Origin of the sequence: Methylocaldum sp. RMAD-M (assembly GCF_017832375.1) — a bacterium.
Taxonomy (GTDB): Bacteria; Pseudomonadota; Gammaproteobacteria; order Methylococcales; family Methylococcaceae; genus Methylocaldum.
On sequence record NZ_JAFIBZ010000019.1, the window covers coordinates 1 to 56751 of the forward strand.

The following is a 56751-nucleotide window of genomic DNA, read 5'->3' on the forward strand; positions in this document are numbered from 1 at the left end:
ACCCCAACGCGCGTTGCCGCGGTTCCGCCCGCCGAAAACGCGAGCCAATCCGCGCATGCAGTGCGGTCAGCTCCGCGTCCCACTGTCGTATCGAGTCTTGCATGGCAGTCTCCTCAGTGATTACCATGCTTGTTAGACCTAAATAAATGCGGCTGTAGTACTAAACAGCTTAGTCGTAGGTCCGCAATCCTTTGCCGACGCATCCCTGATTGTCGGGAAGGGATTCCCGACCTGCCATGCTAATTTGCACCTGTTCGCCGGGAACGGCTGCCGCCCCTTCGACTTCGCTCAGGACGGGCTTATCCCGGCCTACGCCTGATTGCGTATTAGCGGCGGGTTTGTAAGATCGAAGTGCTCAGTGTAGCGGATTCAGAGGGCTGTCCATTTTCGCCCCGCATGGCGCACGCATGGGGCCGAACGGGGCTGCGGTTCGCTTCTCCGCGTTCAACGCGCTCCGGTGATCGTGACGCTTTTCTGCGTCCGGCAGGTGTCGCGGATGCTCTCGCAGCGGGTAAAGGCGTGGGTGTCGCGGTCGAAACAAACGATGACTTCGTCGAGGGTCTGGGCGCTGCTCCTTTGGCCGTTCGCACCGCAGGACAGCACGATTTCGTCGTCATCGAGCCCTGGATTCTTTTCCATGAACAGCCGCTCGATCTCCTCCGCTTCGGCGGTTTCGGCGAGGCCGGGCAAATTCAGTTTTCGGTAAAGCGCTTCGGTCAGCTCGAAATAGCCGCTGCGGGACAGCGCGGTGCAGGTTCCGTGGGCCCTCCATTCGTGACGGATCAGATAGTCCGACGGCATGAAGGCGTGAATCCTGCGTTTATCGACCCGATCCGGGCGTCCGCCGTTTCGGCATTCGCGCGGAGCATCGTTTTCACACTGAGGCCAAAGCCCATGGACAATAAATCGACGGTTTTCCCGGCACTGCGGCTCGTGCCGGAGGCCGGGATGGGAACGGCAGAATTCCGGCGACCAGGACAGGGCCAGGGCGTAATACTTGAATTTGCCGGCCACATTATCACTGCACGCGTATTCGTCTTCCGCGCTCCAGTCCGCATATGCCGGAAGAGCTGAAAAGGCCAGTGCGAATAAGACGATTCTCTTCAGGATGTTCACGGTCTGCCCCCAAGAAGCGGTGTGGCTGAAGCGACCGTTTGTGACGGGTTTAGGATCACGGTTTTCTTATGCGTTTTCGAGATGAATAGCTCGTGTCTTTTCGGGATTATCCTAGAAACGGCCGTTGGACGTGCTCGAGTGTGCGGCGGGCAGGTCGGCTGGCAAGCCTGTCCTGAGCCCCGTCGAAGGGGCGCGACGCCGCCGCGGGGTGGTCTCCCGCAAGAAGGAGCAACGCCGCCAGGTGGCCGGCCCGCCGTGCAATCGGGTGCGTAGCGGCTTCACCCAAGCGGTGAAATCGGTACAAGGTCGGACACTTACGATTCATTAGATTTCTCTAATGCATCGAAGCGGTCAACTGCCGTTTCTAGGATTATTGTACTCGGGCATCTCTGCGGAATGCTCATGCGTCTCGGCGGCAAAATGTGAAGGCGGAATTTACCGGCGATTCGAGTTCAGGTCACCGGCAAATCTCGTTATCTCGGCTGTAGAACGAGTATCTTCGCAAACGATCGAAGGTTCACCACTTCTTCCAGCATCATCCCGCACCGGTCGAACAGACTCCGCCATTCATCGAGAGTCCTCTCTCTTCCTCGGGTGGCCATGAACATTTGCATGTCGAGAGCAGCGCCGGCAAGGTCGGCCCGCAATTCGGCCATGACCAGCTCCATCAGGGCGATGCGGGCGTCCGTTCCGGCGCAAGCGCCGGCAAGATTGGTGAGAGCTTTGGCGCAGGTCTCGTCGTCGAAGCCGTGCAGTACGGCGCTGAGCAGGTAGATGTCCTTGTCGCTCGTCGCCGTCGGGACCGCTTCGAGTAGATCGCCGGCCTGAAAGCTCAGGCGGGCGAGCAGCTCCGGAGCTTCGCGTCCAATCCAATATCGTTCGGCATCCCGGATAACCTGAGCGCGATCGACCACCACGGCTTTCAGATGCGGATGCCGTTTCAGAATGGCAAGGGACTTACTGCCCCTCGATCCGCCGACATCAATCACGCGCTCGAAACGTCCCCAATCGAAGTCGCGGGCGAAGCTGTCTCCGGTCAAGGCTTCAACGCTGTCCATCGCCCGCGAGAACAGTGCGTCGAATTCGGGGTGGCTGTCCATATAAGCAAACAGGTCCTGCCCATGAGCGAGCCCGAAAGGAACTTCCCCTCTCTTGACGCCGTTTTCCAATTGTTCATACCAGGGGCGACTCATCTCCTCCGAGTTGTGCATCAGAATCATCGCGCGCACGCTTTTCGGGTGGTCCTTCCGCAGATAGGCGGAAACGCGGTTATTACCGAACACACGTGGCGACACTTCCTGGAAAACACCGATGGCAGCGAGCATCCGAAGCAGCCGGTGGACGCCATCGGGCTGCGCGGAGACCTGCGCGGCGATCTTTTCGGCCGTGAGCTGTTGGTCTCCCAGCACCGTCGCGATGTCGAGTCGGGCGGCGACGTAAAGCGCCCGCGATTGCCAGAAAGCCGAGCCGATCTGCATTAGGCGAAACGGCGGCGGCGTCAGCTTGTCCGGGATGGTCTGGAGCCAGCCGGCGAATTTCATCAATCGGGAAAACAGCCGAACGGCTCCGGTAGTTTTTTGTAATGGCATCGCGGCTCCAGCTATTCGTGCGGGGCCGGTGCCAGGCCCCCTGTAAAGAGTCGGCCGTTGAACTCGGCCAGGGTTTCGATGAACGCTGCATCCATCGCATGCCCCATCTGTTCCTCGAAGATGTCTTTCAGCAGCATCGGCATCATGGCCAGGCTGACGAATGTCATTCTCAGGATGTCGGGGTCTACCGATGGGGCGATCTGTCCATGGCTTTTCAAGTCGGCCACGGTCCGCGCGCCGCGTGTGCGTCCCCGTTCCAGCAATTGCTGAATGAAGCGTCGGCCCGGGCCTTGGTTCAGCGCCAGCACTTTCAGGATCAGCCTGGGAAATTCAGGCCGTTTGGACATCGTGTCGTAGTAGAGACGGAGGAAATCCGTAAAGCCTTTCACCGACGACAGCATCGGGCCGTCCAGCACATCCAGCAACGGGCTCAACGTATCCCGGATCATCTCCTCGTACAGACCTTCCTTGCTGCCGAAGTAGTAACGGATCATCGAAATATTGGCGTCGGCCTTTTCGGCAATCCGTCGGGTCGTGACCTTGTGGTATTCGTCGGCGAGAAAGCATTCGAGAGCCGCCCTGAGCAGCCGGGACCGGACGGGGGCTGGAGCTTGTTCGGCGGCGACAGCCATGGACTTCTCCTATAGCGGATGACGGAAAGCAGAGTAGCATCCGCCTGTTGCCATCGATAGCGGTTTCGCCAATCAAAACGCGTCCTTTGATTGATTCATGGCTCGGCGCGCAGGGCTATTAGCTCTATCGCGTATTCGGCAAAACTTGTTGCGTTGCCGCCAAATCATAACGGATTAATGCTTGCGTTCGGCCATCAGGCGGGGCACACTCCACGACTGTTGAGGCACGGCTAATTTGTCAAGGGGACAAATATGGATATCAAAAATGAAGAAGAACGTTTTGATCCCTCGAAATTCACGCCGATCGGCACTTGGACACTGCTTTGCCTGATCGTCGCCGGAATGGTGATCGCCTGGCTTTTCCTTTACTTCGGCGTTTTTCTGCCGCGCGGCGGCGTGCAGTGAGGTGAGCCATGCACATCCACCCGCTCGAGAGAAGATGGATTTATGTCGTTCTGGCGGTCATCGGCATCCTTCTGCTGGCCATTTTCTACACCGCCATCGCACGAAACATCCATCCACCCAGTCACATCGAAACCATCGATTCCGCCAGTCTCCATCTGAGCGAGGAATTCGCCGAGGATAAACTGGGCGTTTGGACCCAACCCGACGGCACGATCAAAGTGACTCTGGTCGCCGCCCGCTACGGGTTCTATCCCCGCGAGATCCAGCTTCCCGCCGGAACCCAAGTGACGTTCCGCATCGCCAGCGCCGACGTCCTGCACGGCATCCATATCCCGATGACCAACATGGGCACGATGGTTGTGCCGGGCTACGTCTCCGAGATCACCACGACCTTTCCCAAGCCCGGCGAATATCCCATGCTCTGCAACGAATACTGCGGGCTCGGGCACGATCACATGTGGAGCAAGGTGACCGTAGTGGCCAAGGAAAGCTGGCCCGCGGCACCCAATGCGCAACCGGTAAGGAGATAAGCGTATGCTCGCAATCGAAATCAGAAAACTCGCGCTGAGCCATTTCGCGGTCGCTTTCGGTGCCTTCGCTTTGGCGGCGGTTATGGGGTTCTATCAGGTGCTGGAGCGCAGCGACCTGATCCCGGCACTGCAGTCGCCCGGCGTGTACTTCGCTTCCGTCAGCACGCACGGGGTGTTGATGGCTTATGTGCTGACCACCTTTTTCATCATGGGGTTCGGCTACGTCACGGCCGTGTCCAGCCTGAAGATGCCGCTATGGAATCTGAAATGGGCCTGGATCGGTTTCTGGATCAGCACGGTCGGGACGGGATTGGCCGCGATCCCGTTGCTGCTGGGTCGGGCATCGGTGCTCTACACCTTTTATCCGCCGGTGCAGGCCCATGCGCTGTTTTACATCGGCGCAACGCTGCTGGTGGTGGGCTCCTGGTTCTGGTGCGTGATCATGATCGCCATGCACAGGCAATGGAAGGCGGCTCATCCGGGCGAGCCGGTGCCCTTGCCGATGTTCGCTACTACCGCCAACGCGATTCTGTGGCTTTGGACCAGCGCGGGCGTGGCGGCGGAGGTTTTGTTCCAGCTTGTTCCCTGGTCCTTGGGATTGAAGGATACGGTGGATGCCGGGCTAGCGAGAACGCTGTTCGCCTGGACCCTGCATCCTATCGTCTATTTCTGGCTGATTCCGGCCTATATCGCGCTTTACAGCTTCGTTCCCAAGGCGGCGGGCGGGAAACTGTTCAGCCACGAACTGGGACGTGCGGCTTTCGTCATGCTCTTGGTGCTCAGTCTGCCGATCGGTTTTCACCATCTTTATATGGACCCCGAACAAAGTGCCGGCTTCAAGCTGTCTCACGGTGCGCTGACCTTTCTCGTGGCCGTGCCGACCTTGCTTACCGCCTTCACGGTGACCGCCTCGCTGGAAATGGCCGGCCGATCCAAGGGAGGCACGGGCTTGTTCGGCTGGATCGGGGCCTTGCCCTGGCGCAACTCCATGGTGCTCGCGGGCATTCTGGCGGCTGCGATGCTGGTCCTGGGCGGTTTCGGCGGCCTGGTCAACGCAAGTTATGCGATGAACGCCATGGTCCACAATACGGCTTGGGTGGCCGGGCATTTCCATCTGATCTTCGGCGGGACCACCATCATCATGTACATGGCCACGGCCTATTACCTTTGGCCTCACGTGACCGGCAAGCCGCTTGTTTCGTCCACGCTGCCTCTCGTGCAACTGTGGTCGTGGTTTTGGGGGTTCGTCATTCTGACGACGGCCTGGCATATTCTCGGGTTGCTCGGCCAGCCGCGCCGCATTTCGACCGTGACCTACAACAGTCCCCTCACCTTCGCGTGGGATCCCTATATATTGACCATGGTCGTCGGGGGAACCGTGCTGACGTTTTCGGCCGTGCTGTTCGTCTATATCCTCGCGAAATCGTACCGACAGCCGGAAACGGCACCGATTCAGGCGGACGAAATCGAATACGCGGAATCGCTGGACCCGGTGACCCGGGTGCATCCGCTGTTGAACGGTTTCAGAGTGTGGAATATCGCGATAGCGGTGCTCATGCTGGTGAACTTCGGCTATCCGATCGCCCAATTTTTCCTGATCAAAACCTTTGGCTCGGTCGCGTGGGGGTACTGACATGAAAAAGGGCTATGTTCTCGCATGGATCGTGCTCGCTGCGGCGAACGGTCAGATCTCGGCGGAGCCTTCGACGCAAGTGGCGTGGACCCCGGAAACCCTGCGGTTCGTCAGGAATGGCGATGCCGAGAGAGGTAAGGATATCGCGGAAAGCTGCGAAGCCTGCCATGCCGCGACGCCGGAAAACGCCGAAAGCGAATTCCCGTATCTTCAAGGGCAATCGGCGACCTATCTCTATAAGCAGCTTCACGATTACAAGAGCGGCAGCCGCTCGAACGAGATCATGGTGGGCATAAGCGCCGGCCTGTCGGATCAGGACATGGCGGACGTCTCGGCCTGGTACAGCCGCCAGTCCCTGCCTCCCGCAAAGAAGGCAGATGAGGTTCCGGACACGATCCGCAAACTCGTCGACCGCGGCGACGGAACGCGCATCGTAGCGCCCTGCGCCGTCTGTCACGGTTCCGCCGGGCAAGGCCAGACCATGGATACGCCGGTCCTTGCCGCCCAAAAGGCCGCCTATCTCGAACAAACGATGCTGGCGTACAAATCCGAGGCGCGACGCAACGATATCTACCGGCGCATGCGCCTGATCGTGCAGCAGCTCAACGACGAGGAGATCCGGCAGTTGGCGAAGTATTACGCGGGTTTGGAACGCTGATCGATTTTCCCTCTCATTTTTTCGCGTAACCGGAATAAGCGTTAGCCGGTCTGCCGGGAACGGCTAATTCCATTCGGCATGCGTGTGGACATTCATCGTAGGGTGGATTTAGCGGAGCGTAATCCACCGATTGAAGGTCGCTCGGTGGGTTATGGCCTCGCGGCCTAACCCACCCTACAAACATGAATTCCAGATTGAAAGCGACTTGGAATAACGCCTCTTCGACGCCGCTCGGAAAGGCTCATCCTTCTACATGGCTAATGCGTTTTGGTGCCCTCGGGTTTTACCGTACCTTCCGGCGTGACTTCCACGATCGGCAATGGCGTGTCTTTGGTGTGAGGCGGCAGGTGGGTCAATTCGATTTTGGGTTGATCACCGGTCAAGGTTCTCAAAAAGGTGGTGACCGAGTCGATTTCCGGATCGGTCAGCTTGGCGCCCAGTTGCGCCGTGCCCATGATGGCCACGGCCTGCCGGAGATCCCACACCTGGCCGGAGTGGAAATAAGGAGGCGTCAGCACGATATTCCTCAATGAGGGCACTTTGAAGACGTATTCGTCGCTGGCGGTATTGGTGACGGTGAATCGTCCCTTGTCCTTCAGCGGCAGGATTTCCGCACCGGGTTTTTCCACGACGCCGAAAGGAAAATAGCCGTTGCCGCCGATGTTGATGCCGTTGTGGCAGTTCGAGCAGCCCTTGTCCATGAACAGCGCCAGGCCTTGTTTTTCCGCATCGTTGAGCGCTTTGTCGTCGCCTTTGAGATAGCGGTCGAACTTGGAATTCGGGGTAATCAGGGTCGCTTCGAAGGCCTCGATGGCCTTTGCCAGATTATCGAAGCTCACCGGGTTGGGTTCGTTCGGGAAAGCTTGCTTGAAGCGTTCGACATAGCCGGGGATGGTGTTCAGGGTTTTTTCGAGCCGCTCGGGGGTATTGTTCATCTCCACGCTGGCCTGCAAGGGACCCTTGGCTTGCGTTTGAAGATCGGCCGCCCGCCCGTCCCAGAACTGGGCGATATTGAACACGGAATTCAGCACCGTGGGTGCATTGCGGGGCCCTTTCTGCCATCCGTGTCCGATCGAAGTCTGCTCGAGATCGACGCCGCCCAGCGCCAGGTTGTGGCAGCTATTGCAGCTGATCATCCAACTCCTCGAAAGACGCGGATCGAAGTAGAGCATCTTGCCCAACTCGATCCTTTCCGGCGTAACGACAGTGTTCCGGATGGGCGGCGGTTCGGTGGGAATGGGTTTGAACAGGGCCTGCGCCCTTTGCATAAGCTCCTCGGCTGCCCATGCGTTTCCCACCACCATAAGCGGCAAGCACAAGATTAGTCTTTTCACCTTTCCTCTCCTCGTGAAAACCGAGTACCAGAACCGGCAAGCCCTGGCGAGTGATTATCGGATCGCATTTCAGCCGCTCAAATGCGATTTATCAACTGCAAGATTAGAGAATCCTAGAAACGGCCGTCGGACGAGTCCGAGCGTACGGCTGGCGGACCGGCTGCCCGACTATGGGATTCGAGTGTGGCGTGCGGCGTACGGTTCCGGATCCCGGCCGAGAAACGCCTCGAATTCGCCGGCATCGATGGGTTTTTGGAGATAGTATCCTTGGCCGAACCTGCAATAGATGCGCTGCAAGAACGCCAATTGGTCCGCGGTTTCGATGCCTTCGGCCACGGCATCCAAATCGAGGTGCTGAGCCAGGTTGACTATGGCTTCCACGACGGCGGCATCTTGTTGATTGTGCCCGATGCTGCGGATGAAGCTGCGGTCGATTTTCAGTTCGTCGAGCGGCAGTTGTTTGAGATAGGCGAGCGAGGAATATCCGGTCCCGAAATCGTCCAAGGATAAACGCACACCCGCGTCTTTCAGCTGCCGCATCCTCTTCAGCGAGCCTTTGAGATCCTCCATGACGACATTCTCGGTCAGTTCGAGCGCGATCAGGCGAGGATCGACGCCCTGCTGGGCCAGTATCCGCAGGATCGATTCCACGAGCTGCGGATGGCGGAACTGCACCGGGCTGAGATTGACCGACACGGTGCGGATGTCGGCGAGCAGGCCGCTTTGTTCCCAGCAGCGCAGATATGCGGCCGTTTGCCCGATGATCCACTCGCCGATGGGCAGTATCAGGCGGGATTCCTCGGCGAGGGAAATCAAGTCCGATGGGCCGATGAGCCCCCTTTCCGGATGCAGCCAGCGCATCAGCACTTCCGCGCCCGAAGGCCGGCCGCTGTGCAAATCGAATTGCGGCTGGAAGTGCAGGCGCAATTCGAGCCTGTCGATTGCATCTCGGAGCTCCTGCTCGAGCGCCAGTCTTTGTTGGGCGTTTTTGTGCATCTGCGGATTGTAGAACCGGATGGCGTTTCGGCCATCGTGCTTCGATCGGTACATCGCCATGTCCGCATGCTTGAGCAGATCTTCGCCGTTCCCGTCCGCATCGGGAAAAAGGGCGATGCCTATGCTCGAGGTCACATGATAAGAATGATCCCCCAGCCGATAAGGCTCCTCCAGCGAGGCAAGCACTTTCTCGGCTATTTTCCAGCACTTGTCACGGGCGTTCTCGGGTCTATCCGCCAGCTCGCAGAGCAATATCACGAACTCGTCGCCGCCGTACCGCGCTACGGTGTCCTCGCTGCGAACCAGCGAGACCAGGCGATGGGCTATCTGCTGCAATAGCGTGTCTCCCGCCGAATGGCCCAGCGAGTCATTGATGTTCTTGAAGTTGTCGAGATCCAGGAAGAGCAGCGCGCCGTGCCAGCCGTGCCTTCTCGACGCGGCCAATGCTTGCTCGATCCGAACCTGGACGGAGCGGCGATTCTCCAGCCCGGTAAGCTCATCGAAGAGCGCCAGTCGCTCGGCCTTGGCTTCGGCCGCCATGCGAATCTCGACTTCGTTTTCCGCCTGCCGATAGGTGGAATACATGTTGATCATAAGACCGGTCAGTACACAAACGTAGCTGGCGCATTTGAGCACATGGGCCAGATTGAATTCGAGGTCGAACAGGCCACTCGACAAGGGCATGAAGACGGCTTGGGATTCGAAGCTCACGATCAACGACAGTATCATCCAATGCTCGAAACTGTCGGTCTTCCATCGGCCTTTTCTCAGATAACCGATCAAGGCGAGCAGAAAGAGGATTGCCGGAAAGAATTCCTGAGGGCGAAAAAACGGACTCAACAACACAAAATGATGAGACGGCGGGAGCGGTACGAACGCGAAGAAAAGAAAACTCAGCAACGCGGCCCCGGCAGCCGTCGAATAAACGGTTTTTTCGTCGAATCGGCCGGCTGTGCCGAGTTTCGCCTCGCGGCGCCAAATCCACCCGCTCAACAGCAGCGCCGCAGACAGAAAGAAACGGGATGCCATCCAGCTCCACGGTATCAACGACGATAACGCCGAGGGCAAGCGCTGACTCAGCCACTCCGAGGTCACCAGGGCGTGGTGCCCGTCGAGGAGGCCGGTGCCGAGGAAACCGGTGCCGATAACCAGAAAGGTATTGCTCTTGCGGCTGTAGTAGCGGACCAGGGCCATGGCTCCGACGACGAACGCCAGCAGCGTCGCGACCGTTTCCATAATGGTGTGCAGATGCGCCGAGCCGGTCCACGAATGGCCGCGCAACGCGAGGTAGCCGGCGACGAGAAGCAAGGCCACGAGCCCGTAGCTGAACAGACGGGGCCTGACCGGAATATCGGAGTGGATATTGTTCAAGGCAAAGGACGGTTTAAATTGATTAACTTTAGTCAACTATCGTCGACATGATGGTTCGCCTTGGAGCAACAATCCGGATCGTGGGTTTGTACCGGCGGGCACGGTACGCTGCCGTAGGAGCAGAAGACGCAGCAATCCCCCTGCTTGGGCCTCAGCATCCGTCCGCAGCCGGCGCATTCGTAGAACCACTGGCAGGCATCGACGGGCATTTGTTCCTCCCGCGAAAATCCGCACGCCGGGCAGGTGATGATCGATAAGGTTTTCGGTGGCGTTGTCATAAGTTTTTTCCGCTGGAAACCGCCGACCGGGCGAATCAAGCCGATTTTCTCGGGCGGCTTTTCGGAGTGCCGGCGCCTCTCGATTTTCCACGTGGAGGGTTCGGGCGACGCGTGGGCCGCATGGCGTCGGATCGCGGACGCAACGCGTAAGCCAGGATCGCCGCAGTCGCCGACACGTTGAGGGATTGTACCTGGCCGGAGCCCGGCAGGGTCACGACGGCTTCGCAAGCCGCCAGCGTCGCCGTCGGTAGCCCATCTTCCTCGTTGCCGAGAACGACGGCAGCGGGGCGCGGGTCTTGCGTCAGCGTTTCCATGGAAACGCCGCGCCCCAGGGCCGTGCCCACGACGCGGTAATCGCGTCTCAAGCGCTTCAGTGCCTCGGGCAAAGACGTGGCCTTGCGGATTTGCAGGTATTCGAGCCCGCCCTCTGCCACCCGATAGGCCGATTCGGAGAGTCCGGCTTGAGCCGGGTGATCGGAAATCACCAGATTCTGAAATCCGAAAAAAGCCAGCGTGCGGGCGATGGCGCCGAGATTATGAGAATTGCTGACGCCGTCCAGGATGAACAGGGGCTGCCCGCTTTGAGCCCACTGATGGGCTTCCCCGAGATCCAAGGGCGGAATCGGGCGCGGCTCGGCAACCGCGACGATACCGCCGTGCAGCATGGTGCCGGCGATGCGCGCCAACTCCTCGGTGTCGACCATGCGGTAGGGACGACGGACGCGTGCCATATAGGCGCAGAACTCGCCGACCAGGGGCACCATGTGCTCTTCATAAAAAAACCGCAGCACCCGGTCGGGATCGCGCTTGAATAACGCGGTAACCGCGGGCAGCCCGGCGATTCTGATCGTCCGCTCGGGCGGGTGGGCCATCGGTTTCTCCGGCTGCGGGCGTTTAGGCGTGCGTACTTGGCGGGGTGAGCGGTCCGAGGGACGCGGCGTTTTCGGTTTGGACACGGAAGGAATTGCATAGTAGTTTCTACGGTTTTCCATTCTACCCATTCCGCACCGTCCGCGGTGAGCCAAGACCCGTGTCCCGCCTGATACTTTTCAATAAGCCCTACGACGTTCTGTCTCAGTTTACCGACCGCGCTCACGACCGCGCGACGCTCGCCGATTACATTCCGCTCAAGAACGTGTACCCCGCCGGTCGGCTGGACCGGGACAGCGAAGGACTTCTCCTGCTGACCGACGACGGCCGCTTGCAGGCGCGCATCGCCGATCCGCGTCATAAGTTGCCTAAGGTTTATTGGGCGCAGGTGGAAGGGGTTCCGGACCAGGCGGCGTTGGAGCGGCTGCGGCGCGGGGTGCTGTTGAAGGACGGTCCGACTCGGCCGGCCAAGGCGCGCGTCATGGAGGAGCCTCCGGGTCTTTGGCCGCGCGATCCTCCGATTCGCTATCGTGCCGCCATTCCGACTTCGTGGATCGAACTGACTTTGCGGGAAGGACGCAATCGTCAGGTACGGCGCATGACCGCGGCGGTTGGATTTCCCACTTTGCGTCTCATTCGCTGGGCAATCGGGCCTTGGACGCTGGGCGACCTCAAGCCGGGAGAATGGCGCGAGGCTGAACCGCCCCGATGAACACAGACCTCGCTTCGATCTTCCCGATCGGCGAGGTGAACCCGAAAGACGAACAAATGTCTACAAGATTATGGCTCCGGAAACGGGCCTGAAGGATTCAATGGAAGATCAACGGTATGGATACGAAGCGCGCATCATTTGGCGCTTTGCTGCTTGTAATAGTGCTATGGCTGGCCGATCCGCTGCAAGCGAAATCCATGACTGTAACTGCCACCGCGTACAATTCCGTCGTTGAGCAAACCGACAGCACACCTCATATCGGCGCCTGCAACAAACCCATTGAATCCAAACGCAACGTCATTGCTGTCTCACGCGATCTTTTCGAGATGGGGCTCAATTGCGGAACGAAGGTTAAAGTCCATGGCATGGGTGAATTCGTCGTGCTGGACCGTATGCACGACAGATGGGAACGGCGAATCGATATTCACATGGGCAAGAAGTTGGGGAAAGCGGTAGCTTGGGGCGAGAGAAAAGTCAGAATCTCGTGGTAGGCTCCGATACCGATCCACGCAAACGAATCCGACCTTCGGCTTTTGCCGTGGAACTTAAGGGATGTTTCTATATGGAGATTTTCGATGGAAACGATTCTACTGATTGTTCTGATCCTGCTGATTTTCGGGCTCCTTCCCACGTGGCCGTACAGTAGAGGATGGGGTTATTACCCGAGCGGCATCGTGGGCATCATTCTGATCATCATCGTATTGATGATTTTGTTGTAATCATCGGACCTTCGGCGAAAAGCGGTACTTGAATCGGGCTTCGGCCGAGCGAGACTCTAAACTGCGGCTCACAACGGTCCTCCCCTGAGCCGCAGCAGGTCGAAAAACTCCCGCCTCGTCTTCGGTCCGTAGCTGGCGAAACTGGGCTCTGGGTGTTCCAGGTACACTTGCTTGATGCCGGCGACGCGGTCGGAAGCGGTGCGCCTTTTTATTTCCTCCGTCGAGATGCCGTAGGGCTTGGCGGCATTCAAGCCGAACACTTTGGTCCGCAATTCCGCAGTAATCTCCGGATAGCCGTGGCGTTCTCTAAGGGGTTCGCCGATCTGGAACGCACGGAAAGCCTGAATCTGGTCTTGGGGGCTGCCGTACCAGATCGAATCGGTTCCCCACAGCACGTTGTTTTCGCCCACGTATTTGAACAGCTTGCCGAGCACATGGGCGGCCTGGCCGGGGTCTCGCATCAGCAGCTTCCAGGTGCTGCCGAGTTCCGCGTAAACATTGCTGTTCGGCGGAATGCCGTTGTCCTGGACGCTCTTGATGAGCGAATCCACACCTGCCGAAGCGTTATTGGGATCGTAGCGCCCTTCCTTGCGTTTCGGCTCGTAGCCGGAGTGATAGACGATAAAGGCGACGTCCGGAAAGCGTTTGGCCACCACGCCGATGTCGCGGCAGGTGGAATGCGTATAGTCGAGGCCGAACAGGGGAAGCCCTTTGTGTATGCAAATCACTTTCACGCCCAGACTGCGCGCTTTTTCGATGAAGGGAATCCCGACGTTGGGATCGTCCAGCCAATACCCTTTTCCCGAGGGTCCCCACTGGGTATAGGTTTTCCAGGCGGCGACGCCGTATTTTTCCTTTTGCATGGACATCGCATCGATTTCGCCCGGCAGGTTGGGACGGACCAAACCGTGGATCAGCAGCCGGTGTGAGCCTTTCAGGGCGTCCACCGTGGCCCGCGTGGCGGCGGCGTCTTCTATGGTCAAGGGATCGTCGCCCGGGGCTGCCGGAACGGCCGAGAGGACCGCCATGGTGGTGTCGCTGTCCAGGAATACTTCGCGGATGAAATGCTCCGCCGAGAAGCACTCGATGGCGCCGTCGCCGCAATCGGATTGCGGAAAGAACCGGAGGCTATACGTCCAGCGATTGGTCGGTCTTCGCCACGGCCCCTTGGGATTCACGTGGTGTCCCTGAATGTCAAAGATGAACTCCTTTCCGCCCAAAGCCGCTTGGGCCAGCTCCGGTTCGTAAGCCGCTTCTACCGGAATTTCGTATCGTCCTCCGGTTCGGCCGAAAGCGGCGAACGCCTGGTTCATGGCCAGCAGCGTCGTCGCTGCGCCCGACACCGATTTAAGAAATGTCCGTCGGCTCATGCCGAGCCGCCGCGACACCGTCGAAACCTGGTCGTGCGCTAATCGCTTCGCCATGAATACCGGTTCGGTCAGCGGCATCGGCAGGTATTCGCCATTAGTGGCGGTATCCAGTTTGACGGGCAAACGTCTACCCTCCGGATCGATAGGCGCCATGAGGTTCTCCTTGCTCGATTCAATTCACCGTTTCGAAATCTATTTATGAGACTTGCGATCAAAATGCTTTGTTTCACCTGAAGGCGATTTCTGCCGTTCGCCCTAAGCTTTGCTTTATCATGCAGAGACAAGTCGAAGATCCATAACGTCCGGGAGACACTTTCATGCCCATCAGATTCACCCTCGCTATCGTCGCGTTGATTCTGCTGCTATTCGGCTGCAGCCGCGACGAGCTTGAATTGAAGTTACAGCTCGACGCGCCGGGCGGTTTGCAGCCGGGAGACGCTGTTGTCATTCGGAACCAGAGCGTGGGCAGGGTCACGGACGTGGAAGCAACAGGGCAAAGCGGTTACGTGGCAAAGCTCGCCATCGAGCCCGGGTTTGCTGCGGAGGTCACTCAGAGCGCCCGTTTCGTAGTGGACGAAGACCCTGATAATTCCGAACGGCGTCGTGTCGAAATTCAGGCGGGGAACGCGGGTGACGCGCCTTTGGCGGATGGTGCCACGGTTCGGGGTTCTGTCAGACAGACGCCGCTTTTTCCTCTGGGGGAAATCTTGCGCAGCTTCACCGAGGGGCTTGGTATTCTTCGCGAGCAGGTGGAGCGCTTCGAGTCCGATATGCGGCGGGTGCCGGAATCGGAGGAGGCACAAAAGCTGCGGGACGAATGGGCACGGTTATTGGGCGAGATACAAAGAGCGCAGGCTGCTACCGAAGAGTCCATCAAGAAGGATTTGTTGCCCAGGCTTCAACAGGAACTACAGCAGCTGGAAGACCAACTGCGGGCTCTTGAAGCAACGCCCGGAAAAAAGCCGCAGACGATATGAGGCCGGAGTCACGGGTTTTTAGGGCATTTCCGGAGCGAAGCGACGCAAAAAACGTCTTCGGAATTCCGTTTCTTGCTCCGACTCATGTCAAGCTTTCGTACATACGAAGGCGTACGTATTTGTCTTGGGGCTATATGCGGGTTTAATGAAGCCACCTGAAACCGGGAGCGCAGGGTTTCGGTTTCAGGTCCGGAACAGTGGACGTTCCGGTAGGGATTAGGATGTTGCGAAGGGACTTAGGGATGTCGCGAGGAACAGGATGTTCCGAACGGAATAAGGATATTCCGTGCAGGATTTGGAACGCGAACGGACTTAAGGATATCGCAGTAGGAAAGGGATGTTCCGAACGGACTCGGGATGTTTCGAAGGGAATCGGGGCATTCTGATCCGGAATTCTTCAGCGGACCAAACTTATTTCTTAGTGACAGCGGATGTCGACCCTGAACAGGGATGTTCCCCCTATGGCTGTCTCGTCGGAAGCGCGCTGGTTTTCCATAAAACGCCGATGCGACTGAGATGTCGCCTATTGTTGGGTTCCTGAGACAACTATAACTGCCGGTCCACCGTATCCCGCGCCGGAGCCGAAGGCCGCTGGTCCGCGGGGATTGTTTTTTCGATCCGACAGTCGACCGACGCTGCTCGGCCTGCGTGGTAAGCCGCAAAAGGCTTGGTACGGTCAAGCTTCGATATTTGCTTGATGGCCTAGGGCGACCGACAAGCGAAAACAATGGTACGCAAGCCCGAAACTGTTTCTGAACCGTTTTAGCGGTCGGCAGAAAGCAGTTCGGGCCAGCGTTGCAGAGCAGGCCGCATCGAAACAACCTGCTCTTGAAGATGTTTCTCGGCTACCGGTTAGTAACCGCGACGCTGACCGCCGAAGCCACCACCGCCACCGCCACCACCACCGCCGCGACGTTGAGTAGAACCGCCACGGTTGTTTTCGCGGGGACGCGCTTCATTGACGGTAATGGAACGGCCGCCGAATTCGGTCTGATTTAATTTATCGATAGCTTCCTGCCCCCCCCGGCTGTCCATCACGACAAAGCCGAAGCCCTTGGATTGTCCGGTAAAGCGATCGGTGATCAGATTAACCGATTGAACCTCGCCATACTGGGAGAACAGCCCACGAAGCTCGTCTTCCGTGGTCTGGAATGATAAGTTGCCTACATAAATATTCTTCATTTGAAAATAACTCCCGCTCCGACACGCGCCGGAACATCAACAAACAAAACCGGCCTCCAAGGCCGAGGACAAACCTACGAGTTACTTCTTGAGGTATGAGGCGAGGACTTCGGGAACAGAGCGAGAACGACGCCGGATCCAGGAAGGAATTACCAAATGCCGCTGAAGGAACGTGTCAGGTTCCCGAACTCTAGCATGAGGATATGGCTTTGCCTATGGTTATTTCTACGAATCCCGCATCGGGCAAAAGTATGTCTGTGCCGGTTATGATTTGATTCGATCCGAGGGAAAATCCGGACGACGATGGTGGATTTGCAATCCGTCCCGTTATCGGGAAACATTCGCCCAAGCCCTCAAAACTCTTCATAAAACAGATCCACTCTTGATTTCCAACCATCCCCATCGAACCGCCTGTTGCGCGGAAGGCGGCCGTATGTGGCAAGGACGAATGCGCGGACTGGCCTACATGGTCATTGCCGCTTTCCTGTTTTCGGTGATGGGAGTAGGTGTGTACGGCGCGGCCCTAACCGTCCCTCCGGTTGCTGCGCCTATGGTTAGTTTCATTCGGGTGACGGTGAATCTCGTCATCCTCGTGGCGCCGGCGCTGTGGTTCAAGCAGGGATGGGCCTTATTCGGCGACCGGCGGGCTTCGCTGTGGTTGCGCGGTCTATTCGGTGCGGTCTCGCTGATGCTCTCGTTCGCGGCTATTCAGCGGATCGGGCCCGGCGAGAGCGCGTTTTTGTCGGCGAGCAGCGGCGTGTTCGTGGCTCTGTTGGGGCACGCCGTTTTATCGCAGCGAAACCCGCTGTCCGTCTGGCTGGCCATATTCGGCTCGCTCGCAGGCCTTTTTCTGCTATTTCAGCCGAGGCTCGGCCCTTCGGACTTTCTCGGGCGGGCTATGGCGCTGGGGTCCGGATTTCTGGCCGCTCTGGCGTACTTGATGGTTGCCCGCGCCGGCCGGAGTAATCCGCCGCAGGCCGTGGTTTTCTATTTCTGCCTGGTCGCCGTGGCGATTCATCTGGTTTATTTCGGAATTTATGGCGTCCTTTGGCCGTCCACGCAGAATGCTTGGGGCTGGGTGATGCTCGCGGGGATTTCCGGCAGCGGTGCCCAGTTGTACATGACGCGAGCCTATCAAATGGCCCCGGCCGCCTTGGTCAGCTCCGTGGGCTACATCGGTCCGGTTATGAGCGTGATTTGGGGCGTGTTGCTGTTCGCGAAGATCCCCGATCAGAAAGCCCTGGCCGGTTGCACGCTGGTCTTGCTTTGCGGAGTCTTCCTGCCGTTCTCGGCCGTCCGTTCACGTGCCGAGAAATGAGAGGTCGACTGCGTTGGCGGGCACCGGGCGGGGGGCGAAACTGAACTCGGAAGACGGAACCGACTTGCCGAATAAATAACCCTGGCCCAGTTGACACCCTTCTGCGGCGAGAAACGCGTGTTGCGCCGCCGTTTCCACACCCTCTGCGATCAACTCCAGGCGGAGCGAGCGAGCCATTGCCGCAATCGCCCGAATGATCGCATCGTTATTCTCGTGCGGCACATCCATGACGAAGGATTGGTCGATCTTCAGGCGATGCACGGGCAATTGTTTCAGATAACCCAGGCTGGAATAGCCGGTGCCGAAATCGTCGACCGCAAGATTCACGCCGAGTGTGCGCAAGTCTTCGAGAATGCGCAGCGTTTTCTCGGTCTGCTGCATGACGACGGTTTCGGTAATCTCGACCTCCAGATATCGCGCGTCGAGGCCGGTTTCCGCGAGTGTGTGGGAGACGAGTTCGACCAGATCCGAATCGTGTAATTGCTGACTGGAGACATTGACGGCGATTTGCTGGAAGGAAAACCCGTGATCGAGCCAGCTCTTGGCCTGGCGGCACGCTTCGCGAAGCACGAATTCGCCGATTTGGCAGATGATTCCGCTTTCCTCGGCGAGCGGGATGAATTTGGTGGGCGATACCAGACCGATTTCCGGATGGCGCCACCGTACTAGCGCTTCGGCTCCCGATACGGTGCCGTCGAGCAAATTGATTTGGGGTTGATAAAAGACTTCAAGCTCGCCCCGTTTGAGCGCCTGGCGTAATTGGGTTTCCAGCCGCACTTTTTCCAGGACCTCCTGGGTCAGCGATTTGCTGTAGAACTGGAAGCGATTCCGTCCCAGCCGCTTGGCGTGATACATCGCCGCATCGGCATGCCGAATCAGGTCGTCGGTACCTTTCGCATCGTCCGGATAAATGCTGATGCCGATGCTGGGGGTGATGAACAAATCGTGTTCGTCGACACGGACCGGCTCGCTGAGCGCGTTGACCAGCACTTCGGCGAGTATCGCCGCGCACGCCGGGGTCTTGATGTGCTCCTGGGCGATGGCGAATTCGTCGCCCCCCAGTCTGGCTACGGTATCGTTCTCGTGGACGGCGGAAGTGAGTCGCGACGCAATCTCGCACAGCAACTGATCACCCACGGCATGGCCCAGGCTGTCGTTGATGTTCTTGAAACGGTCCAGGTCTATGAATAGGACGGCCACCCGATGTCCTTCGCGATGGGCGTGGGATAAGGCGTGATCCACCCGATCCGTGAACAGCAGGCGGTTGGGCAATTGGGTGAGGACATCGTGGTGCGCGAGTTGGAACAATTGCTTCTCGAATTGCTTGACGCCGCTGATATCCGAAACCACGGCGACATAGTTCAGAATCTGGCCGTCCCGATCGCGAATCGCGCTGACGTTCTCGAGGGCAGGAAAGATTTCGCCGTTCTTGCGCCGGTTCCAGAGCTCGCCGCGCCACTGCCCGGTTGTCCGGATCGCGGCCCAAAGCTCTTTGTAAACAGCGCCGTTGTGTCGCTTGGACTGCCAAAGACGCGGCGTCTTGCCGAGCAAATCGGATTCGGGATAGCCGGTAATCGCGGTAAACGCTCGGTTAACGGCAACGATTCGAGTTTCGGCATCGGTAATGACGATCCCTTCGGTGGTATTTTCGAATGCCGCTTGGGCGAGACGGAGCTCGGTTTCGATCCGTTTTTCCGCGGTTATGTCGCGGGTGATGCCGTCAAGGCGAGTGCGTTCTCCGGCCGCATCGGTAACGGGATAACCCATATCGTGGACCCAACGGATCTCTCCGTCGGCGCGAACGATCCGGTACACGGCATCGAAGTTGGCGCCTTGGAGGAGATCGGCGAATCCGGCATGAACGAACGGGCGGTCGTCCGGGTGGACAACATTCAGCCAGAGTTCCGGATCGGCATAGAATTCCTCCGGTTTATGGCCGTAAATATTTTCGACGACTTTGTTGACGAACAGCACTTTTTCGCCATCCGGAGAGACGCTCCACACGGCATCCCGCATGTTGATCAGAATGCTCTCCAGATGTTCGCGCTCTTGCTCGAGCTGCCGCGTCGATTCCACGACCCGTTGCTCGAGAAGCTCTCCGCGGTTGCGCAGCATGGACTGCGTGGACTTTTGCTCGGCCACCAACGCCGACATGACGTACGTGGTGCCGCCGACGATGAGTATGAAGGCGTCGAGCAGCAGAAAAGAGGCGTTCGTCGGGTACTGGGAAAATGGCCCGATTCCGTTCGCCGTGCTCGCCGCCGCGATCAGAACGTTGAGGGCCAAGGTCGAAGCGATGGCAAGCGGGCCGAAGCGGAAAGCCGCCCAAATGAGAGTGGGAATGGTGAGAAAGACCAACGGATAGTGAGCGGTATCCGGGTGCAGCCATCCGCCGAAGGCATAAAGCCCGGTCAATACTGTCAGCACTGTATGGAGTGCCTGTTCCAAGCTTAAAGCTTCAAGCTTAGAGCGCGCGGCCAACGCCAGAAAAAGCGGGGCCACCACAAGCGCTCCGCTGGCATTGCCCAGCCACCAGGTCCACCATAGATCGCAAATCGGGCGGGATGCATTTGGTTCCAACAGCATCACGCTCAAGCTTCCGATGCCGGCGCTGATAAGAGGAGCAGCCAGCACGCCGAACGTCAAAAAGCGAAATACGTTCCGAACCGTACAAAATATCCGGTCCGAGGGCACGGCGCGGGCGATCCATGCGGCTCCGGCGACGGCCTCGAGCGTGTTGCCGACGGCGATGGGGAATGCGGAAAGCCACGCACCGGTCGTGAGATTGACTGCCAGGGCGCCGAGAAAAACGCCAGGCCACCAGCGTCGGCCGAAGGCGAGACACACGGCCAGGGCGAGGCCGGTCGGAGGCCAGATGGGAGTGACTTTGACGTGGACTGTCGCCAGCAACAGAGCGGATTTCGCCGTCAGAAAATAGGACGCGGCGAAAATGACCAAGCTGAGCGGATAAGTGAGCCGCCCGCTCGTAAGCTTGGGTCGGGAGACGGATGCCATCGTTTTTGAATGTCAGATGCTAAACGAGCCGCGAGGCGGAGTTATCGGCCGAAGACTTTAAACATAACCCGCGATAAATGAAAGCTCGTTTCGCCCGGAAACCAGATTTGGACTTGCCGGGGACTCAGGGGTGTCGTCGTTTACCGGAACGGCGTTTCGGTTTAATGCTGTTCCTCTTGTCGGAAGACGGTGTTTCGACGATGCGGTGCGGGAAACGATCCATTGTGCGCAAATCGGGAAAGCCGTACATCCAAACTATGGCGACGGCCAGTGTGACCGCTCCCCCGACGATAATGGCGGGAGTGAGGCCGAACCAAGCGGCGGTCAGGCCGGATTCGAATTCGCCCAGTTCGTTCGAAGCGCCGATGAAGACGGAATTGACGGCGCTCACTCGCCCGCGAATCGCGTCGGGCGTTTCGAGCTGGACCAGCATGTGGCGGATGTAAACGCTGACCATGTCACCGGCGCCCAGCAAGAAAAGCGCGGTGAGCGACAAGGGAAAACTCGTCGACAGGCCTAGCACGATGATAGCCGCCCCGAACACAGCGACGCCGCCGAACATCCAGCGTCCGACGTGTCGGGAGATGGGCGCGAAGGCGAGCAACATGGCAGTCAGGGCGGCGCCGGCTCCGGGTGCGGTGCGAAGCAGGCCCAACCCGGTCGGGCCTACGTGCAGAATATCGCTGGCATAGGCCGGCAGTAGCGCCGTGGCGCCGCCGAACAGAACGGCGAACAAATCGAGCGAAATGGCGCCGAATACGGTGGGCCGCGAACGTACGAAGTGCAAGCCGTCCAGAACGGTATGCCAGCTCATGGGTTCGCGGCCGTTGGTCCGCCAGGGAAGGCTGCGCATCGACAGAATCAGGATTGCCGAGAGTCCGAGCAGCACCGACACCGTCGTGTAGACAGTCATGGGCCCCGCAAGATATAGGACGCCGCCGAGTGCCGGACCCGCAATCACCGCCAGTTGAAAGCTCGATGAACTGAGCGCTACGGCATTGCTGAAGCTTTCGGCGGGGACCAGATTGATTACGATCGCCTGGCTGGACGGCATCATGAACGCCCGCGCCGATCCGTAGAGCGCCATGACGGCAAATACCGGCCACACGACCTTTAGGCCAGTTAGGGTGAACCCGATCAGCAATAGGCCGCATAGCATTTCCACGGCATAACAGAGCATGATGATGCGGCGCCGGTCGAAGCGGTCCGCCAGTTGGCCGGCTATCAGCACGAGCGGCACGAAAGGCGCGAACTGGGCGAGCCCTACAAGTCCGAGATCGAGCGCGTCGCCGGTAAGCGCGTAGACTTGCCAACCCACGGCCACGCTTTGCATTTGCACCGCAACGGCGCCGAGAAATCGGGCGCACAGGTAAAGCACGAAATTGCGATGGCGGAGTGCGGACGTTTTGGTCGTGGATAATGACATGTATTCCGGAGAAAGTTGTCAGCGCGCTTGGATGGCTGGGGTCGAGCTTGCGCCGCGGTGGGCGAGCGGAACGCCTTCCGGAGGTTCGGAGCGCGAACTCGACGGCCCCGCTACTTGCCAATGCAAAAACTGGCGAAAATCCGGCCTAAAAGGTCTTCGTTCGTGAATTCGCCGGTGATTTCCGATAAGGCGTTTTGAGCTTCGCGAAGGTCTTCGGCGAGGAGTTCGGCGGCGCGGATTTGGAGTTGCGTTTCGGCGTTCTCGATGAGGCTTTCGGCACGGCTTAGCGCATCGAGATGGCGGCGGCGGGCGATGAAAACATCGTTCGCCTCACTGTCGTAGCCCATCGAGGCTTTGAGGTGTTTACGAAGATGTTCGAGGCCTTCGCCGGTCTTGGCGGATAGATACACGGCGGGACCTTTCCGTTCTTCGATGAAACCGGCCGGTTTTCCGGTGAGATCGATCTTGTTGTAGACGCGGGTGAGCGGGATGTCTGCGGGCAGGCTCTGGAGCAGGGCTTCCCCTTCTTCCGGAGTGCGATCATCGATCAACAGCAATATCCGGTCGGCCTTGTGAATTTCGTCTCGGGCCCGCCTTATGCCTTCGCGTTCGACAATATCCTCGCTCTCCCGCAGACCGGCGGTGTCCACCACGTGCAGGGGCATGCCGTCGATCTGGATATGTTCTCGCAAGGTATCGCGGGTGGTACCTGCGATTTCGGTGACGATGGCGGCTTCACGTCCCGCCAATCGGTTGAGTAGGCTGGATTTTCCGGCATTGGGGCGGCCGGCGATGACAACGGTCATGCCTTCGCGCAATAGACAGCCCTGTTGGGCGGAATGGCGGATATGCCGGAGCGTCGCCGAGAGGTCTGCGAGCTTTTCGGCAATACGGCCTTCGGACAGGAAATCGATGTCTTCGTCGACGAAGTCGATCGACGCTTCCACGTACTGCCTCAGTTCGATCAGGGCTTCGACGAGTTGGTGGATGCGGATCGAGAACTCGCCCTGGAGAGAGCGCTGCGCGGACCGGGCGGCCTGCTCTGTGGTGCTTTCGATCAAATCGGCGATGGCCTCCGCCTGGGCAAGGTCGATCCTGTCGTTGAGGAACGCCCGTTCGGTGAATTCTCCCGGGCGCGCCAGCCGAACGCCTGAGGCCAGGACGCGACGTAGCAGCAAATCGAGGACGACCGGACCGCCGTGCGCGTGCAACTCGAGGACGTCTTCGCCAGTAAAAGAATGGGGTGACGGAAAGTACAGGGCTAATCCGGTATCGAGGACCGAACCATCCAAATCATAGAAATGACCGTAGTGGGCGTAGCGCGGCTCAAGTTCTTTGCGTAGCAGCGCGCGCATCAGTGTGGGGACAGCGTTGCCGGAGATGCGGATTACGCCGATGCCGCCCCGGCCGGGAGGCGTGGCAATGGCGCCTATGGTGTCGCGAGATAATGTGTTCATGGGGTGGATTCCGGAACAAGCATTCGTTCCGGATCAAAGCAGAGAAGCCGGCGTATCGCATCGTCGCAAGGCGAAAGGTGCGCGGCAGGGGTGCGGAGCCAGCCCTGCCGCGCGAGAGATCGCGCTAGGCGTGTACGTTCCTTTCGATCTGCCGGGTGATATGCCACTGCTGGAGGATGGACAGAATGTTGTTGACCACCCAGTAGAGCACGAGTCCGGACGGGAAAAAGGCGAAGAAGCCGGTGAATATGACCGGGAAGAACTGCATCACCTTGGCTTGTACCGGATCGGCCGGTGGCGGATTGAGCTTCTGCTGGATGAACATGGAGACGCCCATGATCAGCGGAAGAATGAAATAGGGGTCCTTGGCGGACAGGTCGTTCAGCCAAAGGGCGAACGGCGCCTGACGCATTTCCACGCTTTCGATGAGAACCCAATACAGGGCGATGAACACGGGGATCTGGACCAGGATCGGCAAACAGCCGCCCAGCGGGTTGACCTTTTCCTTCCGATACAGCTCCATCATCGCCATGTTGAACTTCTGCTTGTCGTCGGCATGACGCTCCTTCAGCTGTTGAAGCTTCGGCTGGAGCTTCCGCATTCTGGCCATGGAGCGATAGCTGGCTTGCGACAGCTTATAGAACAGGGCCTTGAGCGTGATGGTGACGAACACGATTGCCCATCCCCAATTGTTGAAAATTTTGTGGAACTGTTCCAGGAGCCAGAAAATGGGTTTGGCGACAATGGTCAGCCCGCCGTAATCCACCGTCAGGTCCAGGCCCGGTGCCGTTTGCTCCAACACTCGCTGGAGTTTGGGGCCGGCGAACAAATTAGCCTTGAAGACTTTCTCTTCGCCCGGTTTGACCTCGAGCATGGGCGAATAGGTTCCGATGACGAAATGATTGTCGGAGAGGGCTTTGGTGTAAAAACTATGCTCTTCGCCGGCCAGCGGAATCCACGCCGCCAGGAAGTAATGCTGAATCATGGCGATCCAGCCGTCTTTGGCTTTCCGATTCAGGTTCGAATCCGCCATGTCGTCGAACGTGATCTTTTCGTACTTTTCTTCCGGAGTGTATAGTACGCCGCCGGTATAGGTCCGGACGAAAGCGTCCTGATCCTTGCTTTCGGGATTCTTCCGCTGCAACTGAACGTATTGACGCCCTTTCCATTCGGCTCCGGATTGATTGTTGACCTGCTGCTCCAGTTCGATCAGATAGCTGCCTTTGGTGAAGACCAAGGTCTTGATAATCTTGATTCCTTTGTCATTGGTCCACGTGAAAGGTATGCGGAGGGTGTCTTGGCCTTCCGCCAGCGTGTAGATATTGGCTTCAGCTTGCCATGTGCTGTGATGGGTGGGCGACAGGGCCTGTTCTCCCAGGAATCCGCTCTGCGCGATGAAAAAGTTGTTCTCATCGTTGAGCAGCCGTACTGGCTGGTCGGGCTGGTCCTTGCTCTGGAGATACTCGAGCAGATCGAGTATGCGCAGGTCGCCGCCCTTGGTGTCGATCTCTGCTCGTATGACATCCGTGGTGACGGTGACGCGCTGACGCTCGACGCCCGGAGCAGCGGACAGTTCAGGCGTCTTGGCGACGTCGTCGACGTCGCGAGCTGACTCGGGTACGTCACCTGCGACGTCCGGCGTAGTCGACCCGGATTGCGCCGTGGGCTCGGGCTTAGGCCCGTAATCCAGCTGCCATTGCTGCCACAGCATGAAGCTGAGAAATATAAAGAAGACGAAGAGAACGAACCTTAAATTATCCATTCTTATTTTCCGAATTGTTCTGGGACGGGATCAATACCGCCTTTGTGCCAAGGGTGGCATCTCAGCAGTCGCCTTGCGGCAAGATAGGAGCCCCGCAGAGATCCGAACCGCTGGATGGCGGTCAGGGCATAGCTGGAGCATGTCGGGTGGAAACGGCAATGCTGCCCCACCCAAGGGCTAATCAGGTACTGATAGAGTTTGATGAGGAAGACCAAGATGGCTTGCATCGCCTCACCAGGTTTTCCCAGTGCTTATGCAATGAGCTTCGGATTGTGTCATGGTCTGCCTGAATTGCGGCGCTGCGCGCCATTACCACAAAATCGACTCCGCCGAGCAGCGACTGCTGCAGGCGGAAGCTTTCGCGGATGAGGCGCTTGATGCGGTTGCGATCGGCGGCGTTACGGATTTGTCGTCTGGCGATAGCCAACCCGAGGCGCGGATAATCCCTACCGTTGGTTCGCGCGAGCACGGTTAAGTATTGGTCTGCGGACTTGCAGGGCTGCTCGAAAACGCGCTGGAAATCGGCGGCGGTACTTAAGCGGCGCGTTCGGGGGAAGCCGTAGCTAGGCGACGCCAAACGTCAGACGGTAAGCCGTTTACGACCTTTCGCGCGGCGCGCACTCAAAACCAAACGTCCGCCACGGGTTTTCATGCGCGCACGAAAGCCGTGGGTCCGGACACGCTTTATCTTGCTGGGCTGATAGGTTCTTTTCATGGTGTACCTGTTGAATTCCGCAAAGAAAATACAAAGCTGTGCATGCTAATTCACAGGCGATACGGTGTCAATGCTGTGGATAAGTCGGCTGTTGCGGTATGATACTGAATTCCGTTAAAGCGCTCACGCATTTATCGCCTATGCCTTATGTCCTATTCCTCGAGCACAATAAGGGAGCTGCACAATGAGCGCGCTGTGGAATCAGTGCATGAGCAAGCTGGAAGGAGAATTGCCCCCGCAGCAGTTCAATACCTGGATCAGACCCCTGCAAGCCGTCGAAAATGGTTCGGAGTTGAAACTCTTGGCTCCCAACCGTTTTGTGCTCGATTGGGTAAAGCAGCATTTTATCGGCAAGATCGAAGAAGTTCTATCTGACCAAAAGATCCAGCCGCCACCCCATGTCGTTCTGGAAATCGGCACGCGAAAGCAGCAGGAAGCGTCTCCCGTCGCGCCGGCGATCAAGAGGCCGGCCGGTGTCAAGAAAGGCCTTCCCAACAATCTCAACACGGCTTTTACCTTCGATAATTTCGTCGAGGGCAAATCCAACCAGTTGGCCAAGGCCGCGTCGATTCAAGTGGCGCAGAACGTCGGACGGGCCTACAACCCCCTCTTTATTTACGGCGGTGTGGGTCTGGGGAAGACCCATCTTATGCACGCTATCGGAAACGAAATTCTAAGGGCGAACTCCTCGGCAAACATCGTCTATTTGCATTCGGAGCGCTTCGTTTCCGACATGGTCAAGGCCTTGCAGCATAATGCGATCGGCGCCTTCAAGGAGTATTACCGGACGGTCGATGCCTTGTTGATCGACGATATTCAGTTTTTTGCCGGCAAGGAACGCTCCCAGGAGGAGTTCTTTCACACATTTAACAGCCTTCTGGAAAACAAGCATCAGGTGGTCCTGACCTGCGACCGCTATCCCAAGGAAATCAAAGGCCTAGAGGAACGGTTAAAGTCGCGTTTCGGGTGGGGGCTTCCGGTGGCCATCGAGCCGCCGGATCTGGAAACCCGCGTGGCCATCCTGATGAGCAAAGCGCAGCACGCCGGCGCCGATCTGTCGCCGGAAGTGGCTTTCTTCATCGGTAAGCGAATTCGCTCGAACATTCGCGAACTGGAAGGCGCTTTGCGGCGCGTCATCGCCAATGCTCACTTCACCGGTAAGCCGATTACGCTGGAGTTTGCGAAAGAGGCCTTGCGCGATTTAATCGCGCTTCAGGACCGGATGATCAACGTTGAGAACATCCAGAAGACGGTTGCGGAATACTACAAGATCCGGGTGGCCGATCTCTTGGCCAACAAACGCACCCGCTCGGTGACGCGTCCTCGTCAGATCGCCATGGCATTGGCCAAAGAGCTGACCAATCACAGCTTGCCGGAAATCGGGCAGCAGTTCGGCGGACGGGACCACACCACGGTCTTGCACGCCTGCCGCAAGGTTCAGGAGTTAAAGGAAAGCGACAGCAAATTCGCCGAAGACTACTCGAATCTCATGCGCACATTATCGAACTAGACTTGATGGATCGGCAGTTTGAGAAGTCGGCTTTTTTCGTTCAACGAGTTCCGCATCAACATATGACCTTACTATGAAGTTCACCATAAGCCGGGAGAATTTGCTGACGCCCTTGCAACAGGTTGTCGGCGTCATCGAGCGACGCCAAACCTTGCCCATTCTGTCCAACGTTCTTTTGAAGCTGTCCGATGAGGCTTTGGAGTTGACGGGCACGGATTTGGAAGTGCAGTTGGTCACCAAGGCCGTGGTTGAAGGCAGCGATTCGGGTTCGGTTACGGTGCCGGCGCGTAAGTTCTTGGATATTTGCCGCCTTTTACCGGAAAAAAGCGTGGTGAACATCGATTGCCGGCAGGAGAAATTCGTTATCCAGTGCGGGTCCAGCCGATTCAACCTGAGTACTCTACCCGCGGAAAACTATCCGGAATTCGATGCGGGAACACCGGAGATAGAGGTCTCCATTCCGCGCAATTGCTTGAGACGCGCGCTCGAAAAGACCCTCTTTGCTATGGCGCAACAGGATGTCCGTTATTATCTGAACGGATTATTGCTGGATTTGGGCGGCCAAGTGCTGCGGGCGGTTTCTTCCGACGGACACCGTCTCGCTTTTTTTGAGCAGTCGCTGGAAAGTGGTCCGGAGGAAGGCCGGCAGATCATCGTTCCGAGAAAAGGCGTTCTGGAATTGAATCGGTTGTTGGGCGAAGGCGAGGAACCGGTAACAGTTCAAATTGCACCGAACAATCTGCGTGTCGATTTGGGGACGGTCAGCTTTGCGGCCAAGCTGATCGAAGGGAGATTTCCCGACTATCAGCGTGTCATGCCGCGCGAGCTGACGCGAGTCATTTTGGTAGACAAGGCTGCTTTCAAAGGGGCTTTGACGCGCGTCTCGGTATTGTCGAACGAGAAGTACCGGGGCGTTAGCATGGAAGTGAGCGAAGACGGCAATATGTGCCTCAAGGCCCAGAATCCTGAGCATGAAGAAGCGGAAGAAAGGTTCGCCGTCGAACTGGAAGGCAAGGATATTTCGGTCGGTTTCAATGCGTCTTATCTTTTGGACGCTATCAACAACGTGGATTCCGATAACGTTAAATTGTCGTTCACCGAGAGTGCCAACAGCTGCCTAATCGAGGATTGCGAGGATACGCAGTTCAAATTCATCGTTATGCCCATGCGTCTGTAGCGTGGGGCATTTTTCGCTAGCCGGATATGGCGCGATTACGGGCTGATCCGTGCCTCAAGTCGTGTATGAGCGAGGACGCGTATGAGTCTGGTCAAGATTGAGGCCCATGATGTACGCAACATTGAATCCGCTGCGCTAGAGCCATCCCCGCGCCTCAACTTCATCATCGGACCCAATGCCAGCGGAAAGACCTCCTTGCTCGAGGCGGTTTATTTGTTGGGGCGAGCGCGTTCGTTTCGTACGCCCCAAATCAGTCAGGCGGTCCGCTTTGGGCAAAGCGGATTAATGGTGACCGGAAAAGTTACGAGCGATACCGGCCACACGATTCCGATCGGAATCCGCATCGCTCGCGATGAGCGGGAGATCCATCTTTCGAGCAGGAAGATCCAATCCAGTGCCGAACTGATCCGTACATTTCCGGTCCTCGTCATTCAGCCTTCGAGCGGCGCTTTATTGGAGGGCGCTCCGAAGCATCGCCGCCAATTTCTCGACTGGGGAGTGTTTCACTTTGAAGAGTCGTATCTCGATTGCTGGCGACGCTACGCCAAGGCGTTGAGCCAGCGCAATATCCTGCTGCGGGAAAGGCGACTTCGCGACATTGAGCTATGGAACCGGGAGCTTGCGCGGTACGGTACAATAATACATGGTGCGCGCGAACGCTATACGGAGAGGCTTATGCCCTATTTTTTTCAAGCTGCCGCGCAGTTTTTTGCGGGCGTTAGGCTTGATTTGCACGTGCAATCGGGGTGGAACAGGAACAAGACTCTGGAAGCGGCATTGCAGGAGGATGTCGCCTCGGACATTCGCCTCGGACATACCCAATCGGGTCCCCACAAAGCCGATTTCTCCGTCGTGCTGGACGGTCGTTCGGCAAAAGCGTATCTCTCCCGCGGTCAAATGAAACTTTTGGTTTACGCGCTTTTGCTGGCCCAGTCCCTTCTGATGGAAGAGAGCGCCGGCATGAGTGCGTGCGTGCTGGTTGATGACGTGGCGTCCGAATTGGACGAAAACAACAAGAATAGACTTCTCGGTTTTTTGAAGGAGCGGCGCACCCAGTTTTTCATTACCGCCACCACGGAGGAAATGATCAAAGAGGCCATCAACGACGCCGCTGTGTTCCACGTGGAACATGGGCAAGTAAAGCAAGCGTGAATTAAGAAATGAGCATGACCAAACTCGCGAAAGATTATGACAGCTCCGCCATTAAGGTCCTGAAAGGTCTTGATGCCGTCCGCAAACGCCCTGGTATGTACATCGGCGATACCGATGACGGTTCGGGGCTTCACCATATGGTATTCGAGGTCGTGGATAATTCGATCGACGAAGCCTTGGCCGGCCACTGCAAGACGGTCCGAGTTATCGTCCACAGCGACGAATCTGTGACCGTGACGGACGATGGCCGCGGAATTCCCGTCGACATCCACGAAGAAGAGGGACGCTCTGCCGCCGAGGTTATCATGACCGTCCTGCATGCCGGAGGAAAATTCGACGACAATGCCTATAAAGTTTCCGGTGGGCTTCACGGTGTCGGCGTATCCGTCGTAAACGCATTGTCCGAGCATCTGGTCCTGGAAATCCAGCGCGGGGGCAAGCGTTACCGACAGGAGTATCGTGACGGCGTGCCGCAGGCTCCGCTGTCCGCTGTCGGCGATGCGAACGGGACCGGCACGACCATCCGCTTCAAGCCCAGCCCCATCATTTTCACCAATATCGAGTTTCATTACGAAGTTCTGGCCAAGCGCCTCCGTGAACTGTCGTTCCTGAATTCCGGAGTTCGGATTTCTCTGGAGGACGAGCGTACGGGGAAGAGCGATGTCTTCGAGTTCGAGGGCGGTATACGCGCCTTTGTCGAACATCTCAACAAGAACAAGACGCCGCTTTTCGATAAGGTGTTCTACTTCCAAACGGAAAAGGACGGTACCGGGGTCGAGGTCGCCATGCAATGGAACGACTCGTACCAGGAAAACATTTTCTGTTTCACTAACAACATCCCGCAGCGAGACGGCGGGACCCATCTCGCGGGCTTCCGCGCTGCGCTTACGCGGACCCTCAATCAATACATCGAAGATCAAGGCTTGCTGAAAAAGCAGAAGATCGCCACCTCGGGCGACGATGCGCGGGAAGGGTTGACGGCGGTACTCTCGGTAAAGGTTCCAGATCCCAAGTTTTCGTCCCAGACTAAGGACAAGCTCGTCTCGTCTGAGGTCAAGCCAGTGGTCGAATCGGCCATGGGTGAAAAGTTTCAGGAATTTCTGCTGGAAAATCCGCCGGTCGCCCGCCTGATCGCAAATAAGATGATCGATGCCGCTCGTGCGCGGGAGGCGGCTCGTAAAGCCAGGGAAATGACGCGAAGGAAAACTGCGCTGGATATCGCGGGACTTCCCGGCAAGCTGGCCGACTGCCAGGAGCGCGATCCGACTTTGTCGGAACTGTTCATCGTCGAGGGCGACTCTGCGGGTGGCTCGGCCAAGCAGGGTCGAGACCGCCGCACGCAGGCGATACTTCCGCTCAAGGGCAAGATTCTCAATGTGGAGCGGGCACGGTTCGACAAAATGCTCTCTTCGGAGGAGGTCGGTACCCTGATCACTGCGCTGGGTTGCGGCATCGGGCGGGAGGAATATGACCCGAACAAGCTGCGTTATCATCGCATCATCATCATGACGGATGCTGACATCGACGGATCTCACATACGGACGCTTCTTTTAACTTTCTTCTATCGTCAAATGCCGGAACTGATCGAGCGCGGCCATATCTACATCGCTCAACCCCCGCTCTACAAGGTCAAGAAAGGCAAACAGGAGCAGTATGTAAAGGACGATACGGAGCTCGATAACTATTTATTGCAATTGGCGCTCGAAAAGACCCGTCTGCATATCGATGAAACGACACCCCCAATACAAGGGCAGGGGTTGGAGCAGCTCGCGAGGGAATACCTGAATGTTCAGGCCCTGATCGAGCGCCTCGCCCATCGCTATGACGAGAGTTTGCTCAATCTTCTAGTTGAATATCCGGTTTTGGACGCCGCGACGATTGCTGATCGCGCGGCGTGCGAGGCGTGGTTTGCCGGTTTGGTCGCACGGTTGAATGCCCGCGATCGCAGTGCAAGCTTTACTATAGATCTGGATTTTGCGAATCAGGCCGACGGGTTTAGGGCGCATGTCAGCAAGCGGCTGCACGGCGTTCACAAGACCTTCGATATCGGCGCAGGATTTTTCAGCGGCGGCGATTACAAGCGTCTCACCACGTTCGGTCAGAAAGTGGACGGACTATTTGGTGAAAATTCGTTTATCGCCAGTGACGACAAACGGGAGCGCGTGCGGAACTTTAAGGAAGCCTTCCAGTGGATGATGACGGAAGCGAAGAGAGGTCAACATATCCAGCGTTATAAAGGACTTGGCGAGATGAATCCCGAGCAGCTTTGGGAGACGACATTGGATTCGAATACTCGCCGTTTGCTTCAGGTGAAGATCGAGGATGCGATAGCGGCCGACGAGGTCTTTTCGACGCTCATGGGCGATCAGGTCGAGCCACGACGCGATTTTATCGAGAAGAACGCGCTGGAAGTCGCGAACTTGGACGTTTGATGCGGATCGTCTTACAGGCTAGAGATCGGAACCCTTCGGCGGTTCGAAAAGGCTCCTAACCAGGAGCCTTTTTTTTGGGATACTGCAATTACTCATTAGAGCCTCGGAAACATCATTCGAGGGAGCTTGATCCGTCCGAGTTAAACAGTTTGTTCCACGTGGAACATAGAAACGAGTTACCTCGCTTTTCCACCGCACCGATGACCTACGATCACGGTATACTTCTACCAGTTATAATCTTCCGATAAGCCTCGATCGCACCTTCTCGAGCTCTAAAGCACGCTTTATCCGGACCCCATCTGCGGAGAGACAGCCAAATGTTGCCATATCCCTCTATCGATCCAGTGGCTATTAGCATCGGTCCTTTGAAAATTCATTGGTACGGGCTGATGTATGTCATCGGTATCGGCGGTGCATGGTGGCTGGCTCGCCAAAGAGCCAAAGAACCCGGTTTCCCGTGGACCCCAGCTCAGGTGGAGGATCTCATCTTTTATACCGCTCTTGGGCTGGTGATCGGCGGCCGGGTGGGATATATGCTCTTCTATAACTTTCCGGCATTCACTCAAGACCCGTTAATGCTGTTTAGAGTATGGGAAGGCGGTATGGCCTTCCACGGAGGATTGTTGGGAGCGTTAGCGGCAATGTGGATCTTTGCTCGAAAGCAGAAAAGCTCGTTTTTTGCGGTGACCGATTTTGTCGCGCGGTACGTGCCGATCGGACTTTTTACGGGCCGCATCGGGAATTTCATCAATGGCGAGCTTTGGGGAAAACCAACTGATGTGCCTTGGGCGATGGTGTTTCCGGATGCCGGCCCGGAGCCGCGCCATCCTTCCCAGCTCTATGAAGCCTTTCTGGAAGGTATCGTTCTTTTCGTGGCACTACACTTTTTCAGCCGTCGGTCGCCGCCGACAATGGCGGTAAGCGGCTTGTTTCTGCTCCTCTATGGCATGTTCCGCTTCATGGTCGAGTTCGTTCGTCTACCGGACGCTCACATCGGTTACCTGGCCTTCGGCTGGCTCACCATGGGGCAGGTGTTGAGCTTTCCCATGATCATCCTGGGTATCCTGCTTCTCGTTTTGGCCTACCGCCGTCCGATGGCCTCTGGCCTGAGGACTGATGAGTCCTGAAATCGAAGCACCGTACGAAACGGAAGACCGGCTTAAACAACGAAAACGCCAGCCATAATGTCCCATCCCGAAGAGCAATATCTCACTTTACTTCGAAAACTGATAACCGAAGGGGATGAGCGAATCGATCGAACCGGGGTCGGGACGCGCGCTCTGTTCGGCTATACGATGCGATTCGACCTCGCGGCGGGATTCCCGCTGTTCACGACCAAGCAGATTTTTTGGAAGACGGCGTTCAAGGAGCTTTTGTGGATGTTGTCGGGCGGTCGGAATATCCGGGAGCTTCTCGAACAGAACGTGCGTATCTGGACGGATTGGCCCTTGAAAAAATACCGAACTGCGACGGGTGAATCGATAAGCCAAGAGGATTTTGAACGCCGTATCTTGAGCGACGATGAATTCGCCGCCCGCTGGGGCGACTTGGGACCGGTGTATGGGCATCAATGGCGCCGTTGGCGGGATTACGATGGGAAAGAGATCGACCAGGTGCAGCTATTGGTCGATGGACTGAAGAACGATCCGACCTCACGCCGGCTGCTTTTCGAGGGTTGGAACGTGGCCCAGTTGGACGAGATGGCGCTTCCACCCTGCCACAAAACCTATCAATTCTTTGTTAGCCAGGCTACGAACACTTTGTCGGGAGCCTTGATGCAGCGTTCGGCGGATGCCTATCTGGGGCTGGGTTGGAATGTCGCCAATCTAGCCTTGTTGACCCATCTGCTCGCCGATCATTGCGGGTATACGCCTGGAGAGATCGTTTGGTTCGGTTGCGACGTGCATCTATATCGCAATCATATCCCGCAGGCACAGCTTCAGGTAGAGCGACAGCCGCGTCCATTTCCCCGGTTGCACATCAAACGCAAGGCAGCCGATATATTCGGATATCGAATCGAAGATTTCGAAGTGGAGGGCTATGATCCCCATCCCCACATACCGGCCGAAGTGGCGGTTTGAACGCTCCGACGCGGCGGCACGCGCAGCAGGCGAAAACGAATCGATTTAGTTCCGCACTCGGCCGCCGGGCGCCGTTCGGTTTCCAGGCTGTTCAGGCGTCATTTCCTGCCGAGCATTCATCGCGGTGTTGTCTGACAGCGGCAATCTAACTACGAACTCGCTCCCTTTCCCCGGACCGCCGCTCAGGGCCTCGATGCTTCCACCGTGCATTTCGACCAATTTCCGCACCAGAGTCAACCCGATACCGAGCCCGCCTTGAGACCGGTCCAATGAGCGTTCGGCCTGCGTAAATAAATCAAATACGTGCGGCAGGAGTTCGGGCGAAATGCCGATACCGTTGTCCTTTACAGACAATATGAGTTCCCGTGCATTTGGGATCGCCGTTAGCTGAATGTGGCCGCCGTGAGGCGTGTATTTGGCCGCATTATTCAAGAGATTGGTAACTACCTGAACCAGCCTGACCGCATCCCCTCTCAGCAACACCGGTTCCTCGGGAGATGAGATAGAAAGTCGATGCTGTTGGGAATCGATAATGGCTTCGGTAGCTTCGACTGCCCGGTCGATGAGGACGGACAGTTCGATAGGTTCGTTCTTGAGCGTAATCTTGCCGCGGGTGATGCGCGATACATCCAGGAGATCATCGACCAAATGAACCAAATGTTTGACCTGGCGATCGATCATGTCTTTAACCCACAGCAATCGCGAATCGGTCAGATTCAGCAGTCCCATCACCTGAACCGCATTGCGAATGGGAGCCAAGGGATTACGCAATTCGTGGGATAGCATTGCCAGGAATTCGTTCTTGCGCCGATCGGCTTCTTCCAAGGCATCCTGAACCCGGACGAGTTCGTCGATGTCGGAGCAGATTCCGAACCACTTGGTGATGCGACTGCTCGCATCACGAATCGGGCGAGCGCGAACCTGAAACCATTGGTAGGATCCGTCGGTCGAGCGAAGACGATACTTGGTTCGGAACGGCTCACCCGTTGTCACCGCATGCTGCCATTGCAGCCTGGTGCGCTCTTCGTCATCCGGATGTATGGCCGCAACCCATTCGGTGCTTTTCGAATCCGGCGGTAAGCCCGAATACTCATAGAATCGGGGGCTGATATAGTCGATAAACCCGCTCGAATCGCTGGTAAACAGGATATCCGGCACCGTCTCGGCCATGGCGCGGAATCGCGCTTCGCTCTCCCTAAGCGCCGTCTCGGCCCACTTGCGCTCGGTAATATCGCGTATGATTCCTGTGAACTTTGTTTGCCCGCCGATCTGCATCTCGCTGACGGTAAGTTCGGCCGGAAAAATAGAGCCGTTTTTGTGTAGTACATCGACATCCCGACGGATGCAGATGATGGTCTTCGTGCCCGTGGCTAGATAACGTTCGATGAAACTGTCATGGCGTTCGCGGTCTGGCGACGGCATGAGAATTCGAATGTTTTTCCCGATAACTTCAGCAGCGGTATAGCCGAATAGCCTTTCCGCAGCGGCGTTGAAAAGCTCGATGTAGCCGCCGCTGTCCGTGGTGATGATCCCATCGACGGCGGTAGTGATAATGCTTTGGAGACGTTCTTCACTGAATTTTAGGGCTGCGGTACGTTCTTCGATTCTCCTTTCCAACTGCTCGTACGCTTCATGCAGCGCCGACTCGGCCGCTTCCCGCCGCTGGATTTCCGCCTCCAGTCGGGCGTTCTTTTCCAACAAATCGGCAGTACGAGCGGCGACTTGATTCTCCAGATCATCTAGCACCTGCTCCAACCGTTCCTTGGTTTCCCGTTTCTCCATTAAAGTCGCCACGAAATTGGCGGTGTTGAGGATATAGGGAGCATAAGGCGTGAACGCCTGCAGGTTTGCGATTCTGAGGATGAGAAAGCCGAACAGCGTCGTGTTCGTGCGCAACGGGATACACTCATGCCCGGCATCGGGAATGGCGCCACAGCGTTTAAGTCCAATGGACGGTGTGGTGTTCGTACAATGATCGCACGTAGAGAGGCCGGCACCTTTCCGCTGTTCGGATACGAATGATCCACAAAAGCAAAAGTGGACATTCTCGACCCCGGGGATGTCACGCAATGCGCGGCAAAGGAAAGCGGCCTGCTCTTCCCTTGCGGACAAAATCCCGAGCGTTTGTTGCACGATCAGCAGTTTCCCCAATATTTCGGGCTGCGGCTGAAGAACGACCGTTACCGGACTCGTCATAACGCTGTTTCCACCTTCAGGTGGATGATGGGGCCAACTCAAGCTCAGGCAGGAGCGCGGAGTATGCAAGGCAAAGCCGAAAAAATGACCGTGCGCTAAGGGTAACGATCATCTTGAAGCCCGGAGCCGGGACAGATATTGCTCGGGTGCTTCGTAATAGGGGTTGTGCAGAATTTGCCCCTGAACGATCATCAGAGGATGCACCCTTAGAATTTCGTACAGATTGGCACCGCCCAGTCGGTTGGCATCGTACTGGCAAATGATGCTGCTAAAAGGGACCTCGTTTACAACGATGTTGAGCATCGACTCGTATTCGAACCACCGCTCCAGCCCAGGATGCTCGTTGCTGGTCCAGCCGGTTTCACCAGTGGCGCGTATTCCCAAAAAGCCTTCATCGATACTCTGCCGATACATCGACCGCCAGGTGTCGATCATCCGTTCCGGCAGAAAGGCCCCGTCGGGGCAATACGTCTTTTCAGCTTGGCTCAAAATGAACTGGCCCGGCCGGAGATGCTCGGGTAAATTAATGCCCAGTCTAGCGATATACTGTTCGAGTTCGTCGCCCGATGACACATCCGCCAGATAGGCGACCTTTTCTCCGGATACCAGACCGCTCTCCACGAATTGCGCCATCGTGCGGGAATGCTCTTCTTCATCGGTGTAGATGTAGCAGAGGTGACTGCCTGAAGGGAGATGCTGATCGGTGAAGCCGAACGCCGCATCCTTTTTTTGCGCGTAACACATAAGCTTTTTCAGGAAATTTCTGTCCGATCTAAATCAATGCTAACCCAAGTCATTTGTCAGAAAAAGACCGCGACCATTTTGTACGTACCGAAGTCGAATAGAGCGAATAACCAATTGAGACAGAGTTGACACCGGAAAGCGCCTATATGTTCCCCACCGCGATCGCCCTTTGTGCTCATTCTTCGAACCGTAGCCAGACCGGGGGCGAACCATGAACAACCCAATCTTCGAACCTTACGCATTAGGGCCTTATACACTGAAGAACCGCATGGTCATGGCGCCGCTGACGCGTTCGCGGGCCGGGCAGCCCGGAAATGTTCCCACCGATCTGAACGCACTTTACTATGCCCAACGCGCATCCGCAGGGCTCATCATTTCCGAGGCTACGCAAGTCTCGCAGCAAGGCCAAGGATACGCGTGGACGCCCGGCATACATAGGCCGGACCAGGTCGTCGGTTGGCGTTCGGTTGCGGAAGCCGTACATCGAGCCGGCGGCCTTATTTTTATGCAGCTATGGCACGTGGGCCGCATTTCTCACCCTGCCTTGCAGCCGGATGGGCAGCTTCCGGTCGCGCCTTCAGCGAATCGGCCATCGGGTACGGCCTTCATCGTCAACGAGCGAGGGGAAGGCGAAATGGTTCCGTTCGTCACTCCCAGAGCGATGGCTATCGAGGAAATGCCCTATATCGTGAAGCAATATGCGCACGGTGCGAGCAATGCCCTCCACGCAGGTTTGGATGGCGTCGAGATCCACGCCGCCAACGGCTACCTGTTGGACCAATTTCTCAACACAAGTTCCAACCACCGCACCGATGAGTACGGCGGACCGGTGGAAAACCGCGCCCGGCTGCTAATGGAAGTGGTGGCGGCCGTCTGTCGGGTATGGGGACCGCAGCGTGTCGGTGTCCGTTTGTCGCCGCTGGGCAGTTTCAACGATATGGGTGATGACGACCCGGAAGCGCTTTTCCGTCACGTCGCGGAACAGTTAAACCGCTTCAATCTCGCTTATCTTCACATTGTCGAGCCAGAAATGGCCCGCGATCCTGCCTCCCCGTCGTTTGATCCGCGGGGACCGGCGATGATGAAGCTGATCCGCGCCAAATACAGCGGTACGCTGATCGTTTGCGGCGGATACGATTACCGCAAGGCTGTCGCGTGTCTTGAGGAAGGGCGGGCGGATTTGGTGGCGTTCGGACGCTTGTTCATCGCCAATCCCGACCTCCCGGAGCGCTTTCGACAGAATGCCGAGCTGAACCCGCCGGATGAATCGACTTACTACGGCGGTGGCGCCAAAGGGTATGTGGATTACCCGACGCTCAAGCAGCTAAGAGGGGAAGAACCGATGACTGCGATCGGCACAGCGGAGAAAAGCTGAGTGATGAAAATTTCTCTTATCGTCGCCATGGGCGAAAACCGGGTGATCGGCGTGGATAACCGGATGCCCTGGCATTTGTCCGCGGACCTCAAGCGTTTCAAACAGATCACCATGGGAAAACCTTTGGTCATGGGCCGGCGGACTCATGAATCCATCGGCCGGCCGCTGCCGGGCCGGAAGAATATCGTCCTGACGTCCGACCGAGACTACACCGCTCCCGGCTGTGTGGTGGTACATAACTTGGCGGATGCGCTCAGTGAGGCCGACGCCGACGAAGTCATGGTCATCGGCGGTTCATCTTTGTATGAGACATTATTGCCGAAGGCGGATCGGCTTTATCTCACGCTCATTCACCGCGAGTTCGCGGGAGATACCTTTTTTCCCGAATTCGAATGGAAGGAATGGTCTGAAATTGAGCGCCTCGACGTGACGGACGATCCGGACAGCGGCCTGAGCTACAGTTTCTTGGTGCTCGAAAGGAAAGCACCGTAATCCGAGCGACGAGGGCGTTTGATCGAGTTCTCTTCCTGCATTTTCGCAGAAAGAGTTCTCGGCTCGCGCCTAGCCTTTTTCTCGCTGCCAGTGCCCGGATTTTCCGCCCGCTTTCTCGAGCAGGCGAACCGACTGAATCGTCATTCCGCGATCCACCGCCTTGCACATGTCGTAGATGGTGAGGAGCGCCACTTGCACCGCGGTCAGCGCTTCCATTTCGACTCCGGTTTGCCCGACGGTTTTGACGGTGGCTTCGCAGCGCACACGGTGGCGCTCCGGCTCCGGTTCGAGGATCACGTCCACACTCGTGATCGCGATCGGATGGCATAGCGGGATCAGCTCCGAGGTCTTCTTGCTGGCCATGATGCCGGCGATACGGGCGATCCCCAGCACATCGCCTTTCTTGTGGCCGCCTTGCAGGATCAACGCCAGGGTTTCGGAACGCATCTCGATATAACCTTCGGCGATCGCCACCCGTTGCGTGGCCGGCTTGCCGCCGACGTCGACCATATGGGCGGCGCCCGATTCGTTGAAATGAGTGAGCTTGCTCATGCTGCGGTAGTCTAAAGCCAAGATGACGCTATTATAGAGCCGCGATAAGCCACGGGGGCAAAGAGAGAATCATGAGCCAAGCCATAGCGGATTTATTCAGACGAATCACTTGTGGTGTCTACGTGATCGGTGTCGCCGCCGATGACCGCTACAACGCTTTTACGGCGGCCTGGGTCATGCCCGTATCCTTCGACCCTTTGCTTTTGGCGTTGAGCATCAATCCCCGCCATTCCTCCAATGAACTGCTCAAGCAAGGGAAATCGTTTTCGGTGAACGTGCTGAGCCGGGAGCAGATGGATGTGGCGAAACATTTCGGAAGTCCGGCCAGCATCGATAAACTCGCTTCGGTGGCCTGGCGCAAAGGGCGCGACGGTACGCCGCTATTGATGGATGCCCTAGCCTGGTTCGAGTGCGAGTTAACCGGAGAATGCCCGGCCGGAGATCATGTGCTGGCGCTTGGCCGGGTAATTGATGGAGCTTTGCTGAAGCCGGATGCAGCACCCCTGACGTACCGGGAGACCGGCGATATGGATGGCGCGGCGGCGATTTTTCCGGATCGTTTTTCCTGAAATGACGCCGCGCGCCCGGACATCAGTAATTCAAAAAGAGGCTGACCGACAATACATGGCTGATTCGGTCGGGAGCCTCGGCTCTCCGGATATATTGATTCATGTAGCCGATTTCGGTCCTGATTTCTTTATTGACGTTGTAGCCCAATCCTACGAAGAGCCGGTTCTGATCAAGCCCATCATCCCCGCTCCAGTCGGCTTTGTTGATTCTGACAAACACCTCTTCCCAGCCCACCAGGCTGAAGTCCGGTGCGAAGTCGAGCGGGACCGAAAGTTTTACGAATTGCCGGAAGCGCCAGCCGACATCGCTGCCGGTTTCGGCGAAGCGCTGCTCTAGCCGGGATCGGCTGGTGAAAGTGCCGAACGAAGTAGGCTGTGTCCACAGGAATTGCTGCCAGATACGATTTTCGTCGAAGCGCCGCCCGGTAAACGGCCGATCGGTGAAAATCCAGGCATAGCCCAGCCACACGCTTGCATTGTCGTTGAGCGCGTAACCCAGCGCGGGCCTCACCATGCTTTGTGACAAGCGGGAAGTATCCTCGCCGAAACGCCCCTGGCCTTCCAGCCAATAGCGGAAGCTTTTGAACTTCGGATCGATAAACCCGAAGCCGCCGACGGCGGTGACATTGCCCCAGGTTTGGAAATCTTCGAGCGATTCGGCTGAGGTAACGTGCGGCCCGGACAAAAAAATTGCCGGCAACAGCCAGCGGAGGCGCTGATTCGATCGGTATTTCATCGTCTACCCTGTCTCTTGAAAGCAAGCCGGGTATTATCGGGTCAAAACTATCTGCGTCAACCCGTTTTCGCGACGACCTACGGCTTGGTCAGACGTTCCTCCGCATCCCGATATTTTTCGGCCGTTTTGGCAATCACTTCAGGCGGCAAATGAGGAGCGGGAGGCTGTTTGTTCCAGGTCAAAGTTTCCAAATAATCCCGCACGAATTGTTTGTCGAAGCTGGGTGGGCTGATGCCGACTCGGTACTGATCCACTGGCCAGAAACGGGACGAATCCGGAGTCAGCGCCTCGTCGATCAGATAGAGTCGCCCGGAAGCATCCAAACCGAATTCGAACTTGGTGTCCGCGATGATGATGCCCCGATCGAGGGCGTAAGCCGCCGCTTCCGTGTAAAGTTCGAGGCTGATGCGCTTGACTTGTTCCGCCAGGTCTTTTCCGATCAGTTCGACAGTTCTCTCGAAACTGATATTTTCGTCGTGACTGCCGAATTCCGCCTTGGTCGATGGGGTGAAAATGGCCTCAGGCAGTTTCTCCGCAAGCTGCAATCCCGGCGGTAGCGCGATACCGCAAACCGCTCCGTTCTTTTGATAATCCTTCCAGCCCGAGCCGATCAGATAACCGCGTACGACGGCTTCCACCGGAAGGGGCTTGAGTTTCTTGACGACGATTCCCCGCCCTTCTACCTGGGCGCGTTCGGCGGGATCGGAAATGACCCGATCCAGCGTCAGGCCGGACAAATGGTTGGGGACGATATGCTTAAGCCTTCCGAACCAGAAATTGGAAACCGAGGTGAGTACCCGGCCTTTTCCGGGAATGGGATCGGGCAGAATGCAATCGAACGCGGACAGGCGGTCGGTCGTGACGATCAACATGTGATCGTCGTCGATGTCATAAATGTCGCGGACTTTGCCGCGGCCGCGGAGGCTCAAGCTTTTCAGCGAGCTTTCGTATAGGGTGTCCGGGGCGTTCATCATTCCTCTTCGGCAACAGTGGTTGAAACGGACTATGGTCAAGACCCGATCGGCGTCTTGGCAGGCCGTAAAGCACGGACTGCGCCAACGTTGTGGGCTTTATGAATAACCGCCAATCATGTAACTTTGTGGCTTTCACTGCAAGAATAAAAGACCCTTTCAATCATGACTTGGCTCGGCAAAGTCGTCGGCGGGACGTTCGGTTTGTTCATGGGTGGACCGTTATTCGCTATTCTGGGCGCTGCCCTGGGGCACCAGTTCGACCGGGTCATGGGCAATGTCGGTCTGCTGCAAACGGATTTCGTTCCCGGTACGCAGAGTCGCGTGCAGATGGTCTTTTTCACCGTCACCTTTTCGGTGGTGGGGCACATCGCCAAAGCCGACGGACGGGTGTCGGAAGCCGAAATCAAATCCACCCGGGCCATCATGGATAGGATGGGGCTTTCGGAGGACATGCGCAAAACGGCCATCCGGCTGTTTAACGAAGGTAAGCGCGCCGATTTCCCGCTGGATGACACTTTGGATCAATTTCGAAGCGAGTGTCGCCGCCGATCTTCGCTGCTGCGCCTGTTTATCGAGTTGCAGCTGGAGGCGGCCTATGCCGATGGCGTCCTTCATTCAGCGGAGGAACAGCTGCTGCTCCGAATCTGCGACCGGCTTCAGTTTTCCCGCTTCGAGTTTCATGCCATCAAGGCCCGCATGGAAGCGGAACTGCGCTTTGCCCGCACGGGGAGCCAGTACTCTCAGTGGCGCCGAGAACGAGCCGCGGGCGGGCGCCGACCGTCGGCCGCCGATGCCTATGCCGTTCTGGGCATCACCCCGTCGGCCAGCGACCAAGAAATCAGGCGTGCTTACCGGAGGCTGATGAGCCAGCACCATCCCGACAAATTGGTCGCCAACGGCTTGCCCGAGGAAATGGTCAAACTAGCCACCGAAAAAACCCAGCAAATCAGGAGCGCTTATGAAGTTATCGCCAAGGCACGCAAGTTCTGAGCGCTCGCGGCACTTTTCAAACACGTTCTGAGAGGACACGTCATGCCATCTTTCGACATCGTATCGGAAGTCAATCTGCACGAAGTGAGCAATGCGGTCGACCAGGCCAACCGCGAAGTCGGCACACGCTTCGATTTCAAGGGTTCCGACGCCCGTTACGATCTCGCGGAAGCCGTCGTGACCCTGCACGCGCAGACCGAATTTCAGCTTCAGCAAATGATGGACATCCTGCACACCAAGTTGGCCAAGCGCGGGGTCGACATCGCCTGTCTCAAAATCGATCCGCCTCTGGTTTCCGGCAGGGAGGCGCGTCAGACCGTAACCTTGCGCCAAGGGATCGATTCGACGCTCGCCAAGACTATCGTCAAGCTGATCAAGGACAGCAAACTGAAAGTGCAGGCCGCGATTCAGGGCGAACAGGTCCGGGTGACGGGCAAGAAAAGAGACGATCTGCAAGATGTCATCGCACTGCTGCGCGAGGCCAAGCTGGAATTGCCATTGCAGTACGTCAATTTCCGGGATTGACCGGTTTCGGCGTGGCACGGGGACCGCTCCCGCAGCATTCAGCGCTTGTATGCCAGGCGCGGTCGTGCCCAATTCTGATATGTGTGCGAGTGAATCTGCGGTTGTTACCGACCGGCAAGGCCGCCTGCCGACGCGTTTCGTCGGCAGGCGGCTTTCGGCAATCCTTTTGGGATCAGCTTCGTTCCGTTGCGAACGCGGGCTCTTCATCCTGCAGCGATAGCTGACTCGATCGCTGCAACAAGCCGCTGACGACCTGCCAGGCGATCGACAACGCGCCGACGATGAAGACGACATCGCCAAACGTGCGCACCCAGCGCAGCATCTCGAGGAAGGGTTGCTGCAGAAAGGCTTCGCTGCGCGCATACCACAGGCCCTGGCTGACGCTGGCATGGAACTGGAACAGTCCGATAGGTAAGAGACTGGTGGCGATCATCAGCACCAGCCCTGCATTGAGCCACCAGAAGCCCGTCTTCATCAGCCGCTCGCTGAGCACCAATTCCGGACGGACATAGCGCAGCACCAGCAGCGTGAAGCCCAGCGCGAGGAAGCCGTACACGCCGAACAGTGCGGCATGGGCGTGCACCGGCGTGGTGTTGAGCCCTTGTACATAGTAGAGCGAAATCGGCGGATTGATCATGAAGCCGAATACGCCCGCGCCCAGCATGTTCCAGAAGGCGACGGCGATGAAACACATCAGCGGCCATTTCAGGTTCGTCATCCACGTCGCGCGATCCTTGAGACGCCAGTTCTCCCATGCCTCGTAACCGAGCACCACCAGCGGAACCACTTCGAGCGCGCTGAAACTCGCGCCCACGGCCATGATCGGCGTGGTCGTGCCGGAGAAATAGAGGTGATGAAACGTGCCGGGCACGCCGCCGAGCATGAACAGCGAGGCCGAGGCCAGGCTGGCGGTCGTCGCCATGCGCGCGGAAACGAGGCCCAGCGTGGAGAAGACGAAGGCCAGCGCCGTGGTGGCGAACACTTCGAAGAAACCTTCGACCCAAAGATGCACCACCCACCAGCGCCAGTACTCCATCACCGACAGGTGCGTGCGCTCGCCGTAGAAAAAGCCGGCGCTGTAAAAGAGGCCGATGGCCACGACCGAGGCGGTGAACAGGGCCAGCAGGTTCTTGTCGCCCGCCCGTTTGAATGCCGGCACGATGCCGCGCAGCATCAGCACCAGCCAGAAGGCGACGCCGACAAACTTGCCGATCTGCCACAGCCGGCCGAGATCCACGTACTCGAACCCTTGATGGCCGAGCCAGAAGTTGAGCTCTTTCGGCATCACCTGCGCGATCGCCAGATAGTTGCCGATGAAAGAACCGAGCACCACGATGACCAGCGCCCAGAACAGGATATCGACGCCGGTCTTCTGATAGGCCGGGTCCTTTCCGCCGTTGATGAGCGGCGCGAGAAACAGGCCGGCCGCCAGAAAGCCCGTGGCGATCCAGAACAAGGCGCTCTGGATATGCCAGGTGCGCGCCAATGAATAAGGCAGCCATCTCGAAATATCGAGGCCGTAGAACTCTTGCCCTTCCACCGTGTAATGCGCGGTGAGACCGCCCAAGAGGACCTGGAAGGAGAACAGCGCGACCACCAGGAACAGATATTTCCCCAAGGCCCGTTGCGAGGGCGTGAGCGCGATCAGGGACAGGGGATCGCGCGCCGGGGCTTTCGGGTCGCTTTCATCGTGCTTCCGCAGGAACGCCCAGCCCCAGATCAGGAAGCCGACGCCGGCCATCATGAAGGCAACGCTGGCGATCGACCACACGATGTTCTCGCCGGTGGGCCGGTTGCCGATCAGCGGTTCGTGCGGCCAGTTGTTGGTATAGGTGGCGCTGGAACCGGGGCGCTCGGTTGCGGCGGCCCATGCGGTCCAGAAGAAAAAGGCCGAGAGGTCGCCACGCCGTTCGGCGCTCGGCAGCGTGGCCTCTTTCATGGCATAGCTTTCGCGGGTGCTCCGTAGCTCGGGCGCATCGCCGAACAGCCGGTCGTAATAAGCGGCAGTCCGTGCGATCGCTTCGGCTCGCTGCGCCGAGACAGTCGCGGTGCCGGTCGCTTCATCGAAGGTATTGTGCCGGTATTCATGCTTCAGGCGCGCCGTCAGTATCGCCTGGCGCTCCCCATCAAGGGCGTCGAAGTTCATGCCGTATTCCGCTTGTGCGGCCAGCTCCAGCCAGTTCGACAGTTCGCGGTGCAGCCAGTCGGCGGTCCAGTCCGGCGCCTGATAAGCGCCATGCCCCCAGATCGAGCCCAGCTGCATGCCGCCCACGGACTGCCAGGCGGTCTGTCCGTCGAGAATGCGGTTCTGGGTGTAAAGCGTCCGGCCTTCGTGCGTGATGACGCGCTGCGGAATCGGCGGCGCGCTGCGATAGACCTCGGTGCCGTAATAACCGAGCACGGTGAAGGTCACGGCCAGTACGCCGATCAGCGTAAACCAGAGCTTACGGTAATTATCCATGAGAGGCCTCCGTTTTATGGACTGGTGTCGCGGTTTCGAAAAGGACGTTGTTCTCGAGATAGATGTTTTCCATCAGGTCTACGCACAGCGCGGCCAGTCCCAGATACAGCGCACGCCAGGTATTGCAGGCGCCGGGCGGCGGGGTGAAGCCATCGGTGAGGCCGTTGAGGCGTTTGAGTGCTTCGCCGTAATAGTCATGTTCCATGCGCATGACCAGAATCAGCGTGCGCGCGAAGGCCCCTTCACCGCGAGCCAAAAGAGGGAACAACACCTGCTCCTCCGTCTGTATGTGACTTTCCAGCGCCTGTTCCAACACACTGAGGTGATCGGCCAGTCCTCGCGGGCATGAGGGATGCTCGCCGTGCGTCTGCTCGATCCGGCGCGCCAAGTGGATCAACTCCGGCAGTTGTCGGCGATGTCGTTGGTGAAAACGATCGAGGAGATGCGTGATGAGTGCCGACGGAGGCGCATTCTTCCAATCGGTCGTCTCGGAAGTCTGCTGCTCCTCAAGGCTTTCGAGCTTGTTATCGATCTCCTGTGCCCGCCGCCCTTTGGCTCGGACCGCTTCGCGGAGACTCTGTCCGTCGGGGCGACGGAATTTCGGTGCGTATTGTTGAAAGATCTGCGTTGTTCCGGCGAGACTGCCCGGAGGTTGGTCGAGTGTGTTCATGATCGGCTCCATTGAGAATTCCAATCTTCCCTTAGCAAGCCGTAGGCCACACAATCTCAATAATAAAATCAGTAACTTAAATAATAAAAGGTATTTTTAACCATGGCGTGTTATGGTTGTTACTACCATATACGGTAAATAACACCATGATTGAGAACATGCTGGTCGCCGACCTGGCGGCCGACTTGCCGCAGGCTATGCGCTTGCAAAGACTGGTAAGCGCCTTGCGGACACAGTTTCGTTGCGGGGCGGTTGCCCTGCTGCGTTTGGAAGAAGCGCATTTGCGTCCGGTCGCCGTCGACGGCTTGGTACGCGATGCCTTGGGCAGGCGCTTTGCGATGAGCGAGCATCCGCGCCTCGCCGCCATTCTTTCGCGTCGCGAGCTCACGTGCTTCGATCACGACAGCACGCTGCCCGATCCGTACGACGGCCTCATCGAGACGCATGTCGGCGAGCCTCTCCCGGTGCATGACTGCATGGGCATCAGTTTGTACGTGGAAGATCAGCCGTGGGGCGCGGTCACGCTGGACGCCCTGGAAGTCGGCGTGTTCGACGATGCCGCGCGGGACTGTCTGCGCCAATACACGGCGTTGATCGAGGCTTCGATACGGGTGACCCGATTGGAAGCGGAAATCCGTGCGTTGCGCCTCGCTCACGATAAGGAACCCTTCTCGGCATCGCCGTTGGAAGACGACGGCGAGATCGTCGGTCAGAGCCAGGCCATCACTCAATTGTTGCGGGAGCTCGATGTCGTGGCCGATTCCGAACTCCCGGTGCTGTTGTTGGGCGAGACCGGCGTAGGCAAGGAATTGTTCGCGCGTAGGCTGCACCGCCTGTCGCGCCGTCGCGCTCAGCCGCTGGTCCACGTCAATTGCGCGGCCTTGCCCGAATCGCTGGCCGAGAGCGAGCTGTTCGGCCATGCCAAGGGAGCGTTCTCGGGGGCGGCGGTCGAGCGTCCGGGTCGCTTCGAGGCCGCCGAGAACGGCACGCTGTTTCTCGACGAGGTGGGCGAATTGCCGCTCGCGGTTCAGGCAAAGCTCTTGCGCACGCTGCAGAACGGAGAGGTTCAGCGCCTCGGCGAGGATCAACCACGGCATGTGAACGTGCGGGTGATCGCCGCGACCAATCGCAAGCTGCGCGACCAAGTACGTGACGGGGCTTTCAGGGCGGACCTTTATCACCGTCTCTCGGTTTATCCGGTGCACATACCGCCCCTGCGCGAGCGCGACAACGACGTGCTGCTATTGGCGGGCCGCTTTATCGAACTCAATCGCGCACGGCTGGGCTTGCGCAGTCTGCGGCTCGCTCCGGAAGCGGAAACTGCTCTCAGGCAATATCGCTGGCCGGGCAATGTGCGCGAACTGGAGCATGCGATCAGCCGTGCCGCCTTGAAGATCATGAGTCGTGGCGTCGATCGAAACGATATCGTCACCCTGCCCGTCGATTTGCTCGATCTCGACCTCGATCAGTTCGAACCTGGTCCCGATGTGGACTCCACGGCTTCGGTTCACGAACCGGCGGTGGTTTTCACGCTGCGTACGGCGGTTGAGGAAAGCCAACGCCGCTGCATACAGCACGCGCTTCGCTTGTGCGGCGGAAACTGGGCCAAGGCCGCGCGCCAGCTGGACGTGGACCCGAGCAATCTGCACAAGCTCGCGAGGCGGCTAGGTTTAAAGCCGGACGACGTACGAACGGGGCTAAGAGAAAAATGAGAACGTCGCGAGCAGAATGGCGCCGGCGATCACCCAATACCTCGGGCGAACCTTGTCGGCCCACTGCCGCGCGGTGACGAGTTCTTTCAGCCACCACGCCTTGGCAGCCGCGACAATCCCGCCGAGGATCGCCGTGATCTTTCTGACGATGAAGGGCGATAGACCCAGAAAAACCACCAGGCCAAACCAGGCGGTGACCATTTGCGCGCTTCGGGTAGATAGCCCGAAGTGTGTTTCCAGCAGGTGTTCGGATGCGAGCTCCACGACCTCCACGAAAAGATGAAGTCCTTCCAATAGGAAGGCAAAAACAGCATCGCCCTGAAAGGCGATGACCAACAGAACCAGGGTGATCAGACTTCTGATCTGAATTTCTTTTCCCATGCTTACCTCGGGTGGATCGAGATGCTTCCGTCAGCATTCCCGGTGCGCATCTCCGAGCGACGATGGCTCGCGGAGATTGCCAAACGGTTGACGGTTTTATTGGGGGATAGCATTAGAGGAGTCCGTGATAGCCATACATCACTCGATTGCAGGTTGCCGTCCCGATTCGGCGCGGCTCGGCCGAGCCGTTCCGGAGACGGTTGCTCCGTAGCGGAGAGCCTGGGCGCGGCACGGTTCGCCTCTAACGAATCATTTTTCGGTACCAGATCGGCCATGGTGATTGCCTCTGCTTTTTGCGTTGCTCAACAGGACAGCGTCGGCGCTTGGTTCTCGTTTCTGCCGGCGCGCTCTCAGTCGGCGATCGATTGGGGGCGCGTGATGTCGGCGTTGTTCGTATATCCCCCGCCCAGGGCTTCGATCAGATCGGTCATGGCCACGAGCTGGTTGGTCTCCAGGCTCTTCAGCACATATTCCTGATTCAGAACCGCTTGCCGGCTCTGGAGTACCGTGCGGCGATCGTCCAGTCCGGCCTGGAGGCGCGTCTGCGCGAGGTCGAGATCTTCCCGCTGTGAAACCAGGAGACGCCGGTGCGCCTCCAATATGTTGCGGGTCTCGCGCCAGCTGCTCAGGCTGTCTGCGACCTCTTGTATCGCCTGCACCAAGGTGTCGTTGTACAGCTCGACCGCTCCGTCGTACTCTGCCCGCTGCGCCGACAGCTCGCCACGCAGGCGTCCGCCCTCGAACCAGGGCAGCCTGAGCCCCGGCGCGATCCCGTAAGCGAAACTCGAACCCGAGAACAGAACGTTGGCCAGGGAGCTCGCCCCTTTGGTGGTGAGCCTCAGGGCATTCACGCCGACGAAAGCGGTGAGATCGACCGTGGGCAGAAAGCGCGCCTTGGCCTCTTTGATCCTGTGCGCCGCCGCCTCGGTCCGATGGAGGGCGGCAGCCAGGTCCGGCCGATGCGCGAGCAGGCCTATGGGAAGCTGGGTGGGCAGCGGAATTCTTTCCGGGATGGTCACCGGATTGGCGAACAGTTGGCGGGTTTCGTCCGGGCTGGTACCCATCAGCCGGGCCAGTAGATTCCGCTGCACGTCCAATTGATCCTCGGTACCGGCTTCTCGTTTTTGGGCCGTTTCCAGGGCGATGTGCGCCCGCTTCACCGAGCTGGCAGACGTGAGGCCGCTTTCGAAGCGGGTATCGGCGAGCTCGAGCAGCTCATGACGCAGCTCCACCATTTCCCGGGCCAGATCGAGCTGCCGCCTGAGCGCCGCTCCGCGGAAGTAGGCTCGGGCGATGGCGGTCGTCAACTGCAGACGGACTTCCGCCTGTTCGGCCGCGGTCGCTTCCGCCTCGCCCAGCGCCGCTTCCAGCGCCGCTCGATTCTTTCCCCAGAAATCGAATTCGTAGCGGAGACTTACGGGGTTGATGCTGGCGAAAATGACGTTCGCGCCTGCCGCCTCTTCGCGATTGAGCGCGGCGAATACGCCGTTCTCCGAAATCCGTTCGTTGGCGAACTCCACGTCCGCGTCCAGGAAAGGCAAAAGTCTCGCGCCTTCCACTCGGGCCATGGCCTGCGCCTGGCGCAGCCTCGCCGCCGCTGCCTTGAGGCCGGGATTGTCCTTGAGTGCCACCGCCATGAGACGATTCAGTTCGGGACTATCGAACTGCCGCCACCATCGGTCTTCGGGCCATGCTCTCCTCGGCGTCAGGGGCTCCTTCTCGCGGGCTTCGGATAATCCATGCGCCATGTCGGGGGCGGGCATGAACTCCGCGCGCTTTCCGCCGGGCGGAATCCAGGCACAGCCTGCGGCAAGGAGCATGCATCCGACGGCGAGCCCGGCCCAAAGGCTTCGACCTCTAGCAAACGCGGGAGTGGACAAGTTGAAGCGCCAGCTATGCAGGCGCCCTGAGAAAATCACTAGCATCCACTGTCCTCGCAGTAAACTTTTATCGGCGCCCCGGTTTGCCGAAATTGCTCGCGGCACCGGGCCTGTTCATTGGTCACCTGAAGCTGGCGTTTGCGCAGGGTCGTTCGACACGCATTCGGAAAAGTCGGCGATGACCGATTGGACGAGACCGGCCGTGAGTACCTGACGGATTCACACGGGTTGCTGCCGATGGTGAAGCATTCCGGATGACGGGGGCTTGTCGGGAACGCCAGCCATTAGGCTGCAGGCGGCGAACCCTAGGCACCGTTTCGGCCGGTCCTGTCGGCTAGACAGTGGCAGGATCAGTGCCAATTTGTAACTAACTGAACTAAATGAGAAACTTTCAAACGCAATTCTGAGCAAAATTGTCAGATACAGTCATTTTGACTACATGCACTCGTCAGTCATCAGATAAGTTACTGAGCTACAAACAAATCGTACGAGAAAGACTGACCGACTCATCGTTGTCATTTCGCCACACAAAATGATTTGATTAAGAACGATGTCATTTTTACTCGATACGTTTGGCGATTCGCAGAACGCTCTGCTCGACACTGTCCTGGATTTGACCGCGTGCCTGCCGTCGAGAGAGAGATATACCCGGCTCCTCGCCGCGTTGAGCCGGGTGGTTGGGAACGATGCCTGTGCCTTGTTGCGCTGTCAGGGCGATGTCCTGGTGCCTACCGCCTCCCAAGGACTTAACGCCGAAGTCATGGGCCGGCAGTTCCGGCCCGAAGAGCAGCCACGCCTGGCCGCTGCTCTCGCTTCCCGGAAGCCGGTCCGCTTTCCGGCCGACGATTCGCGGCCGGACCCTTACGACGGGCTGCTGCTCAATGATTCCGGAGGGCGATTGCAGGTCCACTCCTGCGTTGGGTGCGCCCTGTATTCCGAAGATGACTTATTCGGTGTATTAACGGTCGACTCCCTGGCGCCCGGCGCCTTCGACGGGATCGAAGACCGGGTATTCGAGATTTTCGCCTCGATAGCCGCCGTGGCGATGCGCTACGAAACCTTCATCAACGCGCTGGAAGCCTTGGCGAATCATCGCGGGCTGGTCAGCCGGGAACTGGTGCGGGAAGCCTTGCTGCGCGGTGGTCGAATGCTGGGCGAAAGCCCGGTCATGCGGGACCTGAACCGAGAGATCGATATCGTCGCACGGTCCGATCTGACGGTTCTTCTGACGGGGGAAACCGGTGTCGGCAAGGAGGTGGTGGCCCGCACTCTCCACGCGCGTTCGCGGCGCGCCGACCAGCCTCTGGTCCATGTCAATTGTGCGGCGCTTCCGGAGACTCTGGCGGAAAGCGAACTGTTCGGACACGTGCGCGGTGCTTTTAGCGGCGCGAACGCCGACCGGTCCGGCAAATTCGAACTCGCGGACGGCGGTACCTTGTTCCTGGATGAAATCGGTGAACTGCCGCTCTCGATTCAGGCGAAGCTGCTACGGGTATTGCAGTTCGGAGAGATTCAGCGCCTGGGATCGGACAAGAATCATCGGGCCGATGTCCGCATCATCGCGGCGACCAATCGTCATTTGGCGGAGGAAGTGAAAGCCGGCCGATTCCGAGCCGATCTTTACCATCGGCTGAGCATCTATCCCTTGCATGTACCTCCACTCCGGGAGCGGATCGAGGACATACCGTTGCTGGCGGGGCATTTTCTGGATCAGGCACGGGTGCGCCTGGGCCTTGATCGGGTGCAGTTGGCGTCTTCGGCCGTCGAGGCCCTGACATGCTATAGCTGGCCGGGAAACATACGGGAGCTCGAGCATGTGATCCTCCGGGCAGCGTTGCGCGCTTCCAGCCGGGAGAGTTCGGTGATGCTCCAGGTCGAAGATCTCGCGATTGGGGGCATGTCGGCGCCAAAGCGAGTGCCAGAGGTCGAGTCGGCCAGCGGCACGTCGCGGTCTCTGGCGGAAGCCGTAGCGGACCTTCAGCGGCAGGAGATACGCGCCGCTTTGGACCGCTCCTCTCAAAACTGGTCGGAAGCTGCGCGGCGGCTGGGACTCGACCGCAGCAATCTGTACCGCCTGGCGAGGCGACTGGGAATCAAGTAGGCCAGCCGTGCAATCGGGTGCGTAGCGGCTTCACCCAAACCGTGAGATCGGTAGCAGGTAGGACGGTCACAATTCATACGGCTTTTCTATTCCTTCTAAGCGGTCAACTGCCGTTTCTAGGACGATGTGCTCGCGCGACCGCATCAGCCTAAATCGCCCCAAATCGCTTGTATCGCCGACAGTGCGGCGAGCACGGCGGTTTCCGTCCGGAGGATACGTGGCCCCAGCCGAACCGGGACGAACTCCGCTTCTCGGGCCAGCACCCGCTCCTTCTCGGCGAAGCCGCCTTCGGGCCCTGAAAGGATGCTTACAAAACCTTCCGGCCGCGGCAGGTCCTTCAGGCCGACCGCAGCTTGCGGGTCGAAAAACAGCCGCAAGCCTTCGCGTCCTACCACCCAATCCTTAAGCTCGATCGGTTCCTCGACCTCGGGTACGCGGTTCCGGCCGCATTGCTCGCAGGCGCTGCGCGCCACTCTCTGCCAGTGCTGGCGCCGGTTTCCGCGTCGCGTATCGTCGAGGCGAACCACGCAATGTTCGGTGAACAAGGGCGTAATTCGGCTCACTCCGAGCTCCACCGCTTTCTGGATGGCGAGATCCATGCGTTCGCCGCGCGAGATGCCGAGGCCGAGGTGAGTGGTGAGCGGCGATTCGACTTCGCGGTTTCGCCCGTCGCCGATTTCCACGTGAACCTCATCGCGTCCTATAGCCGAAACCCGAGCCGAATATTCGCGCCCGTCGCCGTTGAACACGGTCAGGTCGGCCCCTTTTTTGAGCCGAAGCACGGTGCGGAGATAGTGGGCGCTTTCCTCGTCCAGCCGAAGGACCGCGCCTTCTTCGAGCGTTTGCTGAAGATAAAGCCTGGAAACACGCATAGCTAATCTTTGGTTGCGATATCGATGGCTTCGCCCGCGACATCCGCCATGAAGCGGATTTCGTCGGGGGTGATGACGTATGGCGGCATGAAATAGACGACGTTGCCCAGGGGACGCAGCAACACGCCCCGCGACAGGCCGTGGCGATACACGCGAAGCCCGCGCCGCTCCTGCCAGGGGTATGGTTCGCGATCGGCCTTGTTCCTGACCAGTTCGATGGCCAGAATCATCCCGGTCTGGCGGACTTCGGCGACGTGCGGATGATCCTCGAACGCCGCGGATTCGGCCATGGCCTGTGCCAGCCGTTTGTTGGCCACCAAAGTGTTTTCCCGCTCGAACAGATCCAGCGTCGCCAGCGCTGCTCGGCAAGCGAGAGCGTTTCCGGTATAGCTGTGCGAATGCAGGAATGCCTTGAGCCTGGCATATTCATCGTAAAAGGCGGCGTAGACCGCCTCGGTGGTCAGCACGCAGGACAGCGGCAGGTACCCGCCCGTCAGCCCTTTAGACAGACACATGAAATCCGGCCGGATATCCGCCTGCTCGCAGGCGAAGAAAGTGCCGGTACGTCCGAAGCCGACGGCGATCTCGTCGGCGATCAGGTGCACGCCGTGGCGGTCGCAGGACTCCCGCAAGAGCTTCAGATAAACGGGGTCGTACATGCGCATGCCGCCCGCGCATTGAACCAGGGGCTCGACGATGACCGCGCAGGCCTCCGCCGCGTGAGCCGCGAGTGTCCGTTCCATCTCGGCGAATTTCCGCCGGGAATAATCCGCCCAGGTTTCTCCCGGCTCCCGATGATAGCAGTCGGGACTCTCGACGGTGATGGGTTTCAGCAAGAGCGGCTCGTAGGTCTCCTTATAGAGCGCCACGTCGCCGACGGCCAAGGCGCCCAAGGTTTCGCCGTGATAGCTGTTGCTCAAGGCGATGAAGCGGGTCTTCTCCGGTTTTCCGGCGTTTCGCCAGAAATGGAAGCTCATTTTGAGCGCCACCTCGACCGCGGACGAGCCGTTGTCGGCATAGAAACAGCGGGATAGTCCTTTCGGCGCAAGGCCGATCAGCCGTTCGGCCAGCCGGACCGCCGGTTCGTGCGTGAATCCGGCCAAGATTACGTGTTCCAGCGTTTCGAGTTGATCCTTGAGCGCGGCCTTGATGTAAGGGTGGCCGTGGCCGAACAGATTCACCCACCAGGAGCTGATGGCGTCGAGATAACGGTTGCCTGCGAAGTCTTCCAGCCACACCCCCTGCCCGCGCTTGATCGGTATCGGCGGCAGGGCTTCGTGGTCCTTCATCTGAGTGCAGGGGTGCCAGAGGACGGCGAGGTCGCGGCTGGACCAGTCGTGGTTGTTCATGGTCGAATACAGGAATCAAGTGAAAATGGCGTTGATCGCATAGGAGATACAGTCGTGAGCCGGCCTCATACTCTGATGACTCCGAATCCTTACGAACGCTTGCTCGCGCTGCCGGAAAACCTGGTGGGCGAAGTGCTCGACGGCGAGCTGTATACCCAGCCCCGCCCCGCCGGGCGCCACGCCGCGGCGGAGTCCGGTCTGCAGAGCAAAATCGGTGGGCCATTCCGCTACGGCGACCCCGGCGGGTGGTGGATCCTGGTGGAACCGGAAGTCCACTTCGTTCGTGACACCGAAGTCGCCGTGCCCGATCTCGCCGGCTGGCGGCGGGAACGGATGCCGACGCTGCCCGAAGACCACCGTTTCGAAGTGGTACCGGACTGGGTGTGCGAAATTCTTTCGCCCTCGACCGAGCAGAAGGACCGTGCCCGAAAGCTGCCATTGTACGCCCGTTACGGGGTTTCCTACGCCTGGCTGGTCGACCCTCTGGTACATACCCTGGAAGCCTTCGCGTTGCGCGAGGAAGGCTGGTTGCTCATCGCGACGCTCAAGGACGACGATCCGGTCAAGGTTCCGCCCTTCGACGCTATCACCTTCTCGCTGGCGGATTTGTGGGCGTGAGGCTCAATCCGCCGCAATCCCCATATTCCTCCAAATCCCCAACACCGCCTCGGCACGATTCAGCGTGTAGAAATGCAGTCCTGGCGCGCCCTGCTCCAACAGCCGTCGGCACAGGTCGGTCACCACTTCCAGCCCGAAGGCGCGGATCGATTTGCGGTCATCGCCGAACACCTCGAGCCGTTTCCGTATCCAACGCGGGATATCCGCTCCGCAGGCGTCGGAAAACCGGGCCAGTTGCGTGTAATTGGAGATCGGCATGATGCCGGGCACGATGGGAATGTCGATGCCCATTTTTTCGCAGTCGTCGACGAAGCGGAAATAGGCTTCGGGATTGTAAAAATACTGGGTAATGGCGCTGTCGGCGCCGGCCTCGACCTTGCGCTTGAAGTTGCGCAAATCGGCCTCCATGCTGGCCGCCTGGGGATGCATTTCCGGGTAGGCCGCCACTTCGATGTGGAAGTGATCGCCTGTTTCCCGACGGATGAATTCCACCAGTTCGTTGGCGTAACGGAATTCTCCCGGTGACAGCATGCCGGAGGGCATGTCCCCGCGCAGCGCGACGATATGCCGGATGCCCTGATTTTTATAGGCTTCCAGAACCTCCCGCACGCTAGTCTTGGTGGACGCGATGCACGAGATATGAGGAGCCGCCTCGATGCCGGTATTCCGCTGGATTTCGACCACCGTCTCGAAGGTCTTCTCCCGCGTCGTCCCGCCCGCGCCGAACGTCACAGAACAGAATTTCGGCTTGAGCGCGGCCAGTTTCGCCAGGTTCGTGCGGAAAGCGTCTTCCGCTTCATGATTCTTCGGCGGGAAGAATTCCAGGCTGAAGATTCTCGGATATTTTTTTTGCGATTCCATGGGAGTCATCGTATCTCAGATAGAAGAAATCCTGCACAAGGCAGGATTTCTTCGTGGTCAGAACGGTAAGCGTAGGGCAAACGGTTTTCTACCCTATTTGCTGCCTCGCAGGATCAATACCGGTAATGATCCGGTTTGTACGGACCGTCCACCGGTACGCCGATGTACGCCGCCTGTTCCGGCGTCAACTGCGTGAGCTGTGCGCCGATCTTCTTGAGATGCAGGCGCGCCACGTGCTCGTCCAGATGTTTCGGCAGCACATAAACCTTGTTCTGG

The 56751-nt window shown here is 58.2% G+C and carries 54 protein-coding genes (1 of these 54 only partly in view); 24 read left to right on the plus strand and 30 right to left on the minus strand.

What is annotated here, in order from left to right; translation table 11 throughout:
- Positions 1-444: 444 nt before the first annotated feature.
- From JOD69_RS16520 to JOD69_RS16535, 4 genes are all read right to left on the minus strand, one after another.
- Entirely contained in the window at positions 445-1116 is a 672-nt protein-coding gene (locus JOD69_RS16520; RefSeq protein ID WP_086134455.1) for a hypothetical protein, read from the minus strand.
- A gap of 106 nt (positions 1117-1222) precedes the next feature.
- Positions 1223-1441 carry a hypothetical protein gene (locus JOD69_RS16525; protein WP_210024080.1) on the minus strand — a complete coding sequence of 73 codons (219 nt, stop codon included), beginning with the start codon at positions 1439-1441 and terminating at the stop codon, positions 1223-1225.
- A 148-nt stretch (positions 1442-1589) separates the two neighbouring features.
- Complete coding sequence (locus JOD69_RS16530) at positions 1590-2705, minus strand: methyltransferase (RefSeq protein WP_086134454.1); 1116 nt, start codon at positions 2703-2705, stop codon at positions 1590-1592.
- 11 nt (positions 2706-2716) lie between these two features.
- Positions 2717-3337 (minus strand): TetR/AcrR family transcriptional regulator, encoded by a 621-nt coding sequence (locus JOD69_RS16535; RefSeq protein ID WP_086134453.1) that lies wholly within the window; start codon positions 3335-3337, stop codon positions 2717-2719.
- Between the two features lie 252 nt (positions 3338-3589).
- On the opposite strand from JOD69_RS16535, the gene JOD69_RS16540 reads away from it, so the two are divergent.
- The 4 genes from JOD69_RS16540 to JOD69_RS16555 are packed head-to-tail and all read left to right on the plus strand — an operon-like array spanning position 3590 to position 6563.
- A complete protein-coding gene (locus tag JOD69_RS16540) occupies positions 3590-3742 on the plus strand; it encodes a hypothetical protein (RefSeq protein ID WP_166642458.1) in 153 nt (50 codons plus the stop codon).
- A gap of 8 nt (positions 3743-3750) precedes the next feature.
- Positions 3751-4272, plus strand: a complete 522-nt coding sequence (locus JOD69_RS16545) for a cupredoxin domain-containing protein (RefSeq protein WP_086134452.1) — start codon at positions 3751-3753, stop codon at positions 4270-4272.
- A 4-nt stretch (positions 4273-4276) separates the two neighbouring features.
- Positions 4277-5905 (plus strand): b(o/a)3-type cytochrome-c oxidase subunit 1, encoded by a 1629-nt coding sequence (locus tag JOD69_RS16550; RefSeq protein WP_086134451.1) that lies wholly within the window; start codon positions 4277-4279, stop codon positions 5903-5905.
- A gap of 1 nt (position 5906) precedes the next feature.
- Positions 5907-6563, plus strand: a complete 657-nt coding sequence (locus JOD69_RS16555) for a c-type cytochrome (protein ID WP_086134450.1) — start codon at positions 5907-5909, stop codon at positions 6561-6563.
- A gap of 257 nt (positions 6564-6820) precedes the next feature.
- Here JOD69_RS16555 and JOD69_RS16560 read toward each other — a convergent pair whose 3' ends face one another.
- From JOD69_RS16560 to JOD69_RS16575, 4 genes are all read right to left on the minus strand, one after another.
- Positions 6821-7897, minus strand: coding sequence for a cytochrome-c peroxidase (locus JOD69_RS16560; protein ID WP_168183836.1), 1077 nt, complete (start codon positions 7895-7897; stop codon positions 6821-6823).
- Between the two features lie 168 nt (positions 7898-8065).
- Positions 8066-10300 (minus strand): EAL domain-containing protein, encoded by a 2235-nt coding sequence (locus JOD69_RS16565; RefSeq protein ID WP_210024081.1) that lies wholly within the window; start codon positions 10298-10300, stop codon positions 8066-8068.
- Positions 10297-10542, minus strand: a complete 246-nt coding sequence (locus tag JOD69_RS16570; RefSeq protein WP_086134458.1) for a GDCCVxC domain-containing (seleno)protein — start codon at positions 10540-10542, stop codon at positions 10297-10299. The genes JOD69_RS16565 and JOD69_RS16570 overlap by 4 nt, the downstream gene beginning before the upstream one ends.
- 35 nt (positions 10543-10577) lie before the next feature.
- Positions 10578-11414, minus strand: a complete 837-nt coding sequence (locus JOD69_RS16575; protein ID WP_086134447.1) for an RNA methyltransferase — start codon at positions 11412-11414, stop codon at positions 10578-10580.
- A 158-nt stretch (positions 11415-11572) separates the two neighbouring features.
- On the opposite strand from JOD69_RS16575, the gene JOD69_RS16580 reads away from it, so the two are divergent.
- The 3 genes from JOD69_RS16580 (at position 11573) to JOD69_RS16590 (ending at position 12843) form a co-directional block, all read left to right on the plus strand.
- Positions 11573-12124 carry an rRNA large subunit pseudouridine synthase E gene (locus JOD69_RS16580; protein WP_086134446.1) on the plus strand — a complete coding sequence of 184 codons (552 nt, stop codon included), beginning with the start codon at positions 11573-11575 and terminating at the stop codon, positions 12122-12124.
- A 116-nt stretch (positions 12125-12240) separates the two neighbouring features.
- Positions 12241-12615 (plus strand): 3D domain-containing protein, encoded by a 375-nt coding sequence (locus JOD69_RS16585; protein ID WP_086134445.1) that lies wholly within the window; start codon positions 12241-12243, stop codon positions 12613-12615.
- Between the two features lie 84 nt (positions 12616-12699).
- Positions 12700-12843, plus strand: a complete 144-nt coding sequence (locus JOD69_RS16590) for a DUF3309 family protein (RefSeq protein ID WP_077728224.1) — start codon at positions 12700-12702, stop codon at positions 12841-12843.
- A 68-nt stretch (positions 12844-12911) separates the two neighbouring features.
- Here JOD69_RS16590 and JOD69_RS16595 read toward each other — a convergent pair whose 3' ends face one another.
- Positions 12912-14366 (minus strand): amidohydrolase family protein, encoded by a 1455-nt coding sequence (locus JOD69_RS16595; RefSeq protein ID WP_086134444.1) that lies wholly within the window; start codon positions 14364-14366, stop codon positions 12912-12914.
- A 164-nt stretch (positions 14367-14530) separates the two neighbouring features.
- Here JOD69_RS16595 and JOD69_RS16600 point away from each other — a divergent pair, with 164 nt between their 5' ends.
- Complete coding sequence (locus JOD69_RS16600) at positions 14531-15190, plus strand: hypothetical protein (protein ID WP_086134443.1); 660 nt, start codon at positions 14531-14533, stop codon at positions 15188-15190.
- Positions 15191-16042: 852 nt separating this feature from the next.
- Here the strand turns inward: JOD69_RS16600 and JOD69_RS16605 are convergent.
- The gene (locus JOD69_RS16605; RefSeq protein ID WP_086134442.1) at positions 16043-16372 is read right to left on the minus strand and encodes an RNA-binding protein; all 330 of its coding nucleotides are present in this window, start codon (positions 16370-16372) and stop codon (positions 16043-16045) included.
- A gap of 433 nt (positions 16373-16805) precedes the next feature.
- On the opposite strand from JOD69_RS16605, the gene JOD69_RS16610 reads away from it, so the two are divergent.
- Positions 16806-17690, plus strand: a complete 885-nt coding sequence (locus JOD69_RS16610; RefSeq protein WP_086134441.1) for a DMT family transporter — start codon at positions 16806-16808, stop codon at positions 17688-17690.
- Here JOD69_RS16610 and JOD69_RS16615 read toward each other — a convergent pair.
- The 7 genes from JOD69_RS16615 to rpmH form a co-directional block, all read right to left on the minus strand.
- Positions 17673-20705 (minus strand): EAL domain-containing protein, encoded by a 3033-nt coding sequence (locus JOD69_RS16615; protein WP_086134440.1) that lies wholly within the window; start codon positions 20703-20705, stop codon positions 17673-17675. The two genes, JOD69_RS16610 and JOD69_RS16615, sit on opposite strands and share 18 nt — an antisense overlap.
- Before the next feature lie 124 nt (positions 20706-20829).
- Complete coding sequence (locus JOD69_RS16620) at positions 20830-22131, minus strand: MFS transporter (protein WP_086134439.1); 1302 nt, start codon at positions 22129-22131, stop codon at positions 20830-20832.
- Between the two features lie 110 nt (positions 22132-22241).
- Positions 22242-23588: a tRNA uridine-5-carboxymethylaminomethyl(34) synthesis GTPase MnmE gene (gene mnmE / locus JOD69_RS16625; RefSeq protein WP_077728217.1), complete on the minus strand. Its 1347-nt coding sequence runs from the start codon at positions 23586-23588 to the stop codon at positions 22242-22244.
- A gap of 124 nt (positions 23589-23712) precedes the next feature.
- On the minus strand, positions 23713-25350 hold the full coding sequence (gene yidC / locus JOD69_RS16630; RefSeq protein WP_086134438.1) for a membrane protein insertase YidC: 1638 nt from the start codon (positions 25348-25350) through the stop codon (positions 23713-23715).
- A 2-nt stretch (positions 25351-25352) separates the two neighbouring features.
- Positions 25353-25577 (minus strand): membrane protein insertion efficiency factor YidD, encoded by a 225-nt coding sequence (gene yidD, locus JOD69_RS16635; RefSeq protein ID WP_077728215.1) that lies wholly within the window; start codon positions 25575-25577, stop codon positions 25353-25355.
- A complete protein-coding gene (rnpA, locus tag JOD69_RS16640; protein WP_077728214.1) occupies positions 25532-25927 on the minus strand; it encodes a ribonuclease P protein component in 396 nt (131 codons plus the stop codon). The genes yidD and rnpA overlap by 46 nt, the downstream gene beginning before the upstream one ends.
- Before the next feature lie 3 nt (positions 25928-25930).
- Entirely contained in the window at positions 25931-26065 is a 135-nt protein-coding gene (gene rpmH / locus JOD69_RS16645; protein WP_077728213.1) for a 50S ribosomal protein L34, read from the minus strand.
- Positions 26066-26249: 184 nt separating this feature from the next.
- On the opposite strand from rpmH, the gene dnaA reads away from it, so the two are divergent.
- The 6 genes from dnaA (at position 26250) to thyA (ending at position 34417) form a co-directional block, all read left to right on the plus strand.
- Positions 26250-27575 (plus strand): chromosomal replication initiator protein DnaA, encoded by a 1326-nt coding sequence (dnaA, locus tag JOD69_RS16650; protein WP_086134437.1) that lies wholly within the window; start codon positions 26250-26252, stop codon positions 27573-27575.
- Between the two features lie 73 nt (positions 27576-27648).
- Positions 27649-28752, plus strand: coding sequence for a DNA polymerase III subunit beta (dnaN, locus tag JOD69_RS16655; protein WP_077728211.1), 1104 nt, complete (start codon positions 27649-27651; stop codon positions 28750-28752).
- An 81-nt stretch (positions 28753-28833) separates the two neighbouring features.
- Positions 28834-29904 carry a DNA replication/repair protein RecF gene (gene recF, locus JOD69_RS16660; RefSeq protein ID WP_086134436.1) on the plus strand — a complete coding sequence of 357 codons (1071 nt, stop codon included), beginning with the start codon at positions 28834-28836 and terminating at the stop codon, positions 29902-29904.
- A gap of 14 nt (positions 29905-29918) precedes the next feature.
- Positions 29919-32336: a DNA topoisomerase (ATP-hydrolyzing) subunit B gene (gyrB, locus tag JOD69_RS16665; RefSeq protein WP_077728344.1), complete on the plus strand. Its 2418-nt coding sequence runs from the start codon at positions 29919-29921 to the stop codon at positions 32334-32336.
- A gap of 317 nt (positions 32337-32653) precedes the next feature.
- On the plus strand, positions 32654-33463 hold the full coding sequence (gene lgt, locus JOD69_RS16670; RefSeq protein WP_086134434.1) for a prolipoprotein diacylglyceryl transferase: 810 nt from the start codon (positions 32654-32656) through the stop codon (positions 33461-33463).
- A 57-nt stretch (positions 33464-33520) separates the two neighbouring features.
- Positions 33521-34417: a thymidylate synthase gene (gene thyA / locus JOD69_RS16675; protein WP_077728208.1), complete on the plus strand. Its 897-nt coding sequence runs from the start codon at positions 33521-33523 to the stop codon at positions 34415-34417.
- Positions 34418-34462: 45 nt separating this feature from the next.
- Here the strand turns inward: thyA and JOD69_RS16680 are convergent, their stop codons facing one another.
- A complete protein-coding gene (locus tag JOD69_RS16680) occupies positions 34463-36313 on the minus strand; it encodes a PAS domain S-box protein (RefSeq protein ID WP_168183835.1) in 1851 nt (616 codons plus the stop codon).
- Between the two features lie 141 nt (positions 36314-36454).
- Between JOD69_RS16680 and JOD69_RS16685 the strand changes: the two genes are divergently transcribed.
- On the plus strand, positions 36455-36712 hold the full coding sequence (locus tag JOD69_RS16685) for a hypothetical protein (protein ID WP_166642461.1): 258 nt from the start codon (positions 36455-36457) through the stop codon (positions 36710-36712).
- 9 nt (positions 36713-36721) lie between these two features.
- Here the strand turns inward: JOD69_RS16685 and JOD69_RS16690 are convergent, their stop codons facing one another.
- Positions 36722-37357, minus strand: coding sequence for an MEDS domain-containing protein (locus tag JOD69_RS16690; protein WP_077728206.1), 636 nt, complete (start codon positions 37355-37357; stop codon positions 36722-36724).
- A 211-nt stretch (positions 37358-37568) separates the two neighbouring features.
- Here JOD69_RS16690 and JOD69_RS16695 point away from each other — a divergent pair, with 211 nt between their 5' ends.
- Positions 37569-38732: an alkene reductase gene (locus JOD69_RS16695; protein WP_086134432.1), complete on the plus strand. Its 1164-nt coding sequence runs from the start codon at positions 37569-37571 to the stop codon at positions 38730-38732.
- A gap of 3 nt (positions 38733-38735) precedes the next feature.
- A complete protein-coding gene (locus JOD69_RS16700) occupies positions 38736-39224 on the plus strand; it encodes a dihydrofolate reductase (protein ID WP_086134431.1) in 489 nt (162 codons plus the stop codon).
- 69 nt (positions 39225-39293) lie between these two features.
- Here the strand turns inward: JOD69_RS16700 and moaC are convergent, their stop codons facing one another.
- Positions 39294-39776: a cyclic pyranopterin monophosphate synthase MoaC gene (gene moaC, locus JOD69_RS16705; RefSeq protein ID WP_077728203.1), complete on the minus strand. Its 483-nt coding sequence runs from the start codon at positions 39774-39776 to the stop codon at positions 39294-39296.
- 71 nt (positions 39777-39847) lie between these two features.
- Here moaC and JOD69_RS16710 point away from each other — a divergent pair, with 71 nt between their 5' ends.
- Positions 39848-40345: a flavin reductase family protein gene (locus JOD69_RS16710; protein ID WP_086134430.1), complete on the plus strand. Its 498-nt coding sequence runs from the start codon at positions 39848-39850 to the stop codon at positions 40343-40345.
- 22 nt (positions 40346-40367) lie between these two features.
- On the opposite strand, the gene JOD69_RS16715 is transcribed toward JOD69_RS16710, so the two are convergent.
- On the minus strand, positions 40368-41081 hold the full coding sequence (locus JOD69_RS16715) for a DUF2490 domain-containing protein (protein WP_086134429.1): 714 nt from the start codon (positions 41079-41081) through the stop codon (positions 40368-40370).
- A 77-nt stretch (positions 41082-41158) separates the two neighbouring features.
- Complete coding sequence (locus JOD69_RS16720) at positions 41159-42052, minus strand: phosphoribosylaminoimidazolesuccinocarboxamide synthase (RefSeq protein ID WP_086134457.1); 894 nt, start codon at positions 42050-42052, stop codon at positions 41159-41161.
- Between the two features lie 165 nt (positions 42053-42217).
- Between JOD69_RS16720 and djlA the strand changes: the two genes are divergently transcribed.
- Positions 42218-43045 (plus strand): co-chaperone DjlA, encoded by an 828-nt coding sequence (djlA, locus tag JOD69_RS16725; RefSeq protein ID WP_086134428.1) that lies wholly within the window; start codon positions 42218-42220, stop codon positions 43043-43045.
- 42 nt (positions 43046-43087) lie between these two features.
- Positions 43088-43570 (plus strand): YajQ family cyclic di-GMP-binding protein, encoded by a 483-nt coding sequence (locus tag JOD69_RS16730; protein ID WP_077728199.1) that lies wholly within the window; start codon positions 43088-43090, stop codon positions 43568-43570.
- A 172-nt stretch (positions 43571-43742) separates the two neighbouring features.
- On the opposite strand, the gene JOD69_RS16735 is transcribed toward JOD69_RS16730, so the two are convergent.
- Positions 43743-46031, minus strand: a complete 2289-nt coding sequence (locus JOD69_RS16735; RefSeq protein WP_086134427.1) for a nitric-oxide reductase large subunit — start codon at positions 46029-46031, stop codon at positions 43743-43745.
- Entirely contained in the window at positions 46024-46701 is a 678-nt protein-coding gene (locus JOD69_RS16740) for a hemerythrin domain-containing protein (RefSeq protein ID WP_086134456.1), read from the minus strand. Before JOD69_RS16740 ends, JOD69_RS16735 begins: the two co-directional genes overlap by 8 nt.
- A 146-nt stretch (positions 46702-46847) precedes the next feature.
- Here JOD69_RS16740 and norR (JOD69_RS16745) point away from each other — a divergent pair, with 146 nt between their 5' ends.
- On the plus strand, positions 46848-48413 hold the full coding sequence (gene norR / locus JOD69_RS16745) for a nitric oxide reductase transcriptional regulator NorR (protein ID WP_077728197.1): 1566 nt from the start codon (positions 46848-46850) through the stop codon (positions 48411-48413).
- Here the strand turns inward: norR (JOD69_RS16745) and JOD69_RS16750 are convergent.
- A complete protein-coding gene (locus JOD69_RS16750) occupies positions 48399-48794 on the minus strand; it encodes a hypothetical protein (protein WP_077728196.1) in 396 nt (131 codons plus the stop codon). The genes norR (JOD69_RS16745) and JOD69_RS16750 overlap by 15 nt on opposite strands.
- A 350-nt stretch (positions 48795-49144) precedes the next feature.
- On the minus strand, positions 49145-50719 hold the full coding sequence (locus tag JOD69_RS16755; protein ID WP_245245645.1) for an efflux transporter outer membrane subunit: 1575 nt from the start codon (positions 50717-50719) through the stop codon (positions 49145-49147).
- Between the two features lie 505 nt (positions 50720-51224).
- On the opposite strand from JOD69_RS16755, the gene norR (JOD69_RS16760) reads away from it, so the two are divergent.
- Positions 51225-52775 carry a nitric oxide reductase transcriptional regulator NorR gene (gene norR / locus JOD69_RS16760; RefSeq protein ID WP_086134425.1) on the plus strand — a complete coding sequence of 517 codons (1551 nt, stop codon included), beginning with the start codon at positions 51225-51227 and terminating at the stop codon, positions 52773-52775.
- 143 nt (positions 52776-52918) lie between these two features.
- On the opposite strand, the gene JOD69_RS16765 is transcribed toward norR (JOD69_RS16760), so the two are convergent.
- Complete coding sequence (locus JOD69_RS16765) at positions 52919-53647, minus strand: 16S rRNA (uracil(1498)-N(3))-methyltransferase (protein WP_086134424.1); 729 nt, start codon at positions 53645-53647, stop codon at positions 52919-52921.
- Between the two features lie 2 nt (positions 53648-53649).
- A complete protein-coding gene (locus JOD69_RS16770; RefSeq protein ID WP_086134423.1) occupies positions 53650-54996 on the minus strand; it encodes an adenosylmethionine--8-amino-7-oxononanoate transaminase in 1347 nt (448 codons plus the stop codon).
- A 75-nt stretch (positions 54997-55071) separates the two neighbouring features.
- Between JOD69_RS16770 and JOD69_RS16775 the strand changes: the two genes are divergently transcribed.
- Positions 55072-55614, plus strand: a complete 543-nt coding sequence (locus JOD69_RS16775) for a Uma2 family endonuclease (protein ID WP_077728191.1) — start codon at positions 55072-55074, stop codon at positions 55612-55614.
- 3 nt (positions 55615-55617) lie between these two features.
- On the opposite strand, the gene metF is transcribed toward JOD69_RS16775, so the two are convergent.
- Positions 55618-56475, minus strand: coding sequence for a methylenetetrahydrofolate reductase [NAD(P)H] (gene metF / locus JOD69_RS16780; RefSeq protein WP_077728190.1), 858 nt, complete (start codon positions 56473-56475; stop codon positions 55618-55620).
- 113 nt (positions 56476-56588) lie between these two features.
- Positions 56589-56751 carry the 3' portion of an adenosylhomocysteinase gene (gene ahcY / locus JOD69_RS16785; protein ID WP_077728189.1) on the minus strand. The gene runs 1256 nt beyond the window's last position, so only the last 163 of its 1419 coding nucleotides appear in the window; the start codon falls outside the window, past its right edge; the stop codon is at positions 56589-56591.

What these genes read in the sequence shown, in the direction of transcription:
- JOD69_RS16710 (WP_086134430.1), top strand. Translation starts at nt 39,848, where the DNA reads ATGAGCCAAGCCATAGCGGATTTATTCAGACGAATCACTTGTGGTGTC.
- JOD69_RS16595 (WP_086134444.1), bottom strand. Translation starts at nt 14,366, where the DNA reads ATGGCGCCTATCGATCCGGAGGGTAGACGTTTGCCCGTCAAACTGGAT.
- JOD69_RS16585 (WP_086134445.1), top strand. Translation starts at nt 12,241, where the DNA reads ATGGATACGAAGCGCGCATCATTTGGCGCTTTGCTGCTTGTAATAGTG.
- gyrB (WP_077728344.1), top strand. Translation starts at nt 29,919, where the DNA reads ATGACCAAACTCGCGAAAGATTATGACAGCTCCGCCATTAAGGTCCTG.
- JOD69_RS16700 (WP_086134431.1), top strand. Translation starts at nt 38,736, where the DNA reads ATGAAAATTTCTCTTATCGTCGCCATGGGCGAAAACCGGGTGATCGGC.
- JOD69_RS16600 (WP_086134443.1), top strand. Translation starts at nt 14,531, where the DNA reads ATGCCCATCAGATTCACCCTCGCTATCGTCGCGTTGATTCTGCTGCTA.
- JOD69_RS16720 (WP_086134457.1), bottom strand. Translation starts at nt 42,052, where the DNA reads ATGAACGCCCCGGACACCCTATACGAAAGCTCGCTGAAAAGCTTGAGC.
- JOD69_RS16545 (WP_086134452.1), top strand. Translation starts at nt 3,751, where the DNA reads ATGCACATCCACCCGCTCGAGAGAAGATGGATTTATGTCGTTCTGGCG.
- JOD69_RS16570 (WP_086134458.1), bottom strand. Translation starts at nt 10,542, where the DNA reads ATGACAACGCCACCGAAAACCTTATCGATCATCACCTGCCCGGCGTGC.
- JOD69_RS16690 (WP_077728206.1), bottom strand. Translation starts at nt 37,357, where the DNA reads ATGTGTTACGCGCAAAAAAAGGATGCGGCGTTCGGCTTCACCGATCAG.
- JOD69_RS16715 (WP_086134429.1), bottom strand. Translation starts at nt 41,081, where the DNA reads ATGAAATACCGATCGAATCAGCGCCTCCGCTGGCTGTTGCCGGCAATT.
- thyA (WP_077728208.1), top strand. Translation starts at nt 33,521, where the DNA reads ATGTCCCATCCCGAAGAGCAATATCTCACTTTACTTCGAAAACTGATA.
- JOD69_RS16750 (WP_077728196.1), bottom strand. Translation starts at nt 48,794, where the DNA reads ATGGGAAAAGAAATTCAGATCAGAAGTCTGATCACCCTGGTTCTGTTG.
- JOD69_RS16765 (WP_086134424.1), bottom strand. Translation starts at nt 53,647, where the DNA reads ATGCGTGTTTCCAGGCTTTATCTTCAGCAAACGCTCGAAGAAGGCGCG.
- JOD69_RS16615 (WP_086134440.1), bottom strand. Translation starts at nt 20,705, where the DNA reads ATGGCATCCGTCTCCCGACCCAAGCTTACGAGCGGGCGGCTCACTTAT.
- lgt (WP_086134434.1), top strand. Translation starts at nt 32,654, where the DNA reads ATGTTGCCATATCCCTCTATCGATCCAGTGGCTATTAGCATCGGTCCT.
- JOD69_RS16550 (WP_086134451.1), top strand. Translation starts at nt 4,277, where the DNA reads ATGCTCGCAATCGAAATCAGAAAACTCGCGCTGAGCCATTTCGCGGTC.
- djlA (WP_086134428.1), top strand. Translation starts at nt 42,218, where the DNA reads ATGACTTGGCTCGGCAAAGTCGTCGGCGGGACGTTCGGTTTGTTCATG.
- dnaN (WP_077728211.1), top strand. Translation starts at nt 27,649, where the DNA reads ATGAAGTTCACCATAAGCCGGGAGAATTTGCTGACGCCCTTGCAACAG.
- moaC (WP_077728203.1), bottom strand. Translation starts at nt 39,776, where the DNA reads ATGAGCAAGCTCACTCATTTCAACGAATCGGGCGCCGCCCATATGGTC.
- JOD69_RS16610 (WP_086134441.1), top strand. Translation starts at nt 16,806, where the DNA reads ATGTGGCAAGGACGAATGCGCGGACTGGCCTACATGGTCATTGCCGCT.
- norR (WP_086134425.1), top strand. Translation starts at nt 51,225, where the DNA reads ATGTCATTTTTACTCGATACGTTTGGCGATTCGCAGAACGCTCTGCTC.
- metF (WP_077728190.1), bottom strand. Translation starts at nt 56,475, where the DNA reads ATGGAATCGCAAAAAAAATATCCGAGAATCTTCAGCCTGGAATTCTTC.
- JOD69_RS16730 (WP_077728199.1), top strand. Translation starts at nt 43,088, where the DNA reads ATGCCATCTTTCGACATCGTATCGGAAGTCAATCTGCACGAAGTGAGC.
- JOD69_RS16530 (WP_086134454.1), bottom strand. Translation starts at nt 2,705, where the DNA reads ATGCCATTACAAAAAACTACCGGAGCCGTTCGGCTGTTTTCCCGATTG.
- yidD (WP_077728215.1), bottom strand. Translation starts at nt 25,577, where the DNA reads ATGCAAGCCATCTTGGTCTTCCTCATCAAACTCTATCAGTACCTGATT.
- JOD69_RS16775 (WP_077728191.1), top strand. Translation starts at nt 55,072, where the DNA reads ATGACTCCGAATCCTTACGAACGCTTGCTCGCGCTGCCGGAAAACCTG.
- JOD69_RS16605 (WP_086134442.1), bottom strand. Translation starts at nt 16,372, where the DNA reads ATGAAGAATATTTATGTAGGCAACTTATCATTCCAGACCACGGAAGAC.
- rpmH (WP_077728213.1), bottom strand. Translation starts at nt 26,065, where the DNA reads ATGAAAAGAACCTATCAGCCCAGCAAGATAAAGCGTGTCCGGACCCAC.
- JOD69_RS16695 (WP_086134432.1), top strand. Translation starts at nt 37,569, where the DNA reads ATGAACAACCCAATCTTCGAACCTTACGCATTAGGGCCTTATACACTG.
- norR (WP_077728197.1), top strand. Translation starts at nt 46,848, where the DNA reads ATGATTGAGAACATGCTGGTCGCCGACCTGGCGGCCGACTTGCCGCAG.
- JOD69_RS16555 (WP_086134450.1), top strand. Translation starts at nt 5,907, where the DNA reads ATGAAAAAGGGCTATGTTCTCGCATGGATCGTGCTCGCTGCGGCGAAC.
- JOD69_RS16735 (WP_086134427.1), bottom strand. Translation starts at nt 46,031, where the DNA reads ATGGATAATTACCGTAAGCTCTGGTTTACGCTGATCGGCGTACTGGCC.
- dnaA (WP_086134437.1), top strand. Translation starts at nt 26,250, where the DNA reads ATGAGCGCGCTGTGGAATCAGTGCATGAGCAAGCTGGAAGGAGAATTG.
- recF (WP_086134436.1), top strand. Translation starts at nt 28,834, where the DNA reads ATGAGTCTGGTCAAGATTGAGGCCCATGATGTACGCAACATTGAATCC.
- JOD69_RS16575 (WP_086134447.1), bottom strand. Translation starts at nt 11,414, where the DNA reads ATGGCCCACCCGCCCGAGCGGACGATCAGAATCGCCGGGCTGCCCGCG.
- JOD69_RS16540 (WP_166642458.1), top strand. Translation starts at nt 3,590, where the DNA reads ATGGATATCAAAAATGAAGAAGAACGTTTTGATCCCTCGAAATTCACG.
- JOD69_RS16590 (WP_077728224.1), top strand. Translation starts at nt 12,700, where the DNA reads ATGGAAACGATTCTACTGATTGTTCTGATCCTGCTGATTTTCGGGCTC.
- JOD69_RS16535 (WP_086134453.1), bottom strand. Translation starts at nt 3,337, where the DNA reads ATGGCTGTCGCCGCCGAACAAGCTCCAGCCCCCGTCCGGTCCCGGCTG.
- JOD69_RS16770 (WP_086134423.1), bottom strand. Translation starts at nt 54,996, where the DNA reads ATGAACAACCACGACTGGTCCAGCCGCGACCTCGCCGTCCTCTGGCAC.
- JOD69_RS16525 (WP_210024080.1), bottom strand. Translation starts at nt 1,441, where the DNA reads ATGAATCGTAAGTGTCCGACCTTGTACCGATTTCACCGCTTGGGTGAA.
- JOD69_RS16740 (WP_086134456.1), bottom strand. Translation starts at nt 46,701, where the DNA reads ATGAACACACTCGACCAACCTCCGGGCAGTCTCGCCGGAACAACGCAG.
- yidC (WP_086134438.1), bottom strand. Translation starts at nt 25,350, where the DNA reads ATGGATAATTTAAGGTTCGTTCTCTTCGTCTTCTTTATATTTCTCAGC.
- mnmE (WP_077728217.1), bottom strand. Translation starts at nt 23,588, where the DNA reads ATGAACACATTATCTCGCGACACCATAGGCGCCATTGCCACGCCTCCC.
- JOD69_RS16755 (WP_245245645.1), bottom strand. Translation starts at nt 50,719, where the DNA reads ATGCTAGTGATTTTCTCAGGGCGCCTGCATAGCTGGCGCTTCAACTTG.
- JOD69_RS16620 (WP_086134439.1), bottom strand. Translation starts at nt 22,131, where the DNA reads ATGTCATTATCCACGACCAAAACGTCCGCACTCCGCCATCGCAATTTC.